Raw genomic sequence first — 56905 nt, 5'->3', positions numbered from 1 at the left:
CCTGCGGCCCTACGCCGGGCGCTGGGCACTCGCGTTTCTCGCGCTCCTGACATCGGCGGGCGCGACGCTGGCCCTGCCGATGGCGTTCCGGTATCTGATCGACCGCGGCTTCGCCAGTGGTGACCGGACGCATATCGATCGCTATTTCATCGCACTGTTCGTCGTCTCGCTGATTCTCGCCGGCGCCACCGCACTGCGCTTTTACTGGGTGTCATGGCTGGGCGAGAGGGTGACGGCCGATCTGCGCAGCGCGGTCTACGATCACATCATGGGCATGAGCCCGCAATTCTTCGAGACCACGCAAACCGGCGAAGTCCTGTCGCGTCTCACGACCGATACGACGCTGATTCAGACGGTGGTGGGCACGAGCCTGTCGCTCGGATTGCGCAACGCCTTGCTGACGATCGGCGGCATCGCGATGCTGGTCGCGACGAGCCCGGTGCTGTCGGGCTACATCATCGCCGTGCTGATCGTGGTCGTCGCGCCTATCGTGTTCTTCGGACGACGGGTTCGTCGGCTTTCGCGCGCCAGCCAGGACAAGGTCGCCAACGCGAGCGCGCTCGCAGGCGAAGTCCTCAATGCGATGCCGACCGTGCAGTCGTACACGCAGGAGGCATTCGAGGCGCGCCGCTTCGGCACGGCGGTGGAAGCCGCGTTCCAGACCGCACTCTCGCGCATCCGCGCTCGCGCCGGCCTGACGGCCGTGGTCATCGTATTCGTGTTCGCTGCGATCGTGTTCGTGCTCTGGCTCGGCGCGCAGGCAGTGCTGGCAGGGCAGATGACGGCGGGCCAGTTGTCGCAGTTCATCCTTTATGCGGTGTTCACGGCGGGCGCTGTCGGCGCGCTTGCGGAGGTATGGGGCGATCTGCAGCGAGCCGCCGGCGCCACCGACAGACTCATGCAACTGCTCGCAGCGCGCTCGCCCGTCACCGAAGCCGCGACGACCGTGCCGATGCCCGCCACGGGAGACGGCATACGCTTCGTCGATGTCGGCTTCTCGTATCCGTCTCGTCCTGGCATTGCCGCGTTGTCGGCATTCTCGCTCGACGTGCATCCGGGCGAGCACGTCGCGCTCGTCGGTCCGTCGGGCGCAGGCAAGACCACGCTGTTCCAGTTGCTGCTGCGGTTCTACGATCCGCAGTCCGGCAGCATTTTGATCAATGGCGTCCCGACGCGGCAACTGCCGCTCGGCACCTTGCGCCACGCGATCGGCGTCGTGTTGCAGGACTCGGTGATCTTCTCGGGGAGCGTCCTCGACAACATCCGCTATGGCATGCCGGAGGCGACGCTCGCGCAGGTGCAGCGCGCCGCCGACATGGCCGCCGCTGCCGGTTTCATCGAGGAGCTGCCGCAGGGCTACGACACGTTCCTCGGCGAACGCGGCGTGCGGCTGTCGGGCGGACAGCGTCAGCGCATCGCGATTGCGCGCGCGATCCTGCGCAATCCGCCCATCCTTTTGCTCGACGAAGCCACCAGCGCGCTCGACGCCGCGAGCGAGCGCCTGGTGCAGACGGCGCTCGACAATGCCGCGCAGAATCGCACGACGCTCGTGATCGCGCATCGGCTCGCTACCGTCCAGCAGGCCGACCGCATCGTCGTCATGGAGCAAGGTCGAATCGTCGCGCAAGGCCGTCACGCCGACTTGCTCCGAAGTTCGCCGCTCTACGCTCAGCTCGCGGCGCTGCAATTCGGCGAGCGGGCCGGCAGCGATGCCGCATCGCCCATCGAGGCTTATCGTTCCACGAGGTCTAACCATGCAACGTCAAACGGGTAACCTGTTCAGCTTCGAAGCGAAGCGCGGCGATGACGAGCACGTCGACATGCTCGTCACGGGGCAGCGCCTGAACGTGGAGCGGATCGTGTCGATGGGGCACGCGAGTCCCGAGGGATTCTGGTACGACGACTCGCGCGCGGAATGGGTCGTGCTGCTGTCGGGGGCGGCCGCGCTCGAGTTCGAAGAGGATTCGACGCTGCTCGAGATGCGTCCCGGCGACTACGTGCTGATCGAGCCGCATTGCCGGCATCGCGTCGCGTGGACGCATGACACGGTACCCACCGTCTGGCTGGCGATCTATCACGAGCGCCGCGCATGAGGAGAATCTTGCGTCGGCGCTCGTATGAGCATGCAGCGCTGCGCGGCGACCGCGAAGGTCGTGCGCAGCGACGGTGGCTCGAACCCTGCGGCTCGTCGATGCAACGCACCCGCACCCGCGTTCAAAGCAGACGCGGGTCTTGCACCGGATGCACCGGCGTGACCGGCAACGAGATCGGCAGGTGAAGATCCTTCAGGAGCGCGGCGCCGGGCCACGATGCCGGCAGCGACGGCATGCCGGGAAGCGGATCGCCGCCGCCGGGCTTGGTCACATAGAGGATGCCGCCGCGTATGGCGCTCATGGCGTCGCGATGGAGCGTGTCGGCACGCGACAGATCGGTGATGGTCAGAGTAGTCATGGCTGGTCTCCCGGCAAAAGTAAAGTGAGTGGCGACAAAGTCGTCGCACCCGATTCTTTGCACGGTGCATGCCAACGAGCGCTAAATGCGCGGGAATTTCGGCGCGGCTCGAATCTGAGCGCGAATAGCGGTGTACTCCGAACGAAACACAACGCGCGCGTTCGCTGTGCGATGGCTCGCGAGCAACAGTCCGGTCACTGGCTGTCGGCGAACGCCCGACACGACCTATCGCGCCAGGCGAGGCGGCCGCAATCGCGTGGAGGTCGCCGATCGATAAGCGGACTTTCGCTTCTCCCTCGCGCGGCTCGCCGCGGGCCCGAAGTCATGCGAATGCGATGCGCGCGGATCATTGTGGTAAGGTCTGCCGCTAACCGGGCTGGCGCAATCGCATCCGAGGCGACGCCGGCTCGCGCTTGGGCAACGTCGCGCAAGCTGTCGATACGCATACACCGAATCAAAAATGGCTTACACAACCCCGGAAATCACGGCGCTCCTGGCGAAACAGGACATGCTGAACAAACAGCTCGCCGAAGCGAAAGACCGCGAGACTCGCCTGGTGCTCATCGAAATCGTGCAGAAGATGCGTGAATACGGCATCGATCTGGAAGAGCTGATGGGCAGCAAGCCGAAAGCGCAGGAGCCGGTCAAGGAAGCGAAATATCGCGATCCGGTCGGCGGCGCGACCTGGAGCGGCCGCGGCCGCGCACCGCAATGGATCGTCGGGAAGAATCGCGATGACTTTCTCGCGGACAAACCTGTCACGACGATGACCAAGGCCGCGGTGCAGGCCGCGCTGTTCGGCGACGAGGCCTGACAGGGCCGCTCAGCCCGGCATCGAAGGCGAAACGAAGCGTCGGGCACGCTCGCGACGATTTGATAAGGATGGCTACAGAAGAGACTTTCCTTGCGCAAGAATCTTGTCGCAGACTTGCTTCGTGACTTGCTCCTTCAATCCGCCGCCGCTCAGGTCGAGCTGCTTGCCGTTGCCGCTATCGAGAATGCCTTTTGCGCCGTTCGTGTAGCCGGTATCGCTGGAGGCCGATCCGCCGAGCTTGCTCATCAGCCCGTCCTTGACGGACGATGCACTGCCGCCGAGATAGTTGTTCTTGACACAGTATTCGAGGACGCCGGCGACGTTGCCCGTGCTGCCCGATGAAAGCGAGTCCATCGATAAGCCATTGGTCAAGCCACTGAGGTTTCCGAGTCCGCCGCCACTGCCGCTGTCCTTCCCTTGATTGAGGAGGTTGCCGAGTTGAGCGTGAGCGATCGGGACATAAAGCAGGGCTGCAGTCAGGATTCCACTGGCCAAGGTGCGACGGCTTGAGAAAATCATGGTGCCTCCATGGTTTGATCTTTCACACTATAGTCGAAGAAAACGGCCGGCTACCGAGACTACCCGCGCCGTCGGAGACCTCAAGAGATCATTGCAGGCCATTCGAATGAAGAATCCGGCACTCATCCAGGCTGCGTCGAAAGCATATGAAGCGGGGGACCTTCCTGCCGCCGAGAAGATGTTGCGCGAATCGATTGCACTGGATGAGCGAAACGGCGTGGCTCATAACAATCTGGCCAATCTGTTGCGGAAATCGAATCGTGCTCGCGAGGCGGTCGAGCATTACCGTTTTGCTCTCGGCGCATATCCCGATTCAGCGGAGATCCGGAACAACCTCGCCGGAGCGTTCGAAGCACTGGGGAAATACGATCTCGCCGAGGCCGAGTATCGTGCGGCGATCCGGCTCGATCCGGCGTTTGCCGAAGCCCGGTTCAATCTCGGTCTGCTCTTGCTCGCTGCAGGGAACTACACCGAAGGCTGGGCGTATTACGAGGCCCGCGCGAGCGTGTTCCTGGAATACGGCACGCTGCCGTTTCCACAATGGCACGGAGAAGATCTGCGCGGGAAATCGATACTCCTGCTGGCCGAACAGGGCTACGGCGACACGATCCAGTTCATCCGATATGTATCGTTGCTTCGCGCGCGCGGCGCGGCCACCGTATCCGTGGCGTGCAAGCCGGAACTCGCACCGCTCATGCGCACGACCGGCAACATCGATACCGTCGTCCCCGAGCCGCAGTCGCTCCGGGTGCACGATTACTGGATATCGCTGTTGAGTCTTCCTCATCGCTTCGGCACGACGGTGGATACGATTCCCGCCCGCGTGCCTTACCTCGGGGTATTCGACAATCGAATCGACGCCTGGCGACCCCGATTGCCCGAGGATGGACTTCGCGTCGGCCTGGTCTGGAAAGGCAACCCGGAGCATGACAACGACCTGCATCGGTCGGTGCGTCACTTCGCGGACCTGACTCCGCTGTGGTCGGTGCCGGGCATCCGCTATATCAGCCTGCAGGCGGGCGAAGCCGAGGACGAGACCGAGGACCGCCAGGCGCTGCAACCTGTCCTGCGGCTCGGCCGGCATATCCGGGACTTCGGCGACACGGCCGCCATCGTCGCTCAACTCAATCTCGTGATCTGCGTGGACACGGCCATTGCGCACCTGGCCGGCGCGCTCGGCATTGCCTGCTGGGTGATGCTGCCTTCGCAAGGCGTGGACTGGCGGTGGCATCGGCTCGGCAATACTTCACCCTGGTACCCGGAGAAGATGTACCTCTTTCGACAGGATTCGAGAGGATGGCCCGGCGTGATCGGCGATGTGAAAAACGCGCTGAATGACGTGGTCCGGAAGCGAACTCCGCAATAACACTCGTCTATTCGGGCGCGGTGTCGATAGATTTTATCGACTGACGAGGCCGGGCTTTTCCATTATCGCTTCAAAAGATCGACAGTTTTGGCGCGCGCAACGCCGACTGGCGTGCTTGACCTGCTTTCGCGTTGTAGGACGTTCGCCGGTATTTCTCAAAACTGGAGAAGCCATGTCTGAACCGAAACATCCGATCGATGGACGCAGAGTTTTTCTCAAGAACGTTGCAGTGGCCGGCATGGCGACGGGTCTGTCGGGCGTGGTCGGCGATGCGATCGCGCAGGCGGACACGTCATCGAGCAGTCCGACGGGCGCGGGGTCGAAGCCGGCGACGCGCGCGACGCTCGACATCAACCAGCAGTACGCCAGCTTCCTTTCCTTCGCGGATGCACAGGACTTCGAGGACGCGCGCCGCGGACTCATCGCCACGTTGCCCGAGCCGGTGGTCATTCAAGGGCAGGGCACGATCCCCGCATGGAATCTTCAGCAGTTCGCCTTCGTGAACGGCGGGCCGGAGAACAATTCGCCGCCCACGGTCAATCCGAGCTTGTGGCGCAATGCCAAGCTCAACATGAACCACGGCCTGTTTCTGGTCGTCGACGGCATCTGGCAGGTGCGCGGCTACGACCTTTCCGTGATGAGCATCATCCGCGGGAATCAAGGCTACATCGTCGTGGATCCGTTCATCACGACGGAGGTCGCATCGACCGTGTGGAAACAGCTCGTCATCCCGCATCTGGGCGACAAGCCGATCACGCACGTCATCTACACGCACAGCCACGTCGATCACTACGGCGGCGTGCGCGGACTCGTCAGCGATCAGGACCTGCAATCCGGGAAAGTGAAGATCGTCGCGCCGGTCGGATTCACCGAGGCGGCCGTGGGCGAGAACGTCATCGCCGGCAACGCGATGGGCCGCCGCGCGAGCTATATGTATGGCTCGCTGCTGCCGCGCAGCCCCACCGGCATCGTCGACGGCGGATTGGGGAAGACGACGTCGGTCGGCACGATCACGCTCGCCTTCCCGTCGATCTTCGCCGAGAAGACCGGCCAGAAGATGACGCTCGACGGCGTGGATCTCGAAATCCTGATGGCGCCGGAGTCCGAAGCGCCATCCGAGTTCATGTTCTATCTGCCGAAGTACAAGGCGTTCTGCGCGGCCGAGGATGCGACGCATACGCTGCATAACCTCTACACGCTGCGTGGCGCGAAGGTGCGCGACGGCCTGCTCTGGTCGAAGTATCTGCAGTCTTCCATCGACATGTTCGGCGCGGATGCGCAGGTGCTGTTCGCCTCGCACTACTGGCCGACGTGGGGAAACGACCGCATCATGCCTTTCCTGCGCGCGCAGCGCGACATGTACCGCTATCTGCACGATCAGACCTTGCGGCTCGCGAACATGGGGCAGACGCCGCTCGAAATCGGCGAAGCGATCCGTCTGCCCGACAGCCTCGCCAAGCACTGGTACTGCCGCAGCTACTACGGCACGGTCTATCACGACGCGGTCGCGCAATACAACCTGCGTCTGGGCTTTTTCGACGGCGTGCCCGCGCATCTGCACATGTTGCCGCCGACCGAGAGCGGCAAGCGCTATGTCGAATACATGGGAGGGGCGGCGGCCGTCATCAGGAAGGCGCATGCTTCGTACGACAAGGGCGAGTATCGATGGGTCGCGGAGGTCATGAATCACGTGGTGTTCGCGGAACCGCAGAATGTCGCGGCGAAGCAGTTGCTCGCGGATGCCTATGAGCAGCTCGGCTATCAGGCCGAGTCCGCGCCGTGGCGCAACTTTTATCTGACGGGCGCGATGGAGTTGCGCAAAGGCATCCAGAAAGTGCCCGCGCCGCAGCCGCAGAGCCCGGACACGATTCGCGCGATGCCGCTCGACATGTTCCTCGATTTTCTCGGCATCCGGCTCAACGGTGAACGCGCGGCCGGCAAGACCGTCACGTTCAATCTCTCGCTCACCGACACGAAGGAGCAAGTAGTGCTCGGCGTGGAGAACAGCGCGATTCATTACTCGAAGGGCAAGACGTCGGACGCGGCGGACGCTTCGATCACGATGACGCGCGAGGATCTGAACAACATCATGCTCGGCACGACGAACATGCAGAAGCTCGTGATGTCGGGCGGCGCGAAGGTGGACGGCAACAGCCAGCAGCTCGGCGAGTTTCTCACCTGGCTCGACACGTTCGAGTTCTACTTCAACATCGTCACGCCCTGAGGGATCGTCATGTGCGCCATCTGCAACTTCAAGATCGACTTCGGCGTCGGCCATCCGGCGACGCTGACGGTCGCGGTTGCCACGCGCCGCGCGATCGAGGCCGGGCTGATCGAGCCTGCCGATGCGGAGCAAGGGCCGCTCGCCGCGGCCCGCGCGCGCATGTCGTCGATCGATGCGCTGAATCTGCTGCAGGCGCGCATCGAGGCGACGCACACGCCGGAGCAGTTGCTTGCGTTGCCGGACTTCTATGTCTTTCTCGTCGAGAACGACACGTGGGGCTTCTTCCGCGCGACCACCGAGGGCTTCGATCCCGATATCGTCCCCGAGATGCCCGACGTGACGGCCACGGATGCAGCGCGACGCAGCAATATCATCGTCATGGCCGAGGCGGGCTTGCGCGCATGGCTCGCGGGCAAATTCGACGCGCACGCCGCACTGGGCCAGTCGCTCTTTCACGTCGACGCACCGGCATCGACGGACCTCACGTTGAAGAGGATGCTCGCGGACGCCGAATCTCCCGTGCTCGACGAGCACTGAGGCGCACGCCGGCAGCGCGGCCCTTCATCCGCAGTTCATCTCGTCGAGGACGGCATCGTGAGTTCCGGTCGCGGACACGCTTGCGTTCATCAAGCGTTTTCGCGACCACGAATACCGGACGCAAGCGCGCGACGATGTTCTTCGGGCCTGCCCTCCGCGCGCTTCGAATAAACAGAGGCATGGCATGACAGCACTCGTCGATCATCCCGCTGTATTTTTCGTGGTTCTCCTCGCGCTGTTCATCGGCGCGGTGGCGTTCGGTGCTTTCGTGCTACGGCGCGTCGCGGTGCTGCCAGCCGATGACCGTGACGATTTCAACCTCATCCAGACATCCACGCTGACGCTGCTCGCGCTTCTGGTCGGTTTCAGCCTGTCGATGGCGGTGAATCGCTACGACTTGCGCAAGACGCTGGAAGAGAGCGAGGCCAATGCCATCGGCACCGAATATTCACGCGCCGATCTGGCCGATGCGGCCACCGGCGCGAAGATCAAGTCCGCGCTGATCCGCTATACGAAGCTCAGACTCGCGAACTACCGGACGCGCGCTCCCGAGGCGCTCGCCAAGATCGTCCGCGATACGACGAATGTCGAAACCGAACTGTGGCAACTCGCGACGCAAGTGGCGAAAGACCAGCCGACGCCCATCGGTGCGCTCGTCGTCGCCGGCATGAACGACGTCCTGAACTCGCAGGACTATTCGGAGGCGGCGCGCATCAATCATATTCCGCAGGGCGCATGGTATCTGATGATCGTCATCGCGTTGCTGGGCTGCGTGGTGCAGGGCTATGGCGCGAAGGGCAGCCTGCGCAAAGGCCTGCTGATCACGATTCTGCCGGCGACGGTCGCGCTGTCGCTCGCGCTCATCGCGGACATCGACAGTCCGAAGGGCGGACTCATCCGCGTCGAGCCGCGAGACATCACGCGGCTCATGCAATCGCTCGAACCATGACGCGTTCAATCGGGAGCCGAGACATGACTTCAACGAACAAGTGGAAGACCGCGATATGCGTGCTCGCGAGCGCGCTCCTGGTCGCGCCCGTGAGCCGCGCGCAGAGCGACGCGACGATCTCGCCTTTGATGAAGCAGATCAACAACGGCAACTGGCTCGATGCCAGGGAAGCCGAGAGCCTGCGCGACGAACTCGTGTATCAGCGCGCCGTCTATGCCTACATGACGATGCTTCCCGCGCTCAACGTGATCGGCATGCGCGATGGCTCGGAGAAGGCTTTCGGCGGCGGCTACAACGTGCTGCCGATCTGGAAGCAGCGCATGGACTCGCGCACCATGGTGCCCACGCCGAACGCGGACGTGATCTATTCGATGAGCTATCTCGATCTGAAGAAGACCGGTCCGCTCGTGGTGAAGGCGCCGCCGAACGTCATCGGCATGTTCACGGATTTCTTTCAGCGGACCATCACCGACGTGGGCGCGATCGGCCCGGACCGCGCGCGCGGCGGCCTTTATCTGCTATTGCCGCCGGATTACACCGGCCCGATTCCGGCGAGCTATTTCGCGTTCAGGTCATCGACGTATAACGTCTTCCTGTTCTTCCGGACGATCATGGGCAAGGGCGACGGCAAGCCGGACCCCGCGCCCGCCGTCAAAGCGGCCGAATCGACCCGCGTCTATCCGCTATGGGCCACGGAAAAGGACATCAAGCCGATGGAATTTCCCGACGCGAGCGGCAAGCGCGTGAACATGATGTATCCGACCGACCAGGCGTACTGGACCAAGCTCAAGGAGTTCGTCGACTACGAGCCGGTCTCGGCGATCGATCCGGAATTGCGCGGGGTGCTCGCGTCCATCGGCATCGTCAAGGGCGAGCCGTTCAAGCCGGACAGCCATCAACAAGCGGCGTTGCAAAAGGCGGTTCAGACCGCGCCGAAGATGATCATGGCCATGCGTCAGCTCGGTCGCGACGACGGCCGCAATCGCTATTACAAGGACCGTCAGTGGGAAACCGCATGGGCGGGCGGCACGGCCGACTGGATGCAGGAGAGCTATCTGGATGTGAACCAGCGCGCCGGCTTCTTCCAGTACGCGTATTCGTCCGCGCCGGCGATGGTCATGAAGACCACGGGCGCGGGCTCCAAGTATCCGTACACCGCGCGCGATGCGAGCGGCAGTCTTCTAAACGGATCGAGCACATACAAGCTGCGGCTTCCGCCCAACGCGCCTGCCGCCTTGTTCTGGGCTGTCACGGCCTACAACGTGACCGACGGCACCATGCCGGAAACCTCGCAACTGCTTCCGTCGACCAACGGCTACTACGACATCCCGAAGCAGGCGGACGGTTCGATCGAGATCTGGTTCGGGCCGCAAAAGCCGCAGGATGTGGCGGATGCCGCTTTCATCCAGACCGTCCCCGGCAGGGCTTTTCTCGTGGCGCTGCGGCTCTACGGCGCCGAAGACGCTTTCTATGACCAGACCTGGAAGCCCGACGACATCGTTCGAGTGAAGTAATTGGGCTTGCGACGCCGTATCTGGCAAAGGACATCGACAATGAGCGAAAAGGACGACGTGAACGTGAACCGGCGGACCCTTGCCTTGCTGAGCGGAGCGTTGCCGCTCGCCTGTGCAGCGCTGTCGGCGATACCGCGGGCAGCCATCGCCGCGAAGGCGAAAGACGATGCATCGACGAAAGCGGATTCGGTCGCGCCTCCGGCGGCATCCGAAACCATGCCGCCACCCGGCTTGCCGATGCACCCCGCGTATGCGCAGGTGATCGCGCGCATGGCCTATGTCTGGGGCTGGCCGATGGTGAACATGCTCAACCGCAACGCGCGCATCACGCAGGCGCCGCACCCCGGCCTCATCAACGGCGTGTTACCGGCCGCGCCGCGCGGACAAGTCGGCATGCTGCACGATTACATCGATCCCGCCGAAACCTTCGTGACCTGCCCGAATCAGGACGTGGTCTACGGGCTCGGCTTCTTCTCGCTCGACGAAGAGCCGGTGGTGGCGCAAGTGCCCGACTTCGGCGATCGCTTCTGGGTCTATGCGTTGTATGACGCGCGGACCAACCAGTTCGGGCATCTGGGCAAGCCCTACAAATCGCGGCCGGGCTTCTATCTGCTCGTCGGACCCAAATGGAAGGGCGCGAAGCCGGCGGGCATCACGTCGATCATCCGCTGCCCGACGGCGCTCGCCAACGCCATCCCGCGCGTCTTTCAGAACGACACGCCCGAGGACAAGCAGGCGATTCAAGCGGTGCTCAACCAGATCGTCTTTTATCCGCTGAAGCAATTCGACGGCCGCAAGAAAACGATCGACTGGAGTCAGTCGCCGACCATTCCGGGACCGCAAGGCGACGGCGGCGGCGAGACGAAATGGGTGATTCCGGAGAAGTTTTTCGATGAGTTCGATCAGGTGCTCGACACCGTTCCGCTGCTGCCCGGCGAGGAAGCGCTCTACGCGCAGTTCAGATCGATGATGGAAGCGGCGAAGCGCGATCCTGAAATCAACAAGACGCTGGTGTCGACCGCTGTCGATACCGAACGGGATGTCATCGCGCCTTTCTTCGAATGGCGGCACAACGGACTGCCGGCGGGCAACAACTGGAACCGTTCGACGAACAATGCGCAGACCGGCTTCGACTACTTCGACCGGACGGGCACCGCCAAGTCGAACATGTTCGACAACCGGCCCAACGAGACGCAGTATTTTTATACGGATGTCGATGCATCGGGGAATGCGCTCAGTGGCTCGAATACCTATGCCATCGAATTCGGGAAAGGGGAGGAGCCGCCCGTCAATGGCTTCTGGTCGCTGACGCTCTATAACGACAAGCATCTTTTTCATCCCAACGATCTCAGACGCTATTCGCTCGGCACGAAAAACACGACCCTGAAGCGCAATGCGGACGGATCGCTCACGCTCTACGCCGGCGCGAAGTCACCGGGCGGCGAGCGGGAGACGAACTGGTTGCCGGCGCCGGACGGTGCGTTCTCGTTGTATATCCGCGCCTACTGGGGCCGGCAACCCATTCTCGACGGTTCGTGGAAGCCGCCGCAGATTCGAAAGCTGGCCTGATTGTCGGCGATCGAGATAGGCTGAAGACCGGCATCGACCGCTGCAACGCACCGTTCGGCGGTCGATAGCGGCACTAAAAAACGCGCGCTTTCGCTCGCGCGGTCTCCTTCGTCTCGACGACATCTTTTACCGAATAGTTAAGCCACCCGCCTGTTAATTCAATAGACGGGTATCCGGGCGCGGGAAGAAGATGTCGTCAACGAGATCAGTACCCAAGGAGACTAAGTTGACCAGGAAGGTTCACCTCAAACTCGCGATCGCCGAGCATCCGCATACCTCGGCCATTCGCGACGGCTCGATTCCGATCGAAGGCGTGGACGCCGAGTTCATCACGGTAGAGCCGCAGATCGGCGCGTTTCGGCGCATGGTGCGCGATGTGGAATTCGACGTATGCGAGCTCGCGCCGACGACCTACATCATCGCGCGTGCATACGGGGCGCCGTTCGTGGCGCTGCCGATCTTCGTGGTGCGCCGCTTTCATCACTCGGGACTGCTGGTGCGCCCGGACGCGGGCATCGAGACGCCGAAGGATCTGGAAGGCAAGAAGGTGGGCGTGCGCGCGTATTCGGTGACGACGGGCGCATGGACGCGTCAGGTGCTGATGGACGAATACGGGCTGGATCCGTCGAAGGTGACGTGGGTGGTCGACGACGAAGAGCACGTCACGCAACTGAAGCTGCCGCCCAACGTGATTCACGCGCCGCAAGGCAGTTCGCTGGCGGAGATGATGGAGAAGGGCGAGCTGGTGGCGGGCATGCACGGCAACGCGGGGATCGGCCGCACGGGCGCGCCGACGGGCGGCTGGAAGGAAGTGGAAGCGGATTATCCGGATCTGTTTCCGAATGCGGCGGAACTCGAAGCGGAGTACTACGCGCGCACGGGCGTGTATCCGATGCACGGGACGATCGTGGTGAAGGACGCGGTGCTGGCCGAGCATCCGTGGGTGGCGAAGTCGATCTACGACGCGTTCGAGCGGGCGAAGCAGGAATGGCTCGCGAAGCTGAACGCGGGCGAGCTGAGGGACAAGAAGAACAGGAAGTATCTGGAATTGCAGAAGATCGTGGGTCGCGACCCGCTGCCGTATGGACTCGAAGAGAACCGCAAGACCATCGAAGCGCTGGAGGCGACGGCGTTCAAGCAGGGCCTGACGCCGCGGCGCATGTCCATGAGCGAGCTGTTCGTCGATCCCCGCGTCTGAACCTGCGCGGAAGGCACCGGAACTCGATTCTCGACTTCCGCTTCGCCCTGGTTTCACGCGTGGCAACCGTGGACCTCGGCTCGTTGCGCGAGCGCTAGCCGCTTTCGATCATTTCAAGGAAACGACCCTCGCTCGCCCTGTGGGCACGAGCCGGCTTGCGCGCGAGCTTAACCATTCGCTCAAGCGAAACGCGGTTTTTTTCAATTTACCCACAGCACCGCGCTGGCAGAATTTCAGTGCGTTACAAGCAAACAAATAAACGAAGAACGTGATTCACGACCGGCACGGCGAATGGCTTCGACTCGCTCGCGCGGCAATGCGTGGATCGCAAGGAGACAGAGACGATCATGAAATACAAGGCCCTCGGCTTTGCCTGTGTCGCATTGATGTTCAATGCGCCTGCGTGGGCGCAGGATGAGGAAGCGGGCTCACCGCCCGAGAAGCCCGCCGGCGCCAGCACGGTCACGCTGTACGGCCTGATCGATCAGGGCGTCGAGTTCGTCAACAACGTGGCCAAGGGAAAAACCGCTACGGCCAATTCGTGGCGCACGGGCGATGGCACCGCGACGTCCTATTTCGGATTGCGCGGCAGCGAGGACCTCGGCGGCGGCGTCCGGGCCATATTCGACTTGCAGGGCGGATTCCAGCCGAACAACGGCACCTCGCGGCAGGGCGGACGGCTGTTCGGGCGGCAGTCTTATGTCGGCATCGACGGCAAATATGGCCGCCTGACCATCGGCCGCCAATACACGATGCGCTTCTTCGGCATCTCGTTCATCAATCCGTTCGGCACGGGCGCACAGGGTCTCACGACGCTCGACAACGGCATCGCCAACGCGCGCGCCGATAACTCCATCAGCTATCGCTATTTCCTCGGCGATTTCGAAGCGGGCGTGAACTACAGCTTCGGCCGCGATGCCGTGGCCGGAAACAGCAATGTCGCGACGAATTGCCCGGGGCAGACATCGCCTTCCAACCAGTGCCGCGAGTACTCGGCGCTCTTCAAGTACGACGCGCACACCTGGGGCGTGGCCACCTCCTATGAACGAAACTACGGCGGCACGGCAGCGACCTATGGCGGCCTGACTTCGCCGGATCTCACCGACAGCCGCTTCACGCTCGGCGGCTACTTCCTGATCCGCAACGCCAAGTTCGGTGTGGGCTGGATCAAGCGCGTGAACGAAGGCATCGCCACGCCGAGAAGCAATCTGTTCTGGGTGACGGGCACGGTTCCGGTGACGCCGTTCTTCCATATCGACGGCATGGTGGCGCAACTCAGATACGAGCATTCGCCCAATAAGGCGCTGATCGAAGTCTTGCGCGGCGAATACTTCCTGTCCAAACGCACGTTGCTGTACGTTACGGCCGAGCATATCAACAACTCGGGAGATCTCGCGCTCGCGGCCACGACGATCACGCCGGTTCCCACACCGCCGGTCGGCGGCGCTCAGATCTCCGTCATCGCCGGCATCAGGCATACGTTCTGAACCTCGTCACGGCGACACAGCTTCGCCGTCGAAACCCCGAGCGCGGGAGCGTCATCCTGCTCTCGGGGTTTTTTCGATGGCGCAAGGCCGGGATTTCAGGAAACGAGCTTCGCCGCGGCCTTCGCCGCCGACATGTCGGCCACGGCATCGAACGATTGCTTCTGCCCGAGGCTGCCCAGGCCGATATACATGTTCTGCAGATAATCGATATCGCCGCGCGCCAGCGACAGATCCCGGGAATAGGGCCGCTGCGCCTGATTGAAGGTCCACGTAGCGTCCGCCGATGCCGCATCGAACTTCTTTTGCGCGTGTCGGCGAGCATCGAAAAATGCGTCACGCGATGCCGGCGACATCAGATACTCGTAAAGCGCGCCATAGGCGGCCATGACCGCGACGAGTCCTTCATGCTTGCCGGCGAGCGCGGAATCGGACGCATAGGCGGTCTGGAAGATGCAATGCGGCAAGGCCTGCCACATGTCGGCTTCGCGGATGACCGTGAGCCCGTCCTGGTCGTTCAGATGCGAGACGCTCGCGCAGCAGGCATCGGCCTCGCCCCTCGCGACCGCGTCATGGCACTGGTCGTTGCTCCCCTTGTCGACAAACTTCACCTTCGAAGCGTCGACGCCTTTTTCCTTCATCAGTTGCAGCATCAGCGTGTGCAGCAAGCCGTGCGCCGGTCCGACCGCGACTGTCCTGCCCTGCAGATCGTCGAGCGTCTTCATGCCTTCCGGCCTTGCGAAGACGGTCAGCGCGCATTTCTTCATCCCGGCGCCGACGATCTTGACTCTGGCGCCTTGCGCGATGCGCGTGAGCACCATGTTGTAGCCCGACACCATGCAGACATCGGCGGCGCCGTCGGCGATGGCGTCGAACGGGCCGGTCGCGCCGGGGATCTCGACGATCCGCGCATCGACGCCGAATTGCCTGAAATACCCCATTTCGTCCATCAGCGCGTTCAGCGTCGCGTTCTCCAGGCCCGGATTGCTGACGATCCGGATCTGCCCGGCGGCCGCCCGCGCGATATAGGGCGCGCACAGTCCGCTCGCGGCGACGCTCAGTCCGAGAAGACCGGCGCTGCGCAAGAAGCGGCGGCGGCTGTGGTGATGGGTCATGGGTGCTGTCTCCGTGCGCCGTGCAGATGAGAAACGGGTCAGGGCGCACGCGTTGCGCGTGACGCGCGAACCCCGGGCGTAATGCGCATCGGGATTTTGCCCGCGTATCGCCGGATGGTCGATTGAGTAAAATGGCCGTAAGCTTAACGAGTTGGTAAAACGCCTGGGAGAGATGGACGACGTGTCGGAACTCGACTGGTATCTGCAGATCAACCTGAAGGCGCGGCACTTGCGCCTGCTCGTGACCATCGACACGTATCGCAATCTGAGCCAGGTCGCCGAAGTCACGCACGTCACCGTGCCCGCCGTGTCGAAGTCGCTCTCCGAGCTCGAACGGGGGCTCGGACTCACGCTGTTTTCGCGCACCGCCCAGGGCCTCGTGCCGACACCGTACGGCGACTGCCTCGTGCGCCACGCGCGATCGATGCTGACGATCCTGCATCAGGCACGCGACGAACTGAAGGCGCTGAGTTCCGGAACGGAGGGCAAGGTTCACATCGGCATGCTGCCCGCGTCGGCTTCGGTGCTGCTGACGCAGGCGTTGAGCCTGCTGAAGCAGCGCTCGCCGGGCACGAACGTGACGGTCATCGAGGGCACGACGGCTTCGCTGCTGCCCGAGCTCTGGCAGGGCCATCTCGACCTCGTCGTGGGCCGTCTGCCCGCGCCGGACACGCTCGGCAGCTTCGAGGAACGGGAGCTGCTGGAGGAGCCGGTAACGCTCGTGACCGGGCGTCAGCATCCGCTGGCACGCAGGAAAACCCTGACATGGGCGGATCTCAAACCCTATCCGTGGATTCTTCCGCCCGTCGGCTCGATCCTGCGCGACCCGCTCGAGCGCGCGCTCGAAGCGCACGATGTGCCGCTGACCAACAACTACATCGAAACGCTTTCGGTGCACGTCGTGCGCGCGCATCTGCAAGTATCGGATTGCATCGCCGTGATGGCCGATACCTCCGCAAACGACGCCACTCAGCCCCAGCCGCTCCACACGCTGCCGCTGTCCCTTCCCCGGCTCCTGCGACCGGCCGGCGTGCTCTGGAACCGTATTCGCGGGCTGACGCCCTCGGCGAAACTCATGGTGTCCTGCCTCGAAGACACCGCGCAGCGACTCGCCGAAAAGGGACAGGGCACGCGCTAGTCCGCGGACGGAAGGCACGCCCGACGCCGCTCTGCACCGTCGCCGCGGCCTTAACCATTTGCTCAATTCGCTGGCTGTTTTTCTCAATCGACCCCTCTCCGGCGCGCTGGCAGAATTTCACTGCGTTCACACATAAACGAACGTCAGCGCGATCCACCATCGGATACGAAGGCGTCTTCAATGCGACATGAAGACGGATCGCGGATCAATACATGGAGACAGGGACGACTATGAACTACAGGACCGCGATCTGCGCGTGTGCGGCGCTGTTCGGTTTCGCCGCGACGACGCTTGCCGCGCCCGCTTCCGATCGGTCGGTCGAGAATTTCTATCGCGGCAAGGCGTTGACCCTGGTCGTCAGCGCCGACGCGGGCACTCCGACCGACATCATCGCGCGTCAGTTCTCGCGCTTCTTCGTCAAGTACGTTCCCGGCCATCCGAAAGCGGTGGTGATGAATGTCGTCGGCGCGGGCGGCATGGTCGCGGCTGCGTCGTTGCAGTCCAGACAGCCGAGCGACGGAACGGTCATCGGCTTTCTTCAGCGCAACAACCTCTATATTCCGCTGCTCGATCAGAGACAGAGCCGCTTCGACCCGCGCAAGGTCCGATGGCTCGGCAGTCTCAACAAGGTCGAGTACTGCCTCGTTTCCATGACCCGCTCGGGCGTGACCACCGCCGACGATCTGAGCAAGAAGAAGATGTACATCGGCGCGACCGGCTTCGCCAACGAGGACCGCACGCTGCCCGCGCTGCTCGATGAATATCTCGGCGCGAAGATGAGCATCGTGCCGGGTTACACGGGACGCGGCGAAGTGTATCTGGCGATGCAGCGCGGCGAAGTCGACGGATGGGCCTCGACCATCGACGGTCTGCAGCAGGGCGAACCGGTGCGCATGCTCCGCGACGGCAAGATGAAAGTGCTGCTGCATCTCGGCTGGAAAAGCCCCGCCGCCTATGCGGATGTGCCGAACCTGAGCGCCTACATCACGCAGCCCGACGTAAAGGCGCTGTTCAACCTGTTCCTGTTGCCGTTCCAGGCGGGGCGTCCGATCGCCGTGCCGAAGGACGTGCCCGAGGATCGCCTGAACGCGCTGCGCGATGCGTTTGCGAAGACCATCGCGGATCCGGATTTCATCGACGCGATGAAGCAGTCGGGCTATCCGATCGATCCCATCGACGGCAATGCGGTGGAGCAGATCGTGAGCAAGCTGTACGCGACGCCCGAGCCGCAGCTCGAGGCTGCGCGCAAGCTCATCTTCAGTTCGCACTGAGCGCACGAAACGAAACGAGTCATGAGCCTCACGCGGGTGCATGACAGCCCATCATCAAGAGGTCACGACACATGACGCCCGAAATCATCGACATTCATCCCCACATCATTTCGACCGACACGGTTCGCTATCCGATCGCGCCTCAGCACGGACATCGCTCGACATGGTCGGCCACGCGCCCGATCACGTTCGAGCAACTGATCGCGGAGATGGACGAAGCCGGCGTCGCCAAAGCGGCGATCGTGCATTCGTCGACGACGTACGGCACCAACAACGCGTATGTCGCCGACAGCGTGGCGCAGGATCCGAAGCGCTTCACCGGCGTCTATTCCTTCGACCTGCTCGCGCCCGACGCGTTGAAGACCTTCGATGGCTGGCTCGCCAACGGCATGGGCGGCATTCGGCTCTTCACCGGCGGCGCGACGCATCAGAGCGATGGAAGCTGGCTCGTCGATCCGGCGACCTTCTCGATCTGGGAACGCTGCGCGGAGATCGGCATGACGATGGCGGTTCAGACGACACCCGACGGCCTGTCGATGGTCGCCGAGCTGGCCGAACGTTTCCCCGGCGTGAAGATCGCGCTCGATCATTGCGGCCGCCCGAATCTCGAAGAAGGCCCGCCGTATGCGAGCTGTGCCGCGCTCTTCGATCTGGCGAAGCACGACAACGTCTACATGAAGATCACGCCGCGCACATTCGATCTCGCGCAGGCGGCGCCGGGCGGCGCGGAGCCGTTCTTCGCGCGTCTCGTCGAGGTGTTCGGCGCCGATCATCTGGCCTTCGGCTCCAACTATCCGGCGTCCAAGGGACCGTTGAAGACGCTGATCGAGCAGGGCCAGGCCTGTTTCGCGGGTCTCGGCGACGACGACCGCGCGTGGGTGTGGGGCCGCACGGCGAAAGTGCTTTATCCGATGCTCGCGGACTGAAGCGCGCGCGACGGCTGCAACTGCTTGACCTACAACAGCGTGAGCCGACAGAGCTTGCCACTTAATCAGGATGACGCATGGAATTTTTCAATGATGCAACGCTGTTGGCAGCAGGCCATGCGTTGTCGACGCTCCTGCAATTCAACCGCCTGATCTTTCTCGTGTTCGGCGTCGTGGTCGGACTGGCGATCGGCTTGCTGCCCGGAATCGGAGGACTGACCGGCTTCGCGCTGCTCGTGCCGTTCACCTACACGATGGACCCCTACGCGGCGTTCGCGATGCTGCTCGGCATGGCATCGGTCATCACGACATCGGACGTGATTCCTGCGGTGCTCTTCGGCGTGCCGGGCCACGCGGCCTCGCAGGCCACCGTGCTCGACGGCCTGCCGATGACCAAACGCGGCGAGGCGTCGCGCGCGCTGAGTGCGTGCTACATGTCGTCGCTGCTCGGCGGGCTGATCGGCGCGGTGATTCTCGCCGTCTCGCTGCCGCTGGTGCGGCCTTTCGTGCTGTCGATCGGCACGCCGGAAATGCTCGGCCTCACGATCTTCGGCGTCTCGATGGTATCCGCGCTCTCGGGCAATGCGCCGCTGCGCGGCGTGGTCGCGGCGTGCTTCGGCATTCTGGTCGGCATGATCGGCACCAATGTCGCGACGGGGCAGATGCGCTGGACCGGCGACATCCTTTATCTGCAGGACGGCATTCCGCTCGTGCCGATCATCCTCGGCATCTTCGCGCTGCCGGAATTGTGCGAGCTCGCCATCCGGCGCACGGCGATCGCGGAAAACATGCAGTTCACTTCGCGTCAGGGCATGAAGCAGGGCGTAGTCGACAGCCTGCGCAACTGGTTCCTCGTGCTGCGCTGCGGCGGGCTCGGGGCGGTGCTCGGCGCGGTGCCGGGCATCACCGGCGCGGTGACGGACTGGATCGCCTACGGTCATGCGTTGCAGACGGCGAAGGGCGCGAAGCAGACCTTCACCACGGGCGACGTGCGCGGCGTGATCGCGCCCGAAGCGGCCAACAATGCGCGCGAGGGCGGCAGCCTCGTGCCGATGCTGTCCTTCGGCGTGCCCGGCGGCGCGGCACAGGCCATCCTGCTCGGCGCGATGATGGTGCACGGCTTCATACCCGGCCCCGACATGCTGACCAAGCATCTCGACTTCACCTATTCGATGGTCTGGTCGATCGCGCTCGCCAACATCTTCGGCGCGGGTCTGTGCTTCCTGCTCTCCGGCCAGTTCGCGAAGATCTCGACGCTGCGCTACACGCTCATTCTGCCGGTCATCATGCCGGTCATCTATGTCGGCGCGTTTCAGGGCTCGCGCAGCTGGGGCGACCTGTTCGTGTTGCTGGTGGCCGGCGTCATCGGCTGGACGATGAAGCGCCTCAAATGGGCGCGCCCGCCGCTGATCCTCGGCCTCGTGCTCGGCGTGCTGATGGAGCGCTACATGTCGATCTCCTTCGTGCGCTACGGCACCGATTGGCTCACGCGGCCCGTCGTCATGGTGCTGCTGACGCTCGCCGCGCTCGTGTTCTTCAAGCCGCTGTTCAACGCGCTGCGCACCGGCGGCTTCGCGCGCCTCAAGCCGAGCGGCAAGATCGTGCTCAAGCGCGAGGACCTCGTCTATGTGTTCTTCATCGGCATCGGCGTCGTCATGCTGGTGAGTTCGCAGGGATGGCTGCTGATGGCGCGCATCGGGCCGACGGTGGTGGCCAGCATCCTTATCATCGCGGCGAGCGTCAGTCTCGCGTACAAGGTCTTCGTCATTCCGGCGCACGCGTCGGGGGCGGCGCACGCAGGCGGCGGCATTCATATGGATGTGTCGAGCGATCACGGCGAAAAGCTCGGCACCAAGGTCACGCTGCTGCGCGCGGCACGCTTTCTCGGCTGGTTCGTCGCGTTTCTCGCCTGCATGGCCGTGATCGGCATGCTCCCGACGGTGCCCCTGATGATCGTCGCGTACATGCGCATCGAGGGCCGCGAGTCGTGGCGGCTCAGCGTGATCCTCGCGGTTTGCGTGACCGCGTTCCTGTATCTGGTCTTCGATCAGATCATCCACATTCCCTGGCCGGACAGCTTCCTCGGGCAATGGTTTCCCGCGCTGGGCGGCGGCGCCTGAAGCGCGTCGGGCAAGGGCTGTCTGAACAACCCGCGAACACGCATCACATCGATGGAAGAAAACAGCATGTCGGACAATCGACTCGCGCGTATCGACGCTCGGAACGCGACCGAGGAGCAGAGCAAGGTCATCGCGCGGCTGGGCGAAGGGCGCGGACGCATTCCCACGCCGTTCAACATCTGGCTGCACAACCCGCGTCTTGCCGAAGGCATGGAGATCATCGGCACGCACGTCGACCATTCGCCGGTGCTGAGCGAAGCGGAAAGCGAAGTGGCGATCCTCTCGACGGCCGTGTTCTGGAATGCGCGTTATGTCATCGCGAATCATCGCCGGCACGCGCTGAAGTCCGGCGTACCGGAAGACGTGGTGAACGCGATCCTCGAGAAGCGGCGGCCCGACGCGGGAGACGACCGTTTCGGTCTGATCTGCGACGCGGTCTGCGACATCCTCGCCGGCGGCGCGATCGACGATGCGCGCTTCACACGCTACGACGCGGCGCTCGGCCGCGCGGTGATCGCCGAGCTGCTCGTCACCGTCGGCTATTTCACGTCGATATCGCTCGGCATGAGCTTGCACGCGCTTCAGCCGAAGGACTGAGTCCTCAACGAGATCGTAAAGCCGCGGGAGGAACACGACGTGTCTGGGCTTGACTGGTATTTGCAGATCAACCTGAAGGCGCGGCATCTGCGCCTGCTCGTGACGATCGATACATATCGCAATCTGACGCAGGTTGCCGATGTCACTCATGTGACGGTGCCCGCGGTATCGAAGTCGCTCGCCGAACTGGAGCGCGGCATCGGGCTCACGCTTTTTTCGCGCACGGCGCAAGGTCTCGTGCCGACGCCGTATGGCGATTGCCTGATTCGTCATGCGCGGGAGATGTTGACCATCCTGCATCAGGCGCGTGACGAGCTGAAGGCGCTCAGTTCGGGAACCGAGGGCAAGGTGCATATCGGCATGTTGCCCGCGTCGGCGTCGGCGCTTTTGCCGCAGGCGTTAAGCCTGCTGAAGAACCGGTCGCCGGGCACCAACGTGACGGTCATCGAAGGAACGACGTCGTCCTTGCTTCCCGAACTCTGGCAAGGGCGTCTCGATCTCGTCGTGGGACGTCTTCCCGCGCCGGACGCGCTCGGCAGCTTCGAAGAGAAGGAGCTGCTCGAAGAGCCCGTGACCCTGATGACGGGCCGTCACCATCCGCTCGCGCGACGCAAAAGCCTCACGTGGTCGGACCTTCATCCCTATCCGTGGATTTTGCCGCCGCCCGGCTCGATCCTGCGCGATCCGCTCGAACGGGCGCTCGAAGCGCACAACGTGCCGCTCACGACCAACTACATCGAGACGCTCTCCGTTCACGTCGCGCGGGCGCATCTGCAGATATCGGACTTCATCGCGGTGATGGCCGGCACGCCGGCCAACGACACGACCCAGCCGCTCCATACGCTGCCGTTGAGCCTGCCCCGGTTGTTGCGGCCCGCCGGCGTGATGTGGAACCGCAATCGAGGCCTGACGCCCAGCGCGCAACTGATGATCGCGTGTCTGGAAGAGGCGGCGCAGCAGCTTAGAGCGAGTGCCGATGCGACGTCGAAAGCGAAGCGGATCGATCAATCGCACGACGTTGTGTGAGGCGCTGCGTTAACCAAACGGTAATGCCTTTACCAAATAGTTAAGCCACCCGCCTGTTAATTCAATAGACGGGTATCCGGGCGCGGGAAGAAGATGTCGTCAACGAGATCAGTACCCAAGGAGACTAAGTTGACCAGGAAGGTTCACCTCAAACTCGCGATCGCCGAGCATCCGCATACCTCGGCCATTCGCGACGGCTCGATTCCGATCGAAGGCGTGGACGCCGAGTTCATCACGGTAGAGCCGCAGATCGGCGCGTTTCGGCGCATGGTGCGCGATGTGGAATTCGACGTATGCGAGCTCGCGCCGACGACCTACATCATCGCGCGTGCATACGGGGCGCCGTTCGTGGCGCTGCCGATCTTCGTGGTGCGCCGCTTTCATCACTCGGGACTGCTGGTGCGCCCGGACGCGGGCATCGAGACGCCGAAGGATCTGGAAGGCAAGAAGGTGGGCGTGCGCGCGTATTCGGTGACGACGGGCGCATGGACGCGTCAGGTGCTGATGGACGAATACGGGCTGGATCCGTCGAAGGTGACGTGGGTGGTCGACGACGAAGAGCACGTCACGCAACTGAAGCTGCCGCCCAACGTGATTCACGCGCCGCAAGGCAGTTCGCTGGCGGAGATGATGGAGAAGGGCGAGCTGGTGGCGGGCATGCACGGCAACGCGGGGATCGGCCGCACGGGCGCGCCGACGGGCGGCTGGAAGGAAGTGGAAGCGGATTATCCGGATCTGTTTCCGAATGCGGCGGAACTCGAAGCGGAGTACTACGCGCGCACGGGCGTGTATCCGATGCACGGGACGATCGTGGTGAAGGACGCGGTGCTGGCCGAGCATCCGTGGGTGGCGAAGTCGATCTACGACGCGTTCGAGCGGGCGAAGCAGGAATGGCTCGCGAAGCTGAACGCGGGCGAGCTGAGGGACAAGAAGAACAGGAAGTATCTGGAATTGCAGAAGATCGTGGGTCGCGACCCGCTGCCGTATGGACTCGAAGAGAACCGCAAGACCATCGAAGCGCTGGAGGCGACGGCGTTCAAGCAGGGCCTGACGCCGCGGCGCATGTCCATGAGCGAGCTGTTCGTCGATCCCCGCGTTTGAACCTAGCACGGAAACCCAAGAACATGATTATCGATTGCCACGGTCACTTCACGACCGTTCCCGCATCGTTTCGCGCATGGCGCGCGAAGCAAATCGAATCGGCCAACGATCCGGCCAACGCACCGTCGCTCTCCGGCGCGCATGTGAACGACGACGAGATCCGCGAAGGCGTGGGCAACGGCCAGTTGCGCCTGCAGAAAGAGCGCGGCGGCGACCTCACGCTGTTCTCGCCGATCGCGGGCCTGATGAGTCATCACCTCGGCAACGAGCGCACGAGCCTGGAGTGGGCGGAAGTGTCGAATAACCTCGTGCGCCGCGTGTGCGACCTCTACCCGGAGAACTTCGTGCCGGTGTGCCAGTTGCCTCAGTCGCCTTCGGCGCCGCCGAAGAACTCGGTGGCGGAGCTGCGCCGCTGCGTCGAGGAGATGGGCTTCGTCGGCTGCAATCTGAATCCGGACCCGAGCGGCGGCTACTGGACCGGCAAGCCGATGACGGACCGCGAGTGGTATCCGCTGTACGAAGCGCTGTGCGATCTGGACGTGCCGGCGATGATCCACGTCGCGGCGTCGTGCAATCCGTGCCATCACGGCACCGGCGCGCATTACCTGAACGCGGATACCTCGGTGTTCATGCAGTTGCTGCAGGGCGATCTGTTCAAGGACTTCCCGACGCTGCGCCTCGTGATTCCGCATGGCGGCGGCGCGGTGCCGTATCACTGGGGACGCTATCGCGGCATGTCGCTGGAAATGGCGAATCGTCCGCTCGAGGGCCTCTTGAACAACATCTTCTTCGATACGTGCGTGTATCACCATCCGGGCGTGGAACTGCTGACCAAGGTGGTGCCGACGAGCAACGTGCTGTTCGGCTCGGAGATGATCGGCGCGGTGCGCGGGCGCGATCCGAACACGGGCGAGTACTTCGACGATACGAAGCGCTACATCGACGCGTGCGAGGCGCTGAGCGAGGCGGACCGGCACGCGATTTTCGAAGGCAACGCTCGGCGCGTGTATCCGCGACTGGACAAGCATCTGAAAGCCAAGGGACTGTGAGGGCAACGTGAACATCATCGACATTCATCCCCACATCGTCTCGGACGACGAGATGCGCTATCCGCCCGCGCCGCTCTTCGGCAAGCGCTCGGACTGGTCGCAGGAGCGTCCCAATACCGTCGAGGCGCTGATCGAAGCGATGGACGCCGCCGGCGTCGCCAAAGCGGCTGTCGTGCATTCGTCGACGACTTACGGTTTCGACAACAGCTATGTCGTCGACGGCTGCAACCAGTACAAGGACCGGCTCATCGCCGTGGGTTCCGTCGACATGCTCGCCGACGATGTGCCCGCGGTCATCAGGCGCTGGGCCGACAAGGGCCTGGCCGGCCTGCGGATCTTCACCGGCGGCTCGACCAAGGACTTCGATCCGAGCGAGCTCGACAATCCCGAATCGTTCAAGGCATGGGAGATGCTCGCCGAGCTGAAGCTGCCGATGTGCATCCAGACCGGACCGGTCGGTCTGCCGCAAGTGCGCATGCTCGCGGAGAAGTTTCCGACGGTGAACATCATCCTCGATCACCTCGCGCGCCCCGACGTGCTCGATGGCCCGCCGTATGCGAACGCGGCGGGCCTGTTCGCGCTGGCCGATCTGCCGAACATCTATATGAAGCTCACGCCGCGCATCTTCGGCGACGTGAAGAAGGAAAAGGCGAGCGCCGCGACATTCTTCCCGCGCGTGGTCGAGGCTTTCGGCGCACAGCGCATGGCGTGGGGCTCGAACTTCCCGACCTCGACCGGCACGCTGAGCGAGATTCTCGCGACGGCCCGGCAAGGCCTCGCCTCCCTCGACGATGAAGACCGCGCGTGGATCTTCGGCAAGACCGCGCAGAAGCTGTATCCGGCCTTGAGCTGAACGATCCGAACGAGTTGACCAGAGAGACCACCATGTCCGACACCCGTCTGAACAGCATCATCCGCGCTTTCGAATCGGGCAAGGCCGCGCACGCCGCCTTCGCCAAGCTGGACAAGCAGACCGCCATCGAGATGAGCGATTCGCCGTATGACGGCATCGTCTTCGAAATGGAGCACAACCCGTACGACGTGAGCGCGCTCGGCGACGCGCTGCAGTACATGCTGAGCCGCAAGCAGATCGCGGAATCCGGATCGATCGCGCCGAAGGTGACGCCGCTCGCCCGCATCCCGGCCAATGGCGCGGAGATGAACCAGAGCTTCGCGAAGCAGGTGCTCGATCGCGGCGCCTACGGCGTGATCTGGCCGCATGTGGCGACCGTCGAGCAGGCGTACAACGCGGTCGCGTCGTGCCGCTATGCGCGTCCGAAGAACGCGCCGCTGTACGAGCCCAAGGGCGTGCGCGGCGACGGCCCGGCCAATGCGGCGCGCTACTGGGGCCTGTCGATGCAGGACTATTACCAGAAAGCCGACGTCTGGCCGCTCGCGCCGCAAGGCGAGATCCTCGTCGGCCTGATGTGCGAAAGCACGCAGGCGATCGAGAATCTCGACGACATCCTCGCCAATGTGCCGGGCATCGGCTTCATCCTGATCGGCGAAGGCGATCTCAGCCAGGAGCTCGGACTGCCGCGTCAATACGAGCATCCGGAAGTCGCCGCCGCGATGCGTCAGATCGCGGAAACGTGCCACAAGCACAATGTCGTGGTCGGCAATCCGCACGTCACGGCGAAGAATCATCGCCGCCTGCAGGAAGAAGGCTATCGATTCCTGATGTCGGCGCCGGCCCGCACCTACGGCGTGGTCGGTCTCGCACGCGAACTGGCGGGCTACTGATGAACGGCGCCGAAAGTCTCGTCGCGACCCTGGTCGGGCAGGGCGTGGACATCTGCTTCGCCAATCCGGGCACGTCGGAGATGCATTTTCTCGCCGCGCTGGGCCACAACCCGAAGATGCGCAGCGTGCTGTGCCTGTTCGAAGGCGTGGCCACCGGCGCCGCCGACGGCTATTACCGGATGAAGGACATGCCCGCTTCGACGCTGCTGCATCTGGGCCCGGGCCTCGCCAATGGCCTCGCGAACATCCACAACGCGAAGCGCGCGTCGTCGGGCATGGTGAACGTCGTCGGCGAGCATTCGGTGTCGCATCTCAAGTACGATCCGCCGCTGACGTCCGATATCGAAGGCCTCGCGCGGCCGCTGAGCCACTGGGTGCGGCGCGCGGCGTCGCCGGACACGATCGCGTGGGACGCGGCGCAGGCGGTGGCCAAGGCGAGCGAGCATCCGGGGCAGATCGCCACGCTGATCCTGCCCGGCGATACGTCGTGGCAGCCGGTCGCGCAAACGCCCGCGCTTGCGCCCGCGATCGTCGAACGACGCAAGGCGCCGAGCGCCGCGCGCATCGAGCACGTCGCGCGCGTGCTGCGCTCGGGCGAGCCGACGTTGATCGTGCTCGCGAACAAGGCGACACGCGGCGCGGCGCTGGAGAAGGCCGGACGCGTGAGCGCGGCCACCGGCGCGCTGCTGGGCTCGCAGTTCTTCACCGCGCGCATCGAGCGCGGCGCGGGACGCGTGCCGATCGCGCGCATTCCGTACGCGGTCGCGCAGGCCACCGCGTTCCTCGGGGACTTCAAGCACATCGTCACCGTGGAAACGCGCGAGCCGGTGGCGTTCTTCGCCTATCCGGACAAGCCGAGCCTGCTCAAGGCGGAAGGCACGCTGGTGCACGCGCTCGTCGAAGCCGACGAAGACAGCGAACTCGCCTTCGACATGCTGTTGCAGGCGCTCGGCGCCGCCGACACCGCGCCGGTCCTTCAGCATCGCATCGAGACGCCGACGCCGACAGGCGCGCTCAATCCGACGAGCATCGCGCATGCACTGGCAGCGGCGTTGCCCGAGCACTGCATCGTCGTGGACGAGTCGCTGACGACCGGGCGCGAATCCATGAGCCTCACGATGGGCGCGCTGCCGCACGACCTCATCAACAACATGGGCGGCTCCATCGGTTACGCGACGCCCGTTGCGACCGGCGCGGCGCTGGCCTGTCCCGATCGACGCGTGTTCTGCATGGTCGGCGACGGCAGCGCGATGTACACGATCCAGTCGCTCTGGACGCAGGCGCGCGAGAGCCTGAACGTCACGACGATCATCTTCGCGAACAACAGTTACGCGATCCTCAAGGCGGAGTACGCAAACATGGGCGCGGGCGCGCCCGGCGAGCGGGCGCTGTCGATGATCGATATCGACAAGCCGCGCATCGACTGGCTGGCGATGGCCAAAAGCATGGGCGTGCCGGCCGTGGCCGTCGAGACCGCCGAAGATTTTCACAAGGCGATGGTCGATTCGACGCGCGAGCCGGGTCCGTGTCTCATCGAAGTCCGGCTGTAATTCCGTTATTCGACTTTCAAGGTTCAAGCACAAGGAGCGGTATTCATGACAACGACCCTGACCGGAGCACCGACGCTGCGCGTCAATCTGGCCGAGTACGCGGTGACCAGAGCGATGCGCGATGCGCGCGTGAAGTCGGACCTCGTCAACCTCGACTACTGCGGTCCGACGCCCGCGCACAACGGCTTCAAGGCGATGGTGCGCGAGAGCAGGTTCGACGCCGGCGAGCTGGCGATCGTCACGTTCCTGCAGGCGAAGGCGTACGGAAAGCCGTACGTGTTGCTGCCGACGCCGATCTCGGGACGTTTCCAGCATCACTGCGCGGGATACAACCTCGACTTCGGGCATCTCGATCCGAAGGACATCGAGGGCAGGAAGGTCGGCGTGCGCACCTATACGCAAACGACCGCGCTATGGATTCGCGGCATTCTGCGCCACGAATACGGTGTCGATCTCGACAAGGTCACATGGATGACGCTGGGCGACGGCCACCTCGCGGAGTACAGCGATCCGCAGAACTGCCAGCGTCTGCCGGCAGGTTCCTCGATCCCGCAGATGATGCTCGATGGCGAACTGGCCGCTGCGCTGCTCGGCGAGGACATGCCGAAGGACGAGCGCGTGCGCACCCTCGTGCCCGATGCGCACAACGCCGCGAAAGACTGGTTCGCGCGCAGCGGCGTGGTGCCGATCAACCATATGTTCGCGGTGCACGAGAACGTGTCGACGGAGCGGCCGGACATCGTCCGCGAGCTGTACCGGATGATCGTCGAGAGCCGCTCGCTCGCCGAAGGCGTGCCGGCCGCGTTCCCGCCGATCGGACTCGAAGCGAACCGCAATGGCCTGCAACTGGCAATCGACTGGGCGCTCGACCAGAAGATCATCCCGCGCCGCCTGTCCGTCGACGAGCTGTTCGACGATGTGACCGGCAGCCTCGGCTGACCAGAAAGACGAGGCGCGAAGTGGCGGACATTGCCCGACAAGACGTGAAAAGGCGCGAGAATCGTTGGGTCATCCTGGTGCTGCTGGCGCTCGGCCTGATGATCTCGCACATGGACCGCACGAGCGTGTCCGCTGCGTTCGCGGATCATCATTTCGTCGGCGACTTCGCGCTGACACATGTCGAGCGCGGCTGGCTCGGCTCCGCGATGTTCTGGTCCTACGGCCTGCTGCAGATGCCGATGGGATGGCTGGTCGATCGCTACGGCGTGAAATGGCCTTATTCGATCTGTTTCCTGCTGTGGTGCCTCGCCGCGGCGGCCACGGGCGTCGTCACCACGCTCGGCGCGCTGATCCTGATGCGCCTTCTGATCGGCGCTGCGGAATCGGTGGTGGTGCCCGCCACCTATCGGTATCTCGCCGATCACTTCGACGAGACCCGCAAGGGCACCGCGCTCGGGATCTACTCCATCGGCGGCAAGATGGGGCCGGCGCTCGGCGCGCCGATCGCGGCGTGGCTCATCGCGATCACTTCGTGGAAGGCGATGTTCGTCGTCACCGGTCTGGCCGGGCTGATCTGGCTGCTGCCGTGGCTGCTGATGCTCGAGAACGATTTCCCTTCGAAGGCGCAGCTCGCGACGGCCAGGCAACGGGCAGCATCGGTTCCACTGCGCAATCTGCTGTCGAGTCCGGTGGTGTGGGGCGGTCTGATCACGAATTTCTGCTACAGCTATTTCGCGTTCTACTGCATGACGTGGATGCCGGCTTATCTGGTCGAGCAGCGCGGCCTTTCGCTGGAGCAGTCGGGTCTCTACACCTTCTTCAGTTTCGTGGGCATCGCGATCGTGGCGGCGCTCGCCGGATGGGCGGCGGACCGGCTGATCGCGCGTGGCCACGATGCGGTGGCGGTGCGCAAGTCGTTCATCGTGACCGGGTTCGTCGGTGGCACCACGGTGCTGTTCGGCGCGTACACGCGCTCGCCGCAGATGGCCTTGTTCTGGAATGTCGTCTCGCTATCGCTGCTGGGCTTCGTCACCGCGAACAATCTCGCCCTGGTCAAGCTGACCTTGATTCCGAAGCAGGCAGTGGGTCTCAACACGGGCTTGCAACAGGTGGCGACGAGTCTCGCGGGTGGGGTTTCGGCCAGTCTGTCGGGCTGGCTGCTTCATGTCGGACACAGTTACACGCTGCCCATGCTGGCGATCTTCATGTTCCTGTTGCTCGGCGCGACCAGCACCGTGGTGCTGCTGCGGCGCGAGTGGGCCCCGAAAGTCAATGAGAGCGCGTTCGACGCGCGTCAGTACGAAGAGCGTGCCGCGTCATGACGCGGGTGCGCGGAACGCCATCGCCGTCGGCCCCTGCACGAGATGACGTCACGTCCCTGCTGCGCCATGCTTCGCTGACGCGCTTTCTGATCGCACGCGTCGGTTCGATCACCGCTCAGCAAATGCTGATGCTGGCGATCAGCTGGCATATGTACGATCTCACGTCGAGTGCATGGGATCTGGGCCTCGTCGGGCTATTCCAGTTCATACCCGGGCTCGCGACGACGCTTCTCGCCGGTCATTGCGCCGATCGCATGCATCGCGGACGGATGGTCGCAATATGTCTCGCGGCACAGGCCGTCACGGCGGCGTTGCTGGTCGTGTCGACGGCCACGCACAGCGTGACGCGCGAGGTATTGCTCGGGCTCTCGCTCGTGCTCGGCGCCATCCGTCCGTTTCAGATGGCAGGCCAGCAGGCGCTGCTGCCGATGCTCGTCCCGCCTTCGCTGCTCGCGCGGTCGATGGCGCTGAGCACGGTGGTCCAGCAAATCTCCGTCATCGCCGGACCGGCGTTGGGCGGAGTGCTCTTTGCGATCAGCGTCGTCACGGTGTATCTGACGAGCGCCGCGTTGTTCTGCATGAGCGCCGTCATGTACGCGTTCGTGCGATACGACTACATTCCGTCGCCGCGCGAGCCCGTCACCGCAGAGTCGATACTCGCCGGCTTGCGCTTCATCTGGCGCAACCCTTTGCTGCTCGGCGGCATTTCCCTCGATCTGTTCGCAGTGCTGTTCGGCGGCGCGACGGCGTTATTGCCCGTCTACGCGAAAGAGATTCTGCACGTGGGGCCGCAAGGTCTGGGCTTGCTGCGCTCGGCTCCCGCGGCGGGCGCGCTTTGCGTGGGTCTGATCCTGTCGCGACGTGCGATCGGCAGCGGCGTCGGCAAGAAGCTCCTGATCGCGGTGGCCGTCTACGGAATCTCCATTGCGGGCTTCGGGCTCTCGCGATGGTTCCCGGCTTCGCTGTTGCTGCTCGCGATCTCGGGCGGCGCGGACACCATCAGCGTGATCGTGCGGCAGACGCTGGTTCAACTGGAGACGCCGGATCGCATGCGCGGACGCGTCGCGGCGGTCAATACGTTGTTCATCGGCGCGAGCAATCAGCTAGGCGAATTCGAATCCGGCGTGACTGCATCGGCGCTCGGCGTGGTCGGCTCGGTCGTCCTCGGCGGCTGCGCGACGATACTCGTGAGCCTGATGTGGAGCCGCCTTTTCAAGCCGCTCGCAACACGCGATGCATTGCGCTGAGGTCGCCGGCGCGCGTTGCGCCTTAACGTTTCGGTTAAGCGCGCCGCCGGTTATTTCAATAGACCGAAGCATCGATCCTCTCGATGATGTTCCTATCGACGCAGACGGTGGCGCGGAAGACATATGAGAAGTCAGACCACATCGCTCAAGTTCTTCGTGAATGACTGGTTCGGCAAGGACGAGACATTCCGGGTGACCCGACCCGTTCGTTCGCGGGAGCGGCCGTGGCGCGCCGTGCGCGTCGAAGTGATGCGATCCTCCGCGACGTTCGCCCTATTCTTCTTTCAGCACGGCGACGGCTCATGGTGCGTCTATCCGCCCGCAGCCGTGCAGCCCAGCATGAAGTGGCCCTGAGGCCGGGCCATTTTCATCGCGTCTTTCTCACCTTCCATCCAATCGATCCGGCTCGCTTGCCGTGCGTCCTCGTCGGGATTGTTTTCCGCAGCCCATGCGATCGGGATAAACACAGTTCCCGAGTTGTTGCGGCGCACAGAAATGCAAGGCCGTGCTGGTGTTTGCCCTAGTTTTGCAACCTGCTAAGCTATGTGAGCAAGTCGAATGCACTCGTCGATGCAGCTCCGCAACATGCTTGGGAGGTGTCGCCATGAAATCGCTGATCACAGTGATTGTCGCGTTGGCTTTTGCCGCACCGGTTCTCTCGTTCGCGCAGGCGAATCAGCAGTCCCTCACACGCGCGCAAGTCCGCGCCGACGTGGTGAAAGCCGAAAGGGCGGGATACGGGCCGACTGCCTGGGCGGATTTTCCCGAGGGCGAAATTCAGGCAGCGGAGTTTCGTGCCGCGGCACAAAAGGCGGCCGCAGCCGGCTATGGCCGTGACTGGAGCGGCGCTTTCCAGTCGGGTGATGTGGCCCGGTGATATCGGCGGGTGAACGTGCTGGCGAGTGAACCCGAGACGCCGTCTCGGCCCGCTCCGTCGCGCTCAACCCCTGCCGCTTTGCAATCGTTGGGTCTCGATCTCCGAGCGACAGGACATCCCATGCTGCAGCCATTTGCGTCGTCAGAACCTTTTACTATCGGCGTCGAGCTCGAAATTCAGGTCGTCAATACCCACGACTACAATCTGACGAAGGCAACGACGGAGTTGCTGAATCGAGTCAAGGAAGAGACTTTTGCGGGGGCGATCAATCCGGAAACGACAGAGGGGATGATCGAGCTGTCGACCGGCGTGTGCAAGGACTTCGATCAGGCGCGAAGCGAACTGCAGGCGTTGCGCGATACCTTGGTCCGGGCGGCCGATTTTCTGAATGTCGGGGTGTGCGGCGGCGGCACGAATTTCTTCCAGAACTGGTTCGACCAGCGTTCCGACGGGCGAGAACGCTCCGAATACCTCATGGGGCTGTACGGCGCCCTTTACCAGCAATTCACGATCTTCGGCCAGCACGTTCATGTTGGCTGTCCGGATGCCGACTCGGCGCTCGTTCTGCTCCATTCGCTCTCGCGATATGTCCCGCACTTCATCGCCCTGGCTGCTTCGTCTCCGTTCGTTCAGGGAAGCGACACACAGTTTCAGTGCGCGAGACTCAATTCCGTTGCGCCGTTTCCTTTGTCGGGGCAAGCGCCTTTCGTCACGCAATGGTCCGACTTCGAAGCCTATTTCGATCGAATGACGAACACGGGCCTCGCCAAGAGCCTGAAAGACTTCTACTGGGATATACGGCCGAGCCCGGGATACGGCACGATCGAAGTACGCGTGATGGACACGCCGCTACGCGTCGAATGGGCGGCGGCGATTGCCGCCTATATTCAGTCGCTTTCGAGGTATCTGCTCGTCGAGAAACCGTTGCGCCTCAGTGAGCGCGATTACGAGGTGTACCGGGCGAACCGGTTCATGGCCTGCCGCTTCGGGCTGGACGGAACGTGCGTGAATCCGGAGACCGGGCACCGCGGCCCGATTCGCGACGAGATTCTTGCCACGCTGGATGCGATCGCCGGCCATGCGCAGGCGCTCGGCGCGGAGGAAGGTCTCGATATCATCCGGCGTGCCGTGAGCGCCGGTCAGAGCGATGCAACCTGGTTGCGCCGAATCTACGATGCACACGATTCGTTGCACGAAGTCGTCCGTCAGCAGTGTCAGGTCTGGCGTGGCGATCGATTGCCGCAATAGGCGCTGCAACGCTTCGCATGCCCTCACCAGCGCAGGAGCCGCGGACCTAGCCACGCGCCGATGAGCGCCGGCAACGACATGCCGATCGCATACCACGCGCCCCAGAATGCGGGACTCATCTCGGGGCAGTGCAGGCAGTAGACGATCGTCGCCGTCGAACTGGCCAGCAATCCCGCGATGGCGCCGGCAAGCCGCAGGCGCGTCGGCGCGAGCGATCGCATCGCCCAGATCGCGGCGGGAAAGGTCGGTATCGAGAGCAGCAGGATATTGAACGGGCACGTGCGCCACGTCTGACCCAGCACGAGCGTCCAGCGCGCGGCGGGATCGGCCCGGTCGAAGACCAGCCAGCCGGCGATCCAGACCGCCGCGAACGGCAATGCGACGATCGCCCACGAGTACCCCACGCGCGCGCCGGGCCGGCCGACCCGGCCGACGGTGAGCATTGCGCCGACGGCGATGGCGAGCGGAAATGCCAGCTTCGCCCAGAAGACGCCGGTGCGCGCGACCGTGCCGAGATCGTGACGCACGCCGAACACGATGCTCATCAACACGAGCGAGCCCGCCGCCCCTAGCAGCAGAGCCTGAACGAACCGGCGCGAAACGGCCGCACGGTCCACGCGCGTCACCTGATTCGACAGGAGAGTGATCAGTTCGTCGGTGTTCATCGCAGCCCCCGGATTTTGGCGGCAAGCGCTTTCAGACCGCGATGCACGCCGACCTTCACGGCCGATTCCGACAGACCCGTGAGCCGCGCCGTTTCCGTCACCGAAAGACCCTCGAGTTTCATATGAACGATGGGCAAGCGTTGCTTGTCCGGCAGATGTTCGAGCAGCTTGCCGACGTCGTGGCGCGCCTGCGCGGGTTCGTCGTCGGTGGCGGCGAGCAGTTCCTCGTGATCGTCGAGCGGGACGTTCAGCGACTCGCGGCGCGCATGCGCGCGGAAGAAGTCCATCAGCTTGTAGCGGGCGATCGCGTGCAGCCAGGCCGTCAACGGCTCATCCGGACGATAGGTGTGACGCGCGTTATGCACCGCCAGCAGAATTTCCTGGACGAGATCTTCGACATCGTCGGGACGATGCGCGATGCGCTTTCGCAGATAGCCGCGCAGATGCCGCGTGAGAGCCTGCAGGAAGCTGCGGTACGCGTTCTGATCGCCATCGAGTCCGCCGATGAACAGTGCTTTCAACCGGCTTTCCGCATCTTGCGACATGGTTCCTGTAGGTCCGATGCAACGGGTCGAAGTAACCGGCGGCGCGAGCGCCGCCACGCAGGCGAGGGAGACGCCGCGTTTCAGATCGATCGTTTCAGAGTAGCCGAAGCCGTGACGCGCCTCAATAGCGCCTTCCTGGTCCATGGTCGTCGTTCACCTCCTGCCTTGCGTTAGTTCGTCGTTTCGGCGTCGCGCGTTACAGCGTGACCTGAAATTTTTTCGGCTGGTCATCGAAACGAATCGGCTGTAACCGGAAGCGCGCCCGACACGAATTAACCGGTAACCCAGTCGAAATCGACGATCGAGGTGACCCATATGGAAACGATGAAAGCGCCCCTCAACGCAGCGCACGAACGATCGCCCCGCGATGCACCGGTCCATCCGCTGTGGCTGCGCATCACGCACTGGCTCAATGCGTTCGCCGCGCTGATCATGATGTTCTCCGGCTGGCGCATCTACGACGCATCGCCGGTATTCCGGCAAATCGTCATTCCGCCGTCGATCACGCTCGGCGGTTGGCTCGGCGGCGCGCTGCAGTGGCACTTCGCGGCCATGTGGCTGCTGGTGTTCAACGGCATCGTCTATATCGCGCTCAACGTCGCGAGCGGCCGTTTCGTTTCGAAGTTCTTTCCCGTTTCGCCGCGCGCCGTGTTGCACGACCTGCTCGCCGCATTGAGCGGTAAGCTCTCGCACGCCGATCTGCGCCACTACAACGCCGTGCAGAAGCTCGCCTATCTCGCGGTCATCGTCGATCTGATCGTGCTCGTGCTGTCAGGGCTCGCGATCTGGAAGTCGGTGCAGTTCCCGCTGCTGCGCGAACTGATGGGCGGCTACGACAACGCGCGCATCGTGCACTTCTGCGCGATGGCGTTCATGGCGGCGTTCGTCGTCGTGCATGTGGCGATGGTCGCGCTCGTGCCGCGCTCGCTGCTGACGATGCTGCGCGGCCGCTGATGAACCTCGGGAACACACCATGAAAACCGACGTTAAACGAATCATCGAGGTCGATCGTGCGTCCGTGCTGGCCGATGCGCGCCGCGAACTCGACATGCCGTCGCGGCGACTGTTCGGCAAACGCATGCTGACGCTGGGCGGGCTCGCGCTTCTGAGCGGCTGCTCGATCACCGATGACCAATCGGTCAACACGTTCCTCACCGCGGTATCGCGCCTGAACGATCGCGCCCAGGCCCTGCTCTTCGATCCGAAGCAGCTCGCGCCGACCTACACCGAGGCACAGCTCACGCGGCCGTTTCCGTTCAATGCGTTCTACGGCATCGACGACGTGCCGGAGGTGAACGGCGACGATTATCGCCTGAAAGTGAGCGGCCTCGTGACCGGGCAGCGCGTATGGACCTTGCCGCAGCTATACGCGCTGCCGCACGCGGAGCAGATCACCCGGCACATCTGCGTCGAGGGATGGAGCGCGATCGGGCGCTGGGGCGGCACGCCGTTCTTCGAGTTTCTGCGGCGCGTGGGCGCGGATACCACGGCGAAGTACGTCGGCTTTCGCTGCGCCGACGACTACTACGAAAGCATCGACATGCCGACGGCGCTGCATCCGCAGACCCTTCTGACGTTCGAATACGACGGCCAGCGCCTGCCTGCGAAATACGGCTATCCGATGAAGCTGCGCATGCCGACCAAGCTCGGCTACAAGAACCCGAAGCACATCGTCGAGATATTCGTCACCAACACGTACCCGGGCGGCTATTGGGTCGACCAGGGCTACAACTGGTTCGGCGGCTCCTGAGCGCCGCGCCATCCACCGGTTCCGGATTGTCCGGATGCCATGTTTGACTCACCAAGGAGAGAAGCAATGAAGCGATCGATGAAGGCAGTTCTCGCGGCGATGCTGATGATGGGCGCATCGGCCGCGTTCGCTCAGGCGAGCGGCACGATGTCGAACGATTCCATGTCCAAGGACGCGATGTCCAAAGACACGATGAAGAAAGACAGCATGTCGCACGACTCGATGGGCAAGAGCGACAAGATGAAGAAGCACGGTGCATCGGGCATGGATCATCCCGCATCGGGGGCGATGTCGCAGTAGGCCGGCGATGTTCGCGCGGGCCCGTTCCTGCATCGGGCCCGCGCCTTCCGTTCGTCGGACCGCAGGCACACACTCTGTATGATCCTTTCGTACACTTGAAGGCACCCGGCGCCTCCCGCGCACTGTGGCATTCACCTCGAATCAGGATCATCGATGTCGTCGAACACGAAGCAGAAAGTCACGCATCCGGGCAAGCAGGACCTGGAAGCCATGTCGATCTTCCGCTATGAACTGCGCAAGTTTTTGCGCGTGTCGGAGGAGATCTCCAATGCAGCCGGCATCACGACGCTTCAGTATCAGTTGCTGCTGCACATTCGCGGTTTTCCGGAGCGGCAGTGGGCCACCGTCGGCGAGCTCGCCGAACGCCTGCAGGCCGCGCCCAACGGCACGGCCGCGCTGGTGTCGCGTTGCGAGGCGGCGGGCCTCGTCACGCGCAAAACCGACAAGACCGATCGCCGGCAGGTGCAGGTGCATCTGACGGCAAAAGGCGAGCGATGCCTGCTCAAGCTCGCGGCCGAGCACAAGGCGCACTATGGTTCCTTCGGCTGGGTGTTCAGCGAGAAAACAGCGTGAACCGATAGTCCCGAAGGAGGCCTTGATCGGAAGGCGAGGCGAATTTATGTCACAATGTGCCTTAAATTTGCTTTGGCCATGACCTGATGCGCATTCCTGGATTCATCGACAAGCGGACACTCTTGCGCGCGAGGAGGCTGTGGCTGCACTACGGCGTGTTCTGGCTCGGCGCGGTCGCGACCGGGCTCGTCGCGGTCATGTACGCGCGGCTGATCGACATCGGATACGACGCCTTTCTGCGCATCACCGCCATCTGGTGGTGGCTGCCGCTGCTGATCACGCCCGCCATCGCCGCGTTCTGCGTATGGGTGACGCGCCGCTTCTTTCCAGGCTCGGAAGGCAGCGGGATTCCGCAAGTCATCGCGGTGCTGCACGACGGCCGGGAACTGGGACCGCGGCTGCTCACCGTGCGCATTCTGATCGGCAAGATCGCCGTGTCGTTTCTGTCGATCCTCGGCGGCTTCACCATCGGACGCGAAGGACCGACCATCCATGTAGGCGCGGCGCTCATGTTCAGCCTGCGCCGTTTCTATCCGTCGCGTCTGCGTAGCATGCGTGGCGGCGGGCTCGAACGCAAGCTGGCGCTCGCGGGCGCGGCGGCCGGACTCTCCGCTGCATTCAACGCGCCGCTCGCGGGCGTGGTGTTCGCCATCGAAGAGCTCACGCGCAGCTTCGAGCAGCGAACCAGCGGCGTGCTGATCACGGCGATCATCTTCGCCGGTATCGTTTCGCTCGCGCTGCAAGGCAACTACACCTATTTCGGCACGATCGATTTCAGCGGGCACTTTCCGGATTCGCTCGCGCTTGCCGTGGTTCTGCTCGGCGCGGTGACCGGCGTCGCGGGCGGCATTTTCTGCTGGCTGCTGCTGAACACGCAGCGCTGGATGCCGTCGCGGGTCGTGAGCTGGCGTCAGTCGCACCCGATTGCGTTCGGCGGTGCATGCGGCCTCGTCATCGCCGTGATCGGCGTCGCCGCGGGCGGTCACACCTTCGGCAGCGGCTATGCCGAAGCGCGCGGCATGCTCGAAGGCGGTTCGCAGCTCGGCGCGAGCTATCCGCTGCTGAAAATGGCGTCGATGATCGGTTCCTATCTGCCGGGCGCGCCGGGCGGATTGTTCGCGCCTTCGCTGGCGATCGGAGCGGGCATCGGCAATGCGCTTCATCTCGTCTTCGGCGGCATGCAATTGCCGATGCTGATCGCGCTCGGCATGGTGGGCTATCTCGCCGCGGTCACGCAGAGCCCGATCACGGCATTCGTGATCGTCATCGAGATGATCAACGGGCATGCACTCGTGCTGTCGCTGATGGCCACGGCGTTGATCGCGAGCCAGGTGTCGAAGCTGTTTGCTCCGCCGCTGTATGAAGCGCTGGCGCAGAAATACATGAGCAAGTGAGACGCGCGGGAAGGCGCGCATCGGCCTGACGGTCTAGCGAAAAATCCCTATTTCCGGCCGATCATTGATTCACTCTGCCATTAGCGATACTCTTGAACCGTTCGTGGCCGTCGAATGCTGGTCAACCCGGAGACAATCGTTTCGTGAACCGAGCGCGGGCTTTCTCCTGCATCCTCATCTCGAGCGCGATCCTTATCGGATGCGGCAAGGACGGATCGCGAAATGCCACTCCGGACGCGGGCGCGTCCGCGAGTTCGGCGCCGGTCCAGCCCGCAGAGGCGGCGAGCGCCGCAACCGCCGCATCCGGCCCGCCGCCTGTCGTCGCGAAGGCGCAGTTGCCGGGGGAAGCCGCCGAAACACTGCGTCTGATCAAAGCGGGCGGTCCGTTCCCGTTCGGCGAGGACGGTGTCCTGTTCCGCAACAGCGCGGGATTGCTGCCGGAGCATCCGCGCGGCTATTACCACGCATACACCGTTCGCACGCCCGGCTCGGCGGATCGCGGGCAGCGCCGCATCGTATGCGGCGGACCGCGCAGGCAGACCGGCAACTGCTACTACACTGACGATTACTACGTTAGTTTCAAACGCATCGGCGAATAAGCCGAGCCCTCGCTTCTCCTCACTCATGTTCCGCGCGGCTCGCACAGGCCGCGCCTTCCTCGGCGCATCTGCGTTCGTCCAGTCTCGCGCGCACGCTCGTCAGCGCTACGCCGCCTCTTTCCCCCCATCGGATTACCGACGCAAATACAAAGTAACGCGCGGTAACGTTTGCGGTGATTGGCACATTGATCGGCAATTCGATGCATCGAACGATGCCCTATCTTTCGATACGGCGATTGAACCCGCCGAGCGGAATGACAGTTCGATGCGACGACGAAGCGCGCAGGCGAGATGTCCCATCAACGAGAAGATCTATCTGAGGAACAGGCCAATCATGAATTCAGGAAAGAAGCTGCACAACCCGTCAATCGATTTGCGGCGCTGCGCGCGTGTCGCGGCGTGCGCGTTGTTGACATCGCTCGGTGCGATATCGGCCTCGCATGCCGCCAGCTTTCATTGTCCGCGCAACGCATCCGCTTCGGAGCGGCTCGTTTGTTCGGACCCGGAGCTTTCATCGCTCGACGACAAATTGGCGGTCGCATTCCGCGCGGCGCATGACGCGGCGTCCGACGCGGCGGCACTCGACGCCGACCGCGTGACGCAATGGCAATGGCGTCAGCGCAACTGCAAGGACAAGGCGTGCGTGGCGGACTGGTACACGCGCCGAATCGCCGAACTGGAAGCGGACGTCGAACATGGACGGACGCAGACCGTGAACAAGATCAAGTCCGGCGTCGCCGAACAGCAGCTCGCGCCATCGGCCGAAGCAGCCGTGTTCCGGTTGAAGGGGCTTGCTGCCGCAAAGGACGAACAGACGAGCGCTGTCCCCGATGTTCCCGCGGAGATCGAGAAGGGTGCGCCGCCCGTGCCGGCGAGGCCGTCCGCGCTGCAGACCGGCTCGACTACGGAGTCCGGACCGACTCGCGCCGTTCTTGGACAGGCGGGCGTCGAACATCTTCGGAGCGTATCGCCGGCGCGTTACGAGACCGCGGCTGCGGCGCCGGTGCTGAATACGGCCGCCGCGCCTCATTCGGCGCTGACCGGCTCCGGGACTACGTCATGCAAGACCGATTGCGCGCAGCGGCAAGTTCGCATCGCTTTCTAGGCGTGCTGCTGACGGACGACGAACGAGGGAGGGAAAACGCGCCGTGAGGCGCGTTTTTCGTTGGACGCGCGCCCTGTCTAAGTACGGTTTTCGTTATCGGAAGCCGATCATCTCTCGAAAGCGTTGATCGAGAGAATCGGCAACATGGTCGTGAGCGATATTCAACAGGCCAATGCGCAGTAAAGCCCGCTGATCGTGCCCGCCGCGCCGAGACCAAAGCCTAGTGCGATGTTTCCCACGGTGGTGGCACACCCGCTGAAGGAGCAGACGAGCAGAAGTGCGACGATCGAAACGGTGAGCTTGCGCATGAGTGACGGACTCGATTGGATAGAAGCGGGGAAAAATGCCTTCGACGGGCGGCATCGGAGGCCGGAGCCGATCGTAGCAACGCAGCCGATATTCATTGCGCGGAAAAGACAGGCAAGCGGCCCGGGCGTTACCAACTATTTCGCGAGATAGCCTCTCCCGGCGCCCGCGTTTTGCAACTCTTATATAAGACATAAGACATAAGACATTTGACGCGGCGCGCCATCGGGGTTAGAATCGCGACAAAGCAAAGCCCGGAACAGCCTCGGCGTGTCTGGAAGCCTTCCCCTGAAACGCAATATCAACGGTCCCCCATGCTTGAAAATTTTCGCGCTCATGTAGCCGCGCGCGCCGCGCTCGGTATTCCTCCCCTGCCGCTGACAGCGCAGCAGACCGCCGAACTGGTGGAATTGCTGACGAATCCGCCCGCAGGCGAAGAGCAGACACTGCTCGACCTGATCACCAATCGCGTGCCTGCCGGCGTGGATGACGCAGCGCGCGTGAAGGCGGGCTTCCTGGCGGCCGTGGCGAAAGGCGAGACCGCCTGCGCGCTGATCTCGCGCGAGCGCGCCACCGAATTGCTCGGCACGATGCTGGGCGGCTACAACATCCAGCCGCTGATCGAACTGCTGTCCGACGAGCAAGTTGCCGCCGTCGCCGCCGACGCGCTGAAGAAAACCCTGCTGATGTTCGACCAGTTCCACGATGTCAAGGAACTGGCCGACAAGGGCAACGCGCACGCGCGCGCCGTGATGCAAAGCTGGGCGGACGCCGAATGGTTCACCAGCCGTCCGGAAGTGCCGCAGAGCCTGACCATCACCGTGTTCAAGGTGACGGGCGAAACCAATACCGACGACCTGTCGCCGGCCCCGGACGCCACCACGCGCCCGGACATTCCGCTGCACGCGCTGGCCATGCTGAAGAACGCCCGTCCCGGCATCACGCCGGAAGAAGACGGCAAGCGCGGCCCGGTCAAGTTCATCGAATCGCTGAAGGAAAAGGGCCATCTGGTCGCCTACGTGGGCGACGTGGTCGGCACCGGCTCCTCGCGCAAGTCGGCCACCAACTCGGTGCTGTGGTTCACGGGCGAAGACATTCCCTTCATCCCGAACAAGCGCTTTGGTGGCGTGTGCCTCGGCGGCAAGATCGCCCCGATCTTCTACAACACGATGGAAGACGCCGGCGCACTGCCGATCGAGCTCGACGTATCGAACATGGAAATGGGCGACGTGGTCGAGCTGCGCCCGTACGAGGGCCGTGCGCTGAAGAACGGCGAAGTGATCGCCGAGTTCCAGGTCAAGTCCGACGTGCTCTTCGACGAAGTGCGCGCCGGCGGCCGCATTCCGCTGATCATCGGCCGTGGATTGACCGCGAAGGCGCGTGAAGCGCTGGGTCTGCCGCCGTCGAACCTGTTCCGCCTGCCGCAGCAGCCCGCCAACAGCGGCAAGGGCTTCTCGCTGGCGCAGAAGATGGTCGGCCGCGCCTGCGGCCTGCCCGAAGGCCAGGGCGTGCGCCCGGGCACGTACTGCGAACCGCGGATGACCTCGGTCGGCTCGCAAGACACCACCGGTCCGATGACCCGCGACGAACTGAAGGACCTCGCATGCCTCGGCTTCTCGGCCGACCTCGTCATGCAGTCGTTCTGCCACACCGCCGCGTATCCGAAGCCGGTGGACGTGAAGACGCACCAGACGCTGCCGAACTTCATCAGCACGCGCGGCGGCATTTCGCTGCGTCCGGGCGACGGCGTGATCCACTCGTGGCTGAACCGCATGCTGCTGCCCGACACCGTGGGCACCGGCGGCGATTCGCACACGCGCTTTCCGATCGGCATCAGCTTTCCGGCCGGCTCGGGCCTGGTCGCCTTCGCGGCCGCCACCGGCACGATGCCGCTGGACATGCCGGAATCGGTGCTCGTGCGCTTCAAGGGCAAGATGCAGCCGGGCGTGACCCTGCGCGATCTCGTCAATGCCATTCCGCTGTACGCCATCAAGCAAGACATGCTGACGGTAGCGAAGCAAGGCAAGAAGAATATTTTCTCGGGTCGCATTCTCGAAATCGAAGGCCTGCCCGATCTGAAGGTCGAGCAAGCGTTCGAACTGTCGGATGCGTCGGCTGAGCGCTCGGCCGCCGGTTGCACGGTCCACCTGAACAAGGCGCCGATCATCGAATACCTCAACAGCAACATCACGCTGCTGAAGTGGATGATCGCGCAGGGCTATCAAGACCCGCGCAGCCTGCAGCGCCGCATCAAGGCGATGGAAGCGTGGCTGGCCGATCCGCAACTGCTGCAACCGGATGCCGACGCCGAGTACGCCGCCGTCATCGAGATCGATCTGGCCGACATCCACGAGCCGATCGTGGCCTGCCCGAACGATCCGGACGACGTGAAGACGCTCTCGGACGTGGCCGGCGCCAAGATCGACGAAGTGTTCATCGGTTCGTGCATGACCAACATCGGTCACTTCCGCGCCGCGTCGAAGCTGCTGGAAGGCAAGCGCGACATTCCGGTCAAGCTGTGGGTCGCGCCGCCAACCAAGATGGACCAGAAGCAGCTGACCGAGGAAGGCCACTACGGCGTCTTCGGCACGGCGGGTGCGCGTACCGAAATGCCGGGCTGCTCGCTGTGCATGGGCAATCAGGCTCAGGTGCGCGAGGGCGCGACGGTCATGTCGACCTCGACCCGTAACTTCCCGAACCGTCTGGGCAAGAACACGAACGTGTACCTCGGCTCGGCGGAACTGGCGGCGATCTGCTCGCGTCTGGGCAAGATTCCGACCAAGGAAGAGTACATGGCCGACATGGGCGTGCTCAACGCCAACGGCGACAAGATCTATCAGTACATGAACTTCGACCAGATCGAAGACTTCAAGGAAGTCGCCGATACGGTGAACATGTAAGCATCCTCTCGGGCTGCGGCGTGCTGTTGCGCCGCCGCACTACGAAATGGCGCCGCAGGCTGAATGCCTGCGGCGCCATTTTTTTTCGTGGAGCGCCGTGGCGGGGAAACCTTGCGCGCATGATCGCCGGCTATATCGAAAGATAAAAAAGTCATTTCCGCCGCGCAGTCGAAGATTTCATACTGAAGCGTCACGCGCGGCGCACATGAGGGGCGAGCGATGAGCAACAGGTCGATTGCCGGCGACGCCGTCGCCGGGAACGCGGTAGCGTCGAGCGAAGCCCGCAAGCCGTTCGGCACCGAGGACTGGTGGGCCGTCGCCATCGGCTTGTTCGCGATCGTCGTCGCGTATGCGCTCTTCGCCTCGGGCAGCAGCATCAAATGGCTGGCGGTCGCGCCGGCGAAATGGTCGGGCGCCGGCCAGCTCGCCGGCGACCTCGGCAAGCACGCGAGTAGCTATGTCGCGCTGTTCATCGCGTTCGCGGCGGTGTTCTCGGTCGCGATCGCCGCGCTGGGCTTGCCCGTCGGGCGATTCATCGCGGGCTTTCTCGTCATCTTCGCCGTTTCGACGATCATCTTCGCGGCCGGCGCGTGGGTTCAGGCGAGCGCTTACAACCTGGAACCGCCGCTGATCGCACTGGCGCTCGGGCTGATCGTGTCGAACCTTTTCACCTTGCCCGCGTGGCTCGCGCCGGCATTGCGCGTCGAGTTCTATATCAAGGTCGGCATCGTGCTGCTCGGCGCGACGCTGCCGTTCACGCTGATCGTCTGGGCGGGGCCGGTCGCGATCGGGCAGGCGACCATCGTGTCGCTCGTGACCTTCTTCGTGATCTACGGGACGGCGCGCGCGCTCGCCATCGACAAGCGCTTCGCCGCGGTGCTGGGCGTGGGCGGCGCGGTGTGCGGCGTGTCGGCGGCGATCGCGATCGCGGGAGCCGTGCGCGCGCGGCGCGAACAGGCGTCGGTGGCGATCACGCTGGTCGTCGTCTGGGCGATCGTGATGGTGTTCGCGCTGCCCGCCGTGTCACGCGCGCTCGGTTTGCCGACCGGCGTCGCCGGCGCATGGATCGGCACCTCCGAATTCGCCGATGCCGCGGGCATTGCCGCCGCGCAGGCCTATGGCGATTTCGCGCGGCATGCGCCCGGCGTCGTGGCCGGCGCACCCGACGCATCGCTGCAAGCGTTCGTGCTGATGAAGGTCGTCGGCCGCGATATCTGGATCGGCATCTGGGCGTTCGTGCTCGCGATCGTCGCGACCACGCGCTGGGAGCGCGATGCCGCCGACGGCGTGCAGGCCAGGCCGAGCGCACGCGAAATCTGGACGCGCTTTCCGAAGTTCGTGATCGGTTTCGTCGTCGCCTCGGCGATCGTCACGTGGATCGCGTCGCACTACACGCTGGCGGACTATCGCAGCGTCGTGACGCCCGCGTTCGTCGCGCCGATCGTCGCGCTGCGCACCTGGGCCTTCACGTTCTGCTTCCTGAGCATCGGGCTGACGACGCGCTTCGCCACGCTCGCCGGCACCGGCGCGAGACCGCTCGCGGCCTTCACGGCGGGCGTCGTGGTCAACGTCGTGATCGGCTATCTGCTGTCGGTGCATGTGTTCGCGCCGTATTGGTCGGCGCTCGGGCAATGAGCGCGCGGCCTTCGTCGGGCGAGCCCGAATGCGCACGATGCCGCCATTGGGCCGACGACCCCGCGTTGCTCGAGAAGCGCATCGCCGGGCTTGCATCGTTCGGCTCGGCATACGGCGCGAGCGTGGGCGACAGCCGCCTGTGCCTGCGCCACGACCGCCTGACGATGCCGCGCGACTGCTGCGTCGCGTTCGTCACGCGAGCAATGCCGCCGCGCGAATGACGACGCGCGATGCATCGCGCACAGCGTTCTTCCGAAGCCCCTCGGCGTCAGGCTTCGTCGTGCGGCAATAACGCGGCAAGTAGCCGCCTCAGCTCCAGACATTCTTTCGATGTGAGCCGGGCGGTGAGAATGCGCTCGACTTCCGCGACGCGCGGGCGCAACGCCGTCAGTTGCTTCTTTCCGGCGGCCGTCAGAAAAAGCACGTAGCTGCGCTTGTCGACGAGATCGTCGGAGCGTTCGATGAGACCGTTGCGGACCATGCGGGCAACGAGATCGGCGATGGTCGAACGGTCTACGTCGAGCTCATCGCCGAGTTGTCGCTGATTGACGCCGGGCGTCTCGTGCAGGACTTCGAGCGCCGCGTACTGCACGCTCGTGATTTCCGCGGACACCTCGGCGAGCCACACCGCCACATGGCGCTGCTGCGCGCGACGCACGAGGCTACCCGTATATTTCGACAGCGGTTCGCGGTCGTCTTCTTTGTTCGGCAATTTGTTCAGATCAGGTGCGGGTTGATGCGTGCGGAAATATCGGCCCGAAAAAGGCGTTGAGTTCCGCGTATGCGTCCAGCGGCAGGACATGCGCGACGTATTGATCCGGACGGACCACGACGAGCGCGCCCCGCTCGCGGTCGATGCCGCGCTCGTCAAAGATATCAGTCACCGAATCGCTGGTAAATGCTTTCTCGTAGTCGACGAGACCATAGCGGCCCTTGCGCGGCAGCAGCACGCCCGGCAAGCCGTCGAGCGGTATGTCGCGATGATTCCGCTGCAACACCGCGCGCAGGTCGAGCACGCTGTCCGGATCGGCGCCCTCCGGCGTGACGCGCCGCAAGACGGAATCCGGCGAGCTCGCGAGGTGCTCGCAGAGCGCGTCGAAGGCGCTGCGGCTTGCGTCGGAGAAGGCGTACAGACGCCAGCGTCCATCGGCGCGCGCGACATGACCGAGGTGCATCGGCTTCGCATCCGCCAGGCGCAGCACGGGCGACGAGTGAAAGCGCGTGCCGATCGTGAAGCCGCTCGCGAGCGCCTGATGCGTCGGCTCTCCGGTCAGCATGGCCGGCCGGTAACGCGTCGCGACCCCGGCCGTGTAGCGGCCCGCCTGAACGAAGTACGCCTGGAGCTCGGCGGGATCGACGCCGCCTGCCTCGGGGCGATTCGGGTCTTTCGGCGGCGCGGCCATCATCGCCGACCATTCCTTGTCGAAATCGATGAGCTCCTGCGCAATGGGCTGGCGTTCGTCGGAATACGTGCGCAGGAGCTCGGCATCGCCCAGTCCACGCAGCGCCGCGCCGAGCTTCCAGCCGAGATTGAACCCGTCCTGCATCGAGACGTTCATGCCCTGGCCGGCCTTCGCGCTATGCGTATGACAGGCGTCGCCCGCGATGAACACGCGCGGCTCGCGCGCGGTGCCATCGGCTGCGATCGCATCGTCGAAGCGGTCCGTCAGACGCTGGCCGACCTCGTACACCGAGAACCACGCGACTTCCTTCACGTCGAGCGAGTAGGGATGCAGGATCCGCTGCGCCGTTTGAATGATGCGATCGACCTTGGTCTGCTTGAGGGCGTCGCGGTTGTCCGCGGTGACCTCGCCCAGATCCACATAGAAGCGGACGAGATATCCGCCTTCGCGCGGGATGATGAGCAGATTGCCTTCGCTCGCGGACTGGATCGCCACCTTCAGCCGGATGTCCGGGAAATCCGTGACGGCCAGCGCATCCATCACGCCCCACGCATGATTGGCCGCATCGCCGCGCAGCGTCTGACCGATGGCGGTGCGCACGCGGCTGCGGGCGCCGTCGCAACCGACGACATAGCGCGCGCGTACGGTGACGACCTCGTCGAGCCGCGCTGCATCGGTGCGCCGCAATGTCACCCGCACCGGGTAATCACCGTCGTCGTCGCGCTCGACGTTCACGACTTCGAGATCGTAGTCCGGTTCGAGACGTTGCGCGGAACGGCGCATCACATCCAGCAGATAGTCCTGGACGCGCGCCTGGTTGACGATCACATGCGGGAACTCCGACAAACCTGTTTCGGTGTCCTGAACGCGTCCGGTACGCTTGATTGCGCCGCGATCCTCTGCATCGGGCCGCCAGAAGGCCGTTTCGTTGACCCAGTATGCCTCGCGCAGCAAGCGGTCGCTCAAGCCGAAAGCATTGAACATCTCGACGGTCCTGCACGCGACGCCGTCCGCCTGACCCATCAGAAGCGGTCCTGAACGGCGTTCGACGATGCGCGTCGTGATCGTCGGGAACTGCGACAGTTGCGCGGCCAGCACGAGTCCGGCCGGCCCGCTCCCGGCGATGAGAACATCGACGGTGTCGGGCAGTTCGGTACGGGGCGCGCCTTCGGCGGCAGGTTCGATCGTCGGATCACCGACACGGAAACCGTCGAGATGAAATTGCATGATGTCTTCCTCGTTGATTCGCTGTCTCGTTGGATTGGAATATACTCCGTACACCAACTATTTCCAAGGAATTCCGCTGTACCGGATGTTTACCCCTAGACAGCGATTCCGGGGCGCGCCGCGCCCCGTCGATCTCTTTCAGTCGCGACGCAGCGCCTCGACCTGTCGCTTCCAGAGCGTCCAGGGCCGCTCGATCACGCCGAGGTTCGTGTCGTTGCTCGCGCGGCCTTCGCCCTCGTCGAGATAAGTGACCTCGCCGCCCAGCGCGATGGCCTTCTGCTGCATGCCCGCATTCAGCTCGGTATAGATCGCGCGGTACACCGCCGCCGGCAGCGAGGGGCCGGTCGCCACGAAACCGTGACCGCGCATCAGCGCGACGTCCGAGGCCCCGAGCGTCTCGGCGAGCGCCTTGCCTTGGGCGCTGTTGCGCACCAGCATGTCGGTGCAGCCGAAGCAGTGGCGGATGTCGAACACCGGCGAGCCGGTCGAAAGAAAGCCAGCCATGTGATAGATCGGGCGCAGCCGCACCGACGACGCCGCGAAAGGAATCACCGACGGGGAATGGCTATGCACGACCGCCTGCACATCGGGGCGCGCGCGGTAGATTTCGGCGTGGATCCAGGTTTCCAGATAGCGCTTGCGTGTATCGCCATCGACCGGCTGGCAGTCGAAGTCGAGCGTGAGGATGTCGTCGGGCTGCACGAGCTCGGGCGCCATCGACTGCGCGATCAGGAAGTGCTGCGGATTGCGCGGGTCGCGCACGCTCACGTGGCCGAAGCCATCGAGCACCTCGTGCTGCGCGAGGATGTGATTGGCCGCGGCGAGGTCATCGAAGAGGCGCGGCATGTCGTGCGCGTCGTGCGTGGTCGGGGCGGCGGTATAAGGCGTGGTCTGCGTCATGGTCTGGATCATTGCGGTTGGACGAGGTCGGGCGCCTGCGGCAGCCCAAACCTCAGAGGGAAACAATTCCTCGGGCATATCGCCGTCGTCGCCGAGCGCGAGAGCGCGTGCGATGCGAACGCCTCAGTGCCCGAACGCGGTGGCGTCGGGCAGGCTTCCCGGCCGCTCGACGAGAAACACCAGCGCGGCGGCCGTGACGAGCGAGGCCGCCAGCACGAAGAACATCGCGCCGGGGCCGCCGGTCGCCTGTTGCAGCACGCCCGAGATCGCCGGCCCGCACATGGCGCCGAAGCGCGCGATGCCGAAGAAAACGCCGACGCCCGTGCTGCGGATTTCCGTCGGATAACTCACGGCGACGAGGTTGTTGAGGACCGTCTGCGTGCCGATCACGAACATGCCCGCGATCACGATGATCCAGAAGATCTGACCGCCCGCCATCAGCGCGAGCATCCCGATGGCGCTTGCGCCGAGCAGCCACGCGATCGACATGGCGAGACGCCGGTTGCCGATGCGGTCGGCCACGAATCCCGAAAGCAGGCTGCCGAAGGCGGAGGCGAACACCAGCAGCGATCCGTAGGCAAAACTGATCGACAGGTTTTCGCCGCGCTTCAGCAGGATGGTCGGCAGCCAGCCCGACAATCCATACGACGAAAACAGCGAGAGCGCGCCCATCGCCCAGAAACACAGCGTCTGACGGCGAAAGCGCGCGGCGAACAGCGCGCGAAACGACCCGGCCTTCACGGTCGGCGCGGGCGTGACCAGCTCGGCATCGCGAAACTCCGCGGCACGCGCCGGCCAGAAGCGTGCGAGTTGCGCGCGCACCTCGTCCGTCCGGTTGCGGCTTCCGAGGAAGGCCACGGATTCCGGCAGCACGAATTGCAGCGCGAGTGCGAGGATCATCGCCAGCGCGCCTGTGAAATACATGCTTTGCCAGCCGTAGCGCGGCATCAGCCAGGCGGCGATGAAGCCCGAACAGGTCGCGCCGCCGATCCAGCCGAGCGAAAAAAAGCCGATCGTGAAGACGTTGTTCGAACGCTTCGGCGCGATCTCGTTGATGTAGGTGACGCACATCGGCATCAACAGGCCGAGCGCGAGCCCCATGACGAAACGCATCGCGACGAACGAGGACAGGTCGTGGGCGAAGAGCGCGATGGCGAGGCTCATCGCGCTCGATATCCAGACGCCGGGCAGGATCACCCGGCGCCGCCCGAAGCGGTCGCCGAACAGGCCCGAAACCGCGGAGCCGATCGCGAAGCCGCCCAGCCCGCACGAAAGCAAAAGGCCGATCTGGCTCGGCGAGAGATGCCACGCGGGCGCGACATCGTGGACGATGTACGACGCGTTGTAGAGGTCGAAACCGTCGTACCAGAGAATCATCGCGAGCAGGATCGCGAGACGGAAGTGGAAAGCGCCGAGCGGCGCGGCTTGCAGCGTGTCGCGCAGGTCGAGCCGTTTGCGCTGCACAGGCGTCGTGTCGAAGGTCATGCGGTGTCTCCGGATGTGTGTGGCTTGCCGCTTTCGCCGATACGGTTCGCGGTGCCTTTTGTGTCGTCTCGGAGCTCACTCTACTGATACAGTTTATGTCTATCAATATTGAGTTTTAAAATCAATATATCGATAGCCGTAGCCGGAAAAGAACATGAGTGAAGGAAACTGGAACGACGTGCTGACCTGCGAGGAGGCGCTGTCGCGGCTGAACATCAAGGCGGCGACGCTCTACGCCTATGTCAGCCGCGGTCTCGTCCGCGCCACGCCGCATGAGGACGGCCGCAAGCGTTTGTATTTGCGCCGCGACATCGAACGGCTCGCCGCGCGCAAGCGCGGACGCCCGCCCAGCGGCGCGGTGGCCGAATCGACGCTGCGCCTCGGCGATCCCGTGCTGCACTCGGCGATCACGCAGATCACGCCGCACGGACCGCGTTATCGCAACCGTCTCGCCGTCGACCTGGCCGGCTCGGGGGCCGCGTTCGAATCGGTCGTGCATTTGCTGACGACGGGCGTCTGGCAGAGCGGCCTCGCGGTCTGGGCATCGCTGGAGACGCCGCCCGACGTGCTGCGTTTCCTGTCGGTCTACGAGGGCAGGGTCGCGAGCGGGGACATCGGCGCGCTTTTGGGGATGGTGCCGTTCGCGCTTGCGATGCAGGGTCGCGGCACGCGAGAGATCGCCGACGGCGGCGCGGTGCAGGCCGCGCGCCTGATGCTGCAGAGCATGGCCGGCTGCGTGGGATTTCTCGGGCCGCGGCGTGCTTTTTGTCCGCGCGCCGTCGATGAAAGCATCGCTGGCCAGATCCTGCGCGCGGCGGGGGCGGCTGTGACGCCCGAGACGCAGCGCGCGCTCGGCACGGCGCTCGTCGTGCTGGCCGACAACGAACTCGCGCCCGCGACATTTTCGGCGCGCGTGGCTGCGTCGACCAATGCCGACCTGTTCAGTTGCGTGGCGGCGGCCATCGGCTCGCATATCGGTTTTTCCACCGGCACCGGGACAGAGAAGGTCGAGACCCTGCTGTTGTGCGAGCCATTGTCGGCGCTGGATGCGCGAATCGACCGCGTGCGCGAATACGGCGCGAGCCTGTTCGGGTTCAATCATCCGCTCTATCCCGGCGGCGATCCTCGTGCGGATCTGATGCTGCGGGCGGCCGCCGAAATCGCGGAGCACCGCGAAACTGCGCCCGTTGCCAGCGAAAACACCCGGTCGACGATCGCGTTTCTCGAGCGCATGCGGCGCGAACTGGACGCGCATCCCGGCGTTGCGCTCGGCCTCGTCACGCTCGCGCGCGCGCTCGGATTGCCCGATGGATCGGCTACCGCGATATGGATCGTCAGCCGCACGGCCGGGTGGGTCGCGCACGTGATGGAGCAGCGCACGCAGGCGTTTCTGCTGCGTCCGCGCGCGAAGTACGAAACGCCTTCCGCCGAAAACGGCACGGGTTCTTGACGAGGACGCGCCGGTTCGGATCGGCGTCTTTTCGTGAAATATCGATACGGTATCCGAATTAATCAGATGCCGCGTAGGCATATGTGTCTTCCTTGCTTACAACACGCCTGCGGTGTAGTTTTAGATGAGTTGAACCTGCCGATGAAAACCCCCGCACCGGGAGATACGCATGGTCATCACGAACTCGCAGTCGGGCACGAACGTCGAGGAAATCGCCGCGGGCGTGTATCGCATCAATACGCCCGTGACGCTGCCCGGCGATGCCGGCGGCTTCTCGTTCAACCAGTATCTGATCGTCGACGACGAGCCGCTGCTCTTTCATACCGGTCCGCGCAAGATGTTTCCGCTCGTGCGCGAAGCGCTGGCGAGCGTCATCGAACCGTCACGCCTTCGGCATATCGCGTTCTCGCACGTCGAAGCAGACGAGTGCGGTTCGCTCAACGACTGGCTGGCGACATCGCCCGATGCCGCGCCCCTTTGCGGAACCGTAGCGGCGATGGTGTCCATCATGGATCTCGCCGATCGCGCGCCCGTCGCGCTCGCCGACGGCCAGGCGGTCTCGCTCGGACGCCATAGCGTGCGATGGATCGACACGCCTCATCTCCCGCATGCGTGGGAATGCGGTTTCATGATGGAAGAAAGCACGCGCACGCTGCTGTGCGGCGACCTTTTCACGCAAGGCGGCGCGACGCTGCCCGCGCTCACCACGGCCGATATCCTGGGTCCGAGCGAAGCGTTCCGCCGCAGCATGGACTACTTCTCGCACACGCGGAACGCCGACGCGATGTTCGAGCGTCTCGCGCAATTCGAGCCGACGACGCTCGCCTGCATGCACGGCAGCGCGTGGAGCGGTGATGGCGCCGGGTTGCTGCGCGCTTTGGCGCGAAGCGTGAGTGAGTGAAAAGTGTTTGCGCTGCTCTCATGGTTACGGCCGGAAAATAAAGATGACCTGAACAATTAGCTATTTTCGTAAATATATTGCGCAAGCCAATGCGCTATTGTGCTGCGCAGCGTCGCGCTGAACCTGATGCGATGACGACTGCCGACAAGAGGCAGTTAAGAGGAAAGCTGGACTCCTGTTTAGCTGTTTCTGCAAGGCTAGGCGCGTCGATGGAATCGTTCTGCATTCCTGATATCTTGAGGCATGCGGACGAGAGCAATCCTTCGGTTGTCGTTTCCTTCGTGCCGGCAGTCAGAATCGCTTGTTACCGTGGTTGTCCGGTATGACTAGCGTGAACGTGCCCGGGCTCAACCGGCGATTCTTCATAGGTCATCGTTGCGGGTCGATGATTTGGCTGGCGCGGCAACGTCGTCTACAGTCGAGTGATGCAATGACTTCGCTCTCCGCCGGTATTCGTCTGCGCAATGACGAACGGCGGCTGACTGCCCGATGACTGGCACAGGGAGAAATCATGGACTGCACCGAGATATACACCGACCCCGACGGACACTCGGCATTCGGAACCGTCCGTGTGTTCGAAGTCGGCGCCGTGCTGTTCAAAGGCATTTCCGTGTCGCTGTCGCCGCCGCAGCCGTGCGACAGCGTGCTGGTGCACGAATTCGATGCGGACTACTTCCTCGATCGGCATAACCCGCCGTCGCGGCAGTATGTCGTCGTCCTGGAAGGGGAGCTCGAAATTTCAGTGCGGGGCGGAGAGGTCTCGCGGCGTTTCGCGGAGGGTTCGGTTTTTCTCGCGGGCGACTTGCAGGGATCGGGACACACGACGCGCGCGATTCGGCCGGGCCGCGCTTTGGTCATCAACCTGCGGGGATGAGACGATGCTGCTCGAAGATCGACTGGCTGTGGTGACCGGCGCAAGCACGGGCATCGGGTTCGCGACGGCGGAGCGATTCGTATCCGAAGGCGCTCGCGTCGTCATCAGTGGGCGCAATGCGGAGAAGTTGCATCAGGCCGCGCAGAAGCTCGGCGGAAATGCGCTGCCGGTCGTGGCGGACGCCGCGAGTCCGACCGACATGCAGCGTCTTTACAAGACCGCGGTCGAGCATTTTCATCGCGACGTCGACGTGCTGGTCGCCAACGCCGGGATATCCCGGCAAACGCCGGTGCGCGACACGTCGCTGGAGCAATTCTCCGAAGTATTGAACGTCAACGTCGGCGGCGTGTACGCGACGGTTCGCGAAGCGCTGCCGTCGCTGGCCCGGCCCGCATCGATCGTGCTCGTGGCATCGCTCGCGGCCAATCAGGGCACGAAGAATTTCTCGGCGTATTGCGCGTCGAAGGCGGCCGTCGTTTCTCTGGCAAAGAGCTTCGCCGCCGAATTCGTCGAGCTCGGCATACGGGTCAACAGTATTTCGCCGGGCGTCGCGAACACGCCAATCTTCGACACGCTGGGCATGACCGAGGCGCAACTGCTGGAGTGGGCGAAAGCGATCCCGATGAAGCGGCCGGCCGACCCCGCCGAGATCGCCGCCGCCATCCTCTTTCTGGCGACCGATGCATCGCGGTACATGACCGGCGCCGATCTGGCCGTCGATGGCGGCATGTCAGGGATCAGTCCGTTTTGATCGACGCGGGTTCTGTCGGCGGATCGATGCGCCGCACGCTGACGCTCACGTCCATGCCGATGAAGTCCTCCGCGGCGCCGAACCAGGAGCCGGACACCGGCGCGGCCTGTTCGGGCTTGCGCGTATACGCGACGCGGATCAGGTCGGTGCCGCCGACGAGCGAGTTGGTCGGATCGTAGGGCACCCAGCCGGCGCCCGGCAAGAAGACGTGCAGCCATGCGTGCGTCGCGCCCGCGCCGACCACGAGCGGTTCGTCGCGGCTTTCGATCTGTCGCGCGCCCTGTTGCAGTGCCGTGTTGCGCACCGCCGGGGCGGCCGGCGTATCGAGCGCCTGATCGTACAAATAGCCCGACACGAAACGCGCGGCCAATCCGAGTCCGCGCACCATTTCCATCATCAGCAGCGCGAAATCCCGGCAGGTGCCGCTGCGCTGGTTCAGCGTCTCGGACGGACGCTGCGTGCCCATGGCGTCACGCGACTGGTACCGGAAGTCGCTGCGGATCGCTGCGTTGATGTTCGCGAGGATGTCGCGCGTATGCGTGGTGCCGCGCCGCGGGAGAAACTGCGCGACCCAGTCGCGCAGCAGCGGCTGGTCCTCCGGGTATTGCGGCGGCAGGAAAGACGCCAGATCGAGCCGATCCTCGTCGCTGTACTGGAACGGGTAGTTTTCCGCATCGGGCGACACCGGCAACTCCAGATTCCTGATGCCGAAATGCTCGATCACGAAGCGCGCGCGCAGTTCGAGTTCGTCGGCGGGCACGCGCGGCTCGACGACGGCGATCGAATTCGAAAACACGTCGTGCAGCCAGTATTGCGTGCTGTGCGGCGACGCCGCCAGCGTGGCCGACAGCACACGGATGTCGTGCGCGGCGCGCGGCCGGAACATCACGCGATGCGGGGAGAACTCCACTGGCGTGTTGTAGCGATAGGTTGTGACGTGCTCGACTTCGAGAAAGACGGACATGTGCGACCTCCGGGCCAGTGCCGCGCGAACGTGCCTGCTCACATGGCAATGATGCCACTGGCCGCGCCATCTTCAAACCACCGGCGGGCGCGAGAGCACAAACCGGCCTCGAATCGTCGGGGCCGGCTCGCATGCTGATCAACGCGCCACGAATACGAACGGCGCGACGCCGCCGTACACCGAACCGCTCGTGAACGACCGGAGTCCGAGGTCGATGTCTCGATACGTGCCGTCCGCCCGCTGCTTCAACTGATTGACGGACCAGATGCCGCTTTGCTCGAGAAGCATGGACCGGGTTTTCGGCTCGTACTGAAGCGAGGCGATCATCGTCGGCGAGGTCAGCAAGGTCGACCGGGTTTTGCTCGTCGCATCATAGAGGATGACGGAACTCGGGCTCGCGTCGTTATCATCGGCGAAAAGAATGCGCTGATTATTGATGGCCGTGAGGAATTTCGGGTTCTTTTCCGGCAGATCGGTGAGCACGTGCGCGATGCCGCTCTCCAGATCCATTTCCGTGAGATTGCCCTGTGCAGCAGGCGACGCGAAGCTGAGGAAGTAGGCCTTTTTCGCGTCGGGGGTCACGGCGAACTGATCGCGGGTCGTGCCGGGCGCCGCGCCTGCCGGAAAGCCGCCGGTGATCAACCCGCTCGCCGTTTCGATGCGCAAGACTTCCAGCCTCGACCCCGGCTCGTTCGCCAGCGCGTAGAGGTGTTCGGCATCGTCGCTGGCCGTCGCTATCCTGATGAGGCTGAAGTCTTTCGGCAGCACCAGTTGCCTGACCATCGCCCCGGAGTCCGCGTCGATGACGCTGATGACGTTCCTGCTCGACACATACACCTGATTTCCGCTCAGCGCAGGCTGGAGGCTATAGCCGGTGATGGCCGTCAGCAGAGGGCCGATCGACGTGACATGCAGAACCGCGTTGGTTGCGGTGTCGATGGTGGCGAGATCGACCGACGTCGCGCTTCTTTCCATCAGCACGTGCAGCCGCTTGCCGTCCGCGCTCGCGAACATCTGATCGACGCGTGTGTAGTCGCCCGTCAACGACAGATCGATCGACGCCTTCACGGCGCGCGACGCGAAATCGTACGCGGTCACGCGTGCAGGGGCCTGGGCGCGCGTCAGCGTGTACACGGTCCGGGTGAGCGGCGGGGGCCCGTAATACTTTTGCGCCATCTCGATGTCGGTGACGCTCAGCTTGCCGTCGCCGTTCCATTCGGGATTGCAGTAGTTCATGATCGACGCGAGATCCCACGCGCCGATCATCGTGTCGCCGCTCACGCC

At 64.0% G+C, this 56905-nt stretch carries 54 protein-coding genes (2 of these 54 only partly in view); 42 read left to right on the top strand and 12 right to left on the bottom strand.

Annotated elements, in window-relative coordinates:
• Together U4Y90_RS24220 and U4Y90_RS24215 are read left to right on the top strand one after the other, a co-directional pair.
• Positions 1–1774 carry the 3' portion of an ABC transporter transmembrane domain-containing protein gene (locus U4Y90_RS24220; RefSeq protein WP_321798338.1) on the top strand. 59 nt of this gene lie to the left of the window's left edge, so 1774 of the gene's 1833 nt are visible here — the last part of the coding sequence; its start codon lies beyond the left edge, outside the window; its stop codon occupies positions 1772–1774.
• Positions 1755–2093 carry a cupin domain-containing protein gene (locus U4Y90_RS24215; protein WP_321798337.1) on the top strand — a complete coding sequence of 113 codons (339 nt, stop codon included), beginning with the start codon at positions 1755–1757 and terminating at the stop codon, positions 2091–2093. The genes U4Y90_RS24220 and U4Y90_RS24215 overlap by 20 nt, the downstream gene beginning before the upstream one ends.
• Before the next feature lie 121 nt (positions 2094–2214).
• On the opposite strand, the gene U4Y90_RS24210 is transcribed toward U4Y90_RS24215, so the two are convergent.
• Positions 2215–2451, bottom strand: coding sequence for a hypothetical protein (locus tag U4Y90_RS24210; protein WP_321798335.1), 237 nt, complete (start codon positions 2449–2451; stop codon positions 2215–2217).
• A 460-nt stretch (positions 2452–2911) separates the two neighbouring features.
• Between U4Y90_RS24210 and U4Y90_RS24205 the strand changes: the two genes are divergently transcribed.
• Positions 2912–3265 carry an H-NS histone family protein gene (locus U4Y90_RS24205; protein WP_321798334.1) on the top strand — a complete coding sequence of 118 codons (354 nt, stop codon included), beginning with the start codon at positions 2912–2914 and terminating at the stop codon, positions 3263–3265.
• A 72-nt stretch (positions 3266–3337) separates the two neighbouring features.
• Here U4Y90_RS24205 and U4Y90_RS24200 read toward each other — a convergent pair whose 3' ends face one another.
• The gene (locus U4Y90_RS24200; protein WP_321798333.1) at positions 3338–3784 is read right to left on the bottom strand and encodes a DUF2501 domain-containing protein; all 447 of its coding nucleotides are present in this window, start codon (positions 3782–3784) and stop codon (positions 3338–3340) included.
• A gap of 106 nt (positions 3785–3890) precedes the next feature.
• Here U4Y90_RS24200 and U4Y90_RS24195 point away from each other — a divergent pair, with 106 nt between their 5' ends.
• The 8 genes from U4Y90_RS24195 to U4Y90_RS24160 all read left to right on the top strand — a co-directional run bounded on the left by U4Y90_RS24195 (position 3891) and on the right by U4Y90_RS24160 (position 14628).
• On the top strand, positions 3891–5150 hold the full coding sequence (locus U4Y90_RS24195) for a tetratricopeptide repeat-containing glycosyltransferase family protein (RefSeq protein ID WP_321798332.1): 1260 nt from the start codon (positions 3891–3893) through the stop codon (positions 5148–5150).
• A 172-nt stretch (positions 5151–5322) separates the two neighbouring features.
• Positions 5323–7374, top strand: a complete 2052-nt coding sequence (locus U4Y90_RS24190) for an alkyl sulfatase dimerization domain-containing protein (protein ID WP_321798331.1) — start codon at positions 5323–5325, stop codon at positions 7372–7374.
• 9 nt (positions 7375–7383) lie between these two features.
• Positions 7384–7911, top strand: coding sequence for a hypothetical protein (locus tag U4Y90_RS24185; RefSeq protein ID WP_321798330.1), 528 nt, complete (start codon positions 7384–7386; stop codon positions 7909–7911).
• A 184-nt stretch (positions 7912–8095) separates the two neighbouring features.
• A complete protein-coding gene (locus U4Y90_RS24180; protein ID WP_321798329.1) occupies positions 8096–8860 on the top strand; it encodes a hypothetical protein in 765 nt (254 codons plus the stop codon).
• 23 nt (positions 8861–8883) lie between these two features.
• Positions 8884–10374, top strand: a complete 1491-nt coding sequence (locus tag U4Y90_RS24175; protein ID WP_321798328.1) for a DUF1254 domain-containing protein — start codon at positions 8884–8886, stop codon at positions 10372–10374.
• A gap of 39 nt (positions 10375–10413) precedes the next feature.
• Positions 10414–11943 carry a DUF1254 domain-containing protein gene (locus U4Y90_RS24170; protein ID WP_321798326.1) on the top strand — a complete coding sequence of 510 codons (1530 nt, stop codon included), beginning with the start codon at positions 10414–10416 and terminating at the stop codon, positions 11941–11943.
• A gap of 226 nt (positions 11944–12169) precedes the next feature.
• The gene (locus U4Y90_RS24165) at positions 12170–13141 is read left to right on the top strand and encodes an ABC transporter substrate-binding protein (RefSeq protein ID WP_321798312.1); all 972 of its coding nucleotides are present in this window, start codon (positions 12170–12172) and stop codon (positions 13139–13141) included.
• A gap of 347 nt (positions 13142–13488) precedes the next feature.
• Positions 13489–14628 (top strand): porin, encoded by a 1140-nt coding sequence (locus U4Y90_RS24160; protein WP_321798324.1) that lies wholly within the window; start codon positions 13489–13491, stop codon positions 14626–14628.
• 95 nt (positions 14629–14723) lie between these two features.
• Here the strand turns inward: U4Y90_RS24160 and U4Y90_RS24155 are convergent, their stop codons facing one another.
• Positions 14724–15740, bottom strand: coding sequence for an ABC transporter substrate-binding protein (locus U4Y90_RS24155; protein WP_321798322.1), 1017 nt, complete (start codon positions 15738–15740; stop codon positions 14724–14726).
• A gap of 172 nt (positions 15741–15912) precedes the next feature.
• Here U4Y90_RS24155 and U4Y90_RS24150 point away from each other — a divergent pair, with 172 nt between their 5' ends.
• From U4Y90_RS24150 to U4Y90_RS24070, 17 genes are all read left to right on the top strand, one after another.
• A complete protein-coding gene (locus U4Y90_RS24150) occupies positions 15913–16878 on the top strand; it encodes a LysR substrate-binding domain-containing protein (RefSeq protein ID WP_321798321.1) in 966 nt (321 codons plus the stop codon).
• 230 nt (positions 16879–17108) lie between these two features.
• Positions 17109–18149 carry a Bug family tripartite tricarboxylate transporter substrate binding protein gene (locus tag U4Y90_RS24145; RefSeq protein ID WP_321798320.1) on the top strand — a complete coding sequence of 347 codons (1041 nt, stop codon included), beginning with the start codon at positions 17109–17111 and terminating at the stop codon, positions 18147–18149.
• A gap of 71 nt (positions 18150–18220) precedes the next feature.
• Positions 18221–19075: an amidohydrolase family protein gene (locus tag U4Y90_RS24140; protein ID WP_321798319.1), complete on the top strand. Its 855-nt coding sequence runs from the start codon at positions 18221–18223 to the stop codon at positions 19073–19075.
• Between the two features lie 77 nt (positions 19076–19152).
• A complete protein-coding gene (locus tag U4Y90_RS24135; RefSeq protein ID WP_321798317.1) occupies positions 19153–21195 on the top strand; it encodes a tripartite tricarboxylate transporter permease in 2043 nt (680 codons plus the stop codon).
• A 66-nt stretch (positions 21196–21261) separates the two neighbouring features.
• Positions 21262–21792, top strand: a complete 531-nt coding sequence (locus U4Y90_RS24130; RefSeq protein ID WP_321798316.1) for a carboxymuconolactone decarboxylase family protein — start codon at positions 21262–21264, stop codon at positions 21790–21792.
• 39 nt (positions 21793–21831) lie between these two features.
• Positions 21832–22818, top strand: a complete 987-nt coding sequence (locus U4Y90_RS24125) for a LysR substrate-binding domain-containing protein (RefSeq protein ID WP_321798314.1) — start codon at positions 21832–21834, stop codon at positions 22816–22818.
• A 129-nt stretch (positions 22819–22947) separates the two neighbouring features.
• Positions 22948–23919, top strand: coding sequence for an ABC transporter substrate-binding protein (locus U4Y90_RS24120; protein WP_321798312.1), 972 nt, complete (start codon positions 22948–22950; stop codon positions 23917–23919).
• A gap of 23 nt (positions 23920–23942) precedes the next feature.
• The gene (locus tag U4Y90_RS24115) at positions 23943–24968 is read left to right on the top strand and encodes an amidohydrolase family protein (RefSeq protein WP_321798310.1); all 1026 of its coding nucleotides are present in this window, start codon (positions 23943–23945) and stop codon (positions 24966–24968) included.
• Positions 24969–24975: 7 nt separating this feature from the next.
• The gene (locus tag U4Y90_RS24110) at positions 24976–25821 is read left to right on the top strand and encodes an amidohydrolase family protein (protein WP_321798309.1); all 846 of its coding nucleotides are present in this window, start codon (positions 24976–24978) and stop codon (positions 25819–25821) included.
• A 32-nt stretch (positions 25822–25853) separates the two neighbouring features.
• Positions 25854–26711 (top strand): HpcH/HpaI aldolase family protein, encoded by an 858-nt coding sequence (locus U4Y90_RS24105; protein WP_321798308.1) that lies wholly within the window; start codon positions 25854–25856, stop codon positions 26709–26711.
• A complete protein-coding gene (locus tag U4Y90_RS24100; protein WP_321798306.1) occupies positions 26711–28261 on the top strand; it encodes an acetolactate synthase large subunit in 1551 nt (516 codons plus the stop codon). Before U4Y90_RS24105 ends, U4Y90_RS24100 begins: the two co-directional genes overlap by 1 nt.
• Positions 28262–28306: 45 nt before the next feature.
• A complete protein-coding gene (locus tag U4Y90_RS24095; RefSeq protein ID WP_321798304.1) occupies positions 28307–29200 on the top strand; it encodes a phosphate ABC transporter substrate-binding protein in 894 nt (297 codons plus the stop codon).
• Between the two features lie 44 nt (positions 29201–29244).
• The gene (locus U4Y90_RS24090) at positions 29245–30522 is read left to right on the top strand and encodes an MFS transporter (RefSeq protein WP_321798302.1); all 1278 of its coding nucleotides are present in this window, start codon (positions 29245–29247) and stop codon (positions 30520–30522) included.
• Positions 30519–31769, top strand: coding sequence for an MFS transporter (locus tag U4Y90_RS24085; protein ID WP_321798300.1), 1251 nt, complete (start codon positions 30519–30521; stop codon positions 31767–31769). The genes U4Y90_RS24090 and U4Y90_RS24085 overlap by 4 nt, the downstream gene beginning before the upstream one ends.
• 123 nt (positions 31770–31892) lie before the next feature.
• On the top strand, positions 31893–32123 hold the full coding sequence (locus tag U4Y90_RS24080) for a hypothetical protein (protein WP_321798299.1): 231 nt from the start codon (positions 31893–31895) through the stop codon (positions 32121–32123).
• Between the two features lie 250 nt (positions 32124–32373).
• Positions 32374–32646: a DUF4148 domain-containing protein gene (locus U4Y90_RS24075; RefSeq protein ID WP_321798297.1), complete on the top strand. Its 273-nt coding sequence runs from the start codon at positions 32374–32376 to the stop codon at positions 32644–32646.
• 120 nt (positions 32647–32766) lie between these two features.
• Entirely contained in the window at positions 32767–33894 is a 1128-nt protein-coding gene (locus U4Y90_RS24070) for a YbdK family carboxylate-amine ligase (protein WP_321798359.1), read from the top strand.
• Between the two features lie 23 nt (positions 33895–33917).
• On the opposite strand, the gene U4Y90_RS24065 is transcribed toward U4Y90_RS24070, so the two are convergent.
• Positions 33918–34559, bottom strand: coding sequence for a DUF1109 domain-containing protein (locus U4Y90_RS24065; RefSeq protein WP_321798296.1), 642 nt, complete (start codon positions 34557–34559; stop codon positions 33918–33920).
• A complete protein-coding gene (locus U4Y90_RS24060; RefSeq protein ID WP_321798295.1) occupies positions 34556–35104 on the bottom strand; it encodes a sigma-70 family RNA polymerase sigma factor in 549 nt (182 codons plus the stop codon). Before U4Y90_RS24060 ends, U4Y90_RS24065 begins: the two co-directional genes overlap by 4 nt.
• A gap of 315 nt (positions 35105–35419) precedes the next feature.
• On the opposite strand from U4Y90_RS24060, the gene U4Y90_RS24055 reads away from it, so the two are divergent.
• From U4Y90_RS24055 to U4Y90_RS24025, 7 genes are all read left to right on the top strand, one after another.
• Positions 35420–36058, top strand: a complete 639-nt coding sequence (locus U4Y90_RS24055) for a cytochrome b/b6 domain-containing protein (protein WP_321798294.1) — start codon at positions 35420–35422, stop codon at positions 36056–36058.
• 19 nt (positions 36059–36077) lie between these two features.
• Positions 36078–36854, top strand: a complete 777-nt coding sequence (locus U4Y90_RS24050) for a molybdopterin-dependent oxidoreductase (protein ID WP_321798292.1) — start codon at positions 36078–36080, stop codon at positions 36852–36854.
• A 66-nt stretch (positions 36855–36920) separates the two neighbouring features.
• Positions 36921–37154, top strand: coding sequence for a pentapeptide MXKDX repeat protein (locus U4Y90_RS24045; protein ID WP_321798291.1), 234 nt, complete (start codon positions 36921–36923; stop codon positions 37152–37154).
• Between the two features lie 153 nt (positions 37155–37307).
• Complete coding sequence (locus U4Y90_RS24040) at positions 37308–37727, top strand: MarR family winged helix-turn-helix transcriptional regulator (RefSeq protein WP_321798289.1); 420 nt, start codon at positions 37308–37310, stop codon at positions 37725–37727.
• A gap of 86 nt (positions 37728–37813) precedes the next feature.
• Complete coding sequence (locus U4Y90_RS24035; protein WP_321798287.1) at positions 37814–39121, top strand: chloride channel protein; 1308 nt, start codon at positions 37814–37816, stop codon at positions 39119–39121.
• Between the two features lie 143 nt (positions 39122–39264).
• Entirely contained in the window at positions 39265–39720 is a 456-nt protein-coding gene (locus U4Y90_RS24030; protein WP_321798285.1) for a ribonuclease, read from the top strand.
• A 334-nt stretch (positions 39721–40054) separates the two neighbouring features.
• Positions 40055–40825, top strand: coding sequence for a hypothetical protein (locus U4Y90_RS24025; protein ID WP_321798283.1), 771 nt, complete (start codon positions 40055–40057; stop codon positions 40823–40825).
• A 161-nt stretch (positions 40826–40986) separates the two neighbouring features.
• On the opposite strand, the gene U4Y90_RS24020 is transcribed toward U4Y90_RS24025, so the two are convergent.
• The gene (locus U4Y90_RS24020; protein ID WP_321798282.1) at positions 40987–41133 is read right to left on the bottom strand and encodes a hypothetical protein; all 147 of its coding nucleotides are present in this window, start codon (positions 41131–41133) and stop codon (positions 40987–40989) included.
• A 312-nt stretch (positions 41134–41445) separates the two neighbouring features.
• Between U4Y90_RS24020 and acnB the strand changes: the two genes are divergently transcribed.
• From acnB to U4Y90_RS24005, 3 genes are all read left to right on the top strand, one after another.
• Complete coding sequence (gene acnB, locus U4Y90_RS24015) at positions 41446–44031, top strand: bifunctional aconitate hydratase 2/2-methylisocitrate dehydratase (protein WP_321798281.1); 2586 nt, start codon at positions 41446–41448, stop codon at positions 44029–44031.
• A 219-nt stretch (positions 44032–44250) separates the two neighbouring features.
• Positions 44251–45666 carry a YeiH family protein gene (locus tag U4Y90_RS24010; RefSeq protein ID WP_321798279.1) on the top strand — a complete coding sequence of 472 codons (1416 nt, stop codon included), beginning with the start codon at positions 44251–44253 and terminating at the stop codon, positions 45664–45666.
• The gene (locus tag U4Y90_RS24005) at positions 45663–45887 is read left to right on the top strand and encodes a hypothetical protein (RefSeq protein ID WP_321798277.1); all 225 of its coding nucleotides are present in this window, start codon (positions 45663–45665) and stop codon (positions 45885–45887) included. The genes U4Y90_RS24010 and U4Y90_RS24005 overlap by 4 nt, the downstream gene beginning before the upstream one ends.
• A 47-nt stretch (positions 45888–45934) precedes the next feature.
• Here the strand turns inward: U4Y90_RS24005 and U4Y90_RS24000 are convergent, their stop codons facing one another.
• The 4 genes from U4Y90_RS24000 to U4Y90_RS23985 all read right to left on the bottom strand — a co-directional run bounded on the left by U4Y90_RS24000 (position 45935) and on the right by U4Y90_RS23985 (position 50681).
• Positions 45935–46378 carry a MarR family winged helix-turn-helix transcriptional regulator gene (locus U4Y90_RS24000; RefSeq protein WP_321798275.1) on the bottom strand — a complete coding sequence of 148 codons (444 nt, stop codon included), beginning with the start codon at positions 46376–46378 and terminating at the stop codon, positions 45935–45937.
• 10 nt (positions 46379–46388) lie between these two features.
• Positions 46389–48296: an FAD-binding monooxygenase gene (locus U4Y90_RS23995; RefSeq protein WP_321798273.1), complete on the bottom strand. Its 1908-nt coding sequence runs from the start codon at positions 48294–48296 to the stop codon at positions 46389–46391.
• Positions 48297–48434: 138 nt separating this feature from the next.
• Positions 48435–49196 carry a class II aldolase/adducin family protein gene (locus U4Y90_RS23990; protein WP_321798271.1) on the bottom strand — a complete coding sequence of 254 codons (762 nt, stop codon included), beginning with the start codon at positions 49194–49196 and terminating at the stop codon, positions 48435–48437.
• Between the two features lie 123 nt (positions 49197–49319).
• Positions 49320–50681 carry an MFS transporter gene (locus tag U4Y90_RS23985; protein WP_321798269.1) on the bottom strand — a complete coding sequence of 454 codons (1362 nt, stop codon included), beginning with the start codon at positions 50679–50681 and terminating at the stop codon, positions 49320–49322.
• A 154-nt stretch (positions 50682–50835) separates the two neighbouring features.
• Between U4Y90_RS23985 and U4Y90_RS23980 the strand changes: the two genes are divergently transcribed.
• From U4Y90_RS23980 to U4Y90_RS23965, 4 genes are all read left to right on the top strand, one after another.
• A complete protein-coding gene (locus U4Y90_RS23980) occupies positions 50836–52131 on the top strand; it encodes a citrate synthase (RefSeq protein ID WP_321798267.1) in 1296 nt (431 codons plus the stop codon).
• Positions 52132–52300: 169 nt separating this feature from the next.
• On the top strand, positions 52301–53032 hold the full coding sequence (locus U4Y90_RS23975) for an MBL fold metallo-hydrolase (protein ID WP_321798265.1): 732 nt from the start codon (positions 52301–52303) through the stop codon (positions 53030–53032).
• A gap of 511 nt (positions 53033–53543) precedes the next feature.
• Complete coding sequence (locus U4Y90_RS23970; RefSeq protein ID WP_321798264.1) at positions 53544–53906, top strand: hypothetical protein; 363 nt, start codon at positions 53544–53546, stop codon at positions 53904–53906.
• Between the two features lie 4 nt (positions 53907–53910).
• On the top strand, positions 53911–54657 hold the full coding sequence (locus tag U4Y90_RS23965) for an SDR family NAD(P)-dependent oxidoreductase (RefSeq protein WP_321798263.1): 747 nt from the start codon (positions 53911–53913) through the stop codon (positions 54655–54657).
• Here U4Y90_RS23965 and U4Y90_RS23960 read toward each other — a convergent pair.
• Together U4Y90_RS23960 and U4Y90_RS23955 are read right to left on the bottom strand one after the other, a co-directional pair.
• Positions 54644–55621: a transglutaminase family protein gene (locus tag U4Y90_RS23960; RefSeq protein WP_321798262.1), complete on the bottom strand. Its 978-nt coding sequence runs from the start codon at positions 55619–55621 to the stop codon at positions 54644–54646. The two genes, U4Y90_RS23965 and U4Y90_RS23960, sit on opposite strands and share 14 nt — an antisense overlap.
• A gap of 138 nt (positions 55622–55759) precedes the next feature.
• Positions 55760–56905, bottom strand: partial view of an ATPase gene (locus tag U4Y90_RS23955; RefSeq protein ID WP_321798261.1) — the 3' portion only. 384 nt of this gene lie beyond the right edge of the window; the window shows 1146 of its 1530 coding nt (coding positions 385–1530); its start codon lies beyond the right edge, outside the window — the gene reads right to left on this strand; the stop codon is at positions 55760–55762.

The organism is Caballeronia sp. J97 (assembly GCF_905220305.1).
Taxonomy (GTDB): domain Bacteria; phylum Pseudomonadota; class Gammaproteobacteria; order Burkholderiales; family Burkholderiaceae; genus Caballeronia.
The sequence above is the reverse complement of the archived record's forward strand: the minus strand, read 5'-3'. Positions and strand labels throughout refer to the sequence as shown.

Excerpts from the sequence above, each read along its gene's own strand:
- U4Y90_RS24075 (WP_321798297.1), top strand. The coding sequence starts at position 32,374 with ATGAAATCGCTGATCACAGTGATTGTCGCGTTGGCTTTTGCCGCACCG.
- U4Y90_RS24200 (WP_321798333.1), bottom strand. The coding sequence starts at position 3,784 with ATGATTTTCTCAAGCCGTCGCACCTTGGCCAGTGGAATCCTGACTGCA.
- U4Y90_RS24140 (WP_321798319.1), top strand. The coding sequence starts at position 18,221 with ATGACGCCCGAAATCATCGACATTCATCCCCACATCATTTCGACCGAC.
- U4Y90_RS24070 (WP_321798359.1), top strand. The coding sequence starts at position 32,767 with ATGCTGCAGCCATTTGCGTCGTCAGAACCTTTTACTATCGGCGTCGAG.
- U4Y90_RS24035 (WP_321798287.1), top strand. The coding sequence starts at position 37,814 with ATGCGCATTCCTGGATTCATCGACAAGCGGACACTCTTGCGCGCGAGG.
- U4Y90_RS24095 (WP_321798304.1), top strand. The coding sequence starts at position 28,307 with ATGACAACGACCCTGACCGGAGCACCGACGCTGCGCGTCAATCTGGCC.
- U4Y90_RS23970 (WP_321798264.1), top strand. The coding sequence starts at position 53,544 with ATGGACTGCACCGAGATATACACCGACCCCGACGGACACTCGGCATTC.
- acnB (WP_321798281.1), top strand. The coding sequence starts at position 41,446 with ATGCTTGAAAATTTTCGCGCTCATGTAGCCGCGCGCGCCGCGCTCGGT.
- U4Y90_RS24155 (WP_321798322.1), bottom strand. The coding sequence starts at position 15,740 with ATGACCCATCACCACAGCCGCCGCCGCTTCTTGCGCAGCGCCGGTCTT.
- U4Y90_RS24145 (WP_321798320.1), top strand. The coding sequence starts at position 17,109 with ATGAACTACAGGACCGCGATCTGCGCGTGTGCGGCGCTGTTCGGTTTC.
- U4Y90_RS24085 (WP_321798300.1), top strand. The coding sequence starts at position 30,519 with ATGACGCGGGTGCGCGGAACGCCATCGCCGTCGGCCCCTGCACGAGAT.
- U4Y90_RS24175 (WP_321798328.1), top strand. The coding sequence starts at position 8,884 with ATGACTTCAACGAACAAGTGGAAGACCGCGATATGCGTGCTCGCGAGC.
- U4Y90_RS23960 (WP_321798262.1), bottom strand. The coding sequence starts at position 55,621 with ATGTCCGTCTTTCTCGAAGTCGAGCACGTCACAACCTATCGCTACAAC.
- U4Y90_RS24055 (WP_321798294.1), top strand. The coding sequence starts at position 35,420 with ATGGAAACGATGAAAGCGCCCCTCAACGCAGCGCACGAACGATCGCCC.
- U4Y90_RS24190 (WP_321798331.1), top strand. The coding sequence starts at position 5,323 with ATGTCTGAACCGAAACATCCGATCGATGGACGCAGAGTTTTTCTCAAG.
- U4Y90_RS23980 (WP_321798267.1), top strand. The coding sequence starts at position 50,836 with ATGAGTGAAGGAAACTGGAACGACGTGCTGACCTGCGAGGAGGCGCTG.
- U4Y90_RS24005 (WP_321798277.1), top strand. The coding sequence starts at position 45,663 with ATGAGCGCGCGGCCTTCGTCGGGCGAGCCCGAATGCGCACGATGCCGC.
- U4Y90_RS24160 (WP_321798324.1), top strand. The coding sequence starts at position 13,489 with ATGAAATACAAGGCCCTCGGCTTTGCCTGTGTCGCATTGATGTTCAAT.
- U4Y90_RS24105 (WP_321798308.1), top strand. The coding sequence starts at position 25,854 with ATGTCCGACACCCGTCTGAACAGCATCATCCGCGCTTTCGAATCGGGC.
- U4Y90_RS24130 (WP_321798316.1), top strand. The coding sequence starts at position 21,262 with ATGTCGGACAATCGACTCGCGCGTATCGACGCTCGGAACGCGACCGAG.
- U4Y90_RS24115 (WP_321798310.1), top strand. The coding sequence starts at position 23,943 with ATGATTATCGATTGCCACGGTCACTTCACGACCGTTCCCGCATCGTTT.
- U4Y90_RS23975 (WP_321798265.1), top strand. The coding sequence starts at position 52,301 with ATGGTCATCACGAACTCGCAGTCGGGCACGAACGTCGAGGAAATCGCC.
- U4Y90_RS23995 (WP_321798273.1), bottom strand. The coding sequence starts at position 48,296 with ATGCAATTTCATCTCGACGGTTTCCGTGTCGGTGATCCGACGATCGAA.
- U4Y90_RS24060 (WP_321798295.1), bottom strand. The coding sequence starts at position 35,104 with ATGTCGCAAGATGCGGAAAGCCGGTTGAAAGCACTGTTCATCGGCGGA.
- U4Y90_RS24210 (WP_321798335.1), bottom strand. The coding sequence starts at position 2,451 with ATGACTACTCTGACCATCACCGATCTGTCGCGTGCCGACACGCTCCAT.
- U4Y90_RS23990 (WP_321798271.1), bottom strand. The coding sequence starts at position 49,196 with ATGACGCAGACCACGCCTTATACCGCCGCCCCGACCACGCACGACGCG.
- U4Y90_RS24170 (WP_321798326.1), top strand. The coding sequence starts at position 10,414 with ATGAGCGAAAAGGACGACGTGAACGTGAACCGGCGGACCCTTGCCTTG.
- U4Y90_RS24025 (WP_321798283.1), top strand. The coding sequence starts at position 40,055 with ATGAATTCAGGAAAGAAGCTGCACAACCCGTCAATCGATTTGCGGCGC.
- U4Y90_RS24040 (WP_321798289.1), top strand. The coding sequence starts at position 37,308 with ATGTCGTCGAACACGAAGCAGAAAGTCACGCATCCGGGCAAGCAGGAC.
- U4Y90_RS24100 (WP_321798306.1), top strand. The coding sequence starts at position 26,711 with ATGAACGGCGCCGAAAGTCTCGTCGCGACCCTGGTCGGGCAGGGCGTG.
- U4Y90_RS24215 (WP_321798337.1), top strand. The coding sequence starts at position 1,755 with ATGCAACGTCAAACGGGTAACCTGTTCAGCTTCGAAGCGAAGCGCGGC.
- U4Y90_RS24080 (WP_321798299.1), top strand. The coding sequence starts at position 31,893 with ATGAGAAGTCAGACCACATCGCTCAAGTTCTTCGTGAATGACTGGTTC.
- U4Y90_RS24010 (WP_321798279.1), top strand. The coding sequence starts at position 44,251 with ATGAGCAACAGGTCGATTGCCGGCGACGCCGTCGCCGGGAACGCGGTA.
- U4Y90_RS24045 (WP_321798291.1), top strand. The coding sequence starts at position 36,921 with ATGAAGCGATCGATGAAGGCAGTTCTCGCGGCGATGCTGATGATGGGC.
- U4Y90_RS23985 (WP_321798269.1), bottom strand. The coding sequence starts at position 50,681 with ATGACCTTCGACACGACGCCTGTGCAGCGCAAACGGCTCGACCTGCGC.
- U4Y90_RS24180 (WP_321798329.1), top strand. The coding sequence starts at position 8,096 with ATGACAGCACTCGTCGATCATCCCGCTGTATTTTTCGTGGTTCTCCTC.
- U4Y90_RS24195 (WP_321798332.1), top strand. The coding sequence starts at position 3,891 with ATGAAGAATCCGGCACTCATCCAGGCTGCGTCGAAAGCATATGAAGCG.
- U4Y90_RS24205 (WP_321798334.1), top strand. The coding sequence starts at position 2,912 with ATGGCTTACACAACCCCGGAAATCACGGCGCTCCTGGCGAAACAGGAC.
- U4Y90_RS23965 (WP_321798263.1), top strand. The coding sequence starts at position 53,911 with ATGCTGCTCGAAGATCGACTGGCTGTGGTGACCGGCGCAAGCACGGGC.
- U4Y90_RS24185 (WP_321798330.1), top strand. The coding sequence starts at position 7,384 with ATGTGCGCCATCTGCAACTTCAAGATCGACTTCGGCGTCGGCCATCCG.
- U4Y90_RS24050 (WP_321798292.1), top strand. The coding sequence starts at position 36,078 with ATGAAAACCGACGTTAAACGAATCATCGAGGTCGATCGTGCGTCCGTG.
- U4Y90_RS24020 (WP_321798282.1), bottom strand. The coding sequence starts at position 41,133 with ATGCGCAAGCTCACCGTTTCGATCGTCGCACTTCTGCTCGTCTGCTCC.
- U4Y90_RS24065 (WP_321798296.1), bottom strand. The coding sequence starts at position 34,559 with ATGAACACCGACGAACTGATCACTCTCCTGTCGAATCAGGTGACGCGC.
- U4Y90_RS24150 (WP_321798321.1), top strand. The coding sequence starts at position 15,913 with ATGGACGACGTGTCGGAACTCGACTGGTATCTGCAGATCAACCTGAAG.
- U4Y90_RS24135 (WP_321798317.1), top strand. The coding sequence starts at position 19,153 with ATGGAATTTTTCAATGATGCAACGCTGTTGGCAGCAGGCCATGCGTTG.